At 71.2% G+C, this 56996-nt stretch carries 52 protein-coding genes and 2 pseudogenes (1 of these 54 running past the window's edge); 33 read left to right on the forward strand and 21 right to left on the reverse strand.

Features of this window, described 5'->3' with window-relative positions:
- The 3 genes and pseudogenes from TNCT1_RS30540 to TNCT1_RS30550 all read right to left on the reverse strand — a co-directional run.
- Window positions 1-159 (reverse strand): annotated as a pseudogene (locus TNCT1_RS30540) (phosphatidylserine decarboxylase family protein); the annotation flags it as partial.
- A 323-nt stretch (window positions 160-482) separates the two neighbouring features.
- Window positions 483-1811: a histidine-type phosphatase gene (locus tag TNCT1_RS30545; protein ID WP_143638548.1), complete on the reverse strand. Its 1329-nt coding sequence runs from the start codon at window positions 1809-1811 to the stop codon at window positions 483-485.
- A 248-nt stretch (window positions 1812-2059) separates the two neighbouring features.
- On the reverse strand, window positions 2060-2659 hold the full coding sequence (locus TNCT1_RS30550) for a TetR/AcrR family transcriptional regulator (protein WP_143638550.1): 600 nt from the start codon (window positions 2657-2659) through the stop codon (window positions 2060-2062).
- Between the two features lie 100 nt (window positions 2660-2759).
- On the opposite strand from TNCT1_RS30550, the gene TNCT1_RS30555 reads away from it, so the two are divergent.
- From TNCT1_RS30555 to TNCT1_RS30570, 4 genes are all read left to right on the forward strand, one after another.
- Window positions 2760-3464 carry an SDR family oxidoreductase gene (locus TNCT1_RS30555; protein WP_143638552.1) on the forward strand — a complete coding sequence of 235 codons (705 nt, stop codon included), beginning with the start codon at window positions 2760-2762 and terminating at the stop codon, window positions 3462-3464.
- 272 nt (window positions 3465-3736) lie between these two features.
- The gene (locus TNCT1_RS30560) at window positions 3737-4915 is read left to right on the forward strand and encodes a Cmx/CmrA family chloramphenicol efflux MFS transporter (protein WP_143638555.1); all 1179 of its coding nucleotides are present in this window, start codon (window positions 3737-3739) and stop codon (window positions 4913-4915) included.
- Between the two features lie 202 nt (window positions 4916-5117).
- A complete protein-coding gene (locus tag TNCT1_RS30565) occupies window positions 5118-6263 on the forward strand; it encodes a serine hydrolase (RefSeq protein ID WP_143638557.1) in 1146 nt (381 codons plus the stop codon).
- Between the two features lie 127 nt (window positions 6264-6390).
- Window positions 6391-6954 carry an ABATE domain-containing protein gene (locus TNCT1_RS30570; protein WP_143638559.1) on the forward strand — a complete coding sequence of 188 codons (564 nt, stop codon included), beginning with the start codon at window positions 6391-6393 and terminating at the stop codon, window positions 6952-6954.
- A gap of 96 nt (window positions 6955-7050) precedes the next feature.
- Here the strand turns inward: TNCT1_RS30570 and TNCT1_RS30575 are convergent, their stop codons facing one another.
- Window positions 7051-8493, reverse strand: coding sequence for an aldehyde dehydrogenase (locus tag TNCT1_RS30575; protein ID WP_143638560.1), 1443 nt, complete (start codon window positions 8491-8493; stop codon window positions 7051-7053).
- A 187-nt stretch (window positions 8494-8680) separates the two neighbouring features.
- Between TNCT1_RS30575 and TNCT1_RS30580 the strand changes: the two genes are divergently transcribed.
- The 4 genes from TNCT1_RS30580 to TNCT1_RS37015 all read left to right on the forward strand — a co-directional run bounded on the left by TNCT1_RS30580 (window position 8681) and on the right by TNCT1_RS37015 (window position 11677).
- Window positions 8681-9787, forward strand: a complete 1107-nt coding sequence (locus tag TNCT1_RS30580; RefSeq protein ID WP_143638562.1) for an alpha/beta fold hydrolase — start codon at window positions 8681-8683, stop codon at window positions 9785-9787.
- A gap of 197 nt (window positions 9788-9984) precedes the next feature.
- The gene (locus TNCT1_RS30585) at window positions 9985-10668 is read left to right on the forward strand and encodes a GNAT family N-acetyltransferase (RefSeq protein WP_143638564.1); all 684 of its coding nucleotides are present in this window, start codon (window positions 9985-9987) and stop codon (window positions 10666-10668) included.
- Window positions 10669-10902: 234 nt separating this feature from the next.
- Window positions 10903-11301, forward strand: coding sequence for an STAS domain-containing protein (locus TNCT1_RS30590; protein WP_143638566.1), 399 nt, complete (start codon window positions 10903-10905; stop codon window positions 11299-11301).
- Window positions 11302-11440: 139 nt separating this feature from the next.
- Window positions 11441-11677: a GyrI-like domain-containing protein gene (locus TNCT1_RS37015; RefSeq protein ID WP_373920518.1), complete on the forward strand. Its 237-nt coding sequence runs from the start codon at window positions 11441-11443 to the stop codon at window positions 11675-11677.
- Between the two features lie 188 nt (window positions 11678-11865).
- Here TNCT1_RS37015 and TNCT1_RS30600 read toward each other — a convergent pair whose 3' ends face one another.
- Together TNCT1_RS30600 and TNCT1_RS30605 are read right to left on the reverse strand one after the other, a co-directional pair.
- A complete protein-coding gene (locus TNCT1_RS30600; protein WP_143638568.1) occupies window positions 11866-12246 on the reverse strand; it encodes a hypothetical protein in 381 nt (126 codons plus the stop codon).
- Window positions 12247-12429: 183 nt separating this feature from the next.
- Window positions 12430-13164, reverse strand: a complete 735-nt coding sequence (locus TNCT1_RS30605; protein ID WP_143638570.1) for an alpha/beta fold hydrolase — start codon at window positions 13162-13164, stop codon at window positions 12430-12432.
- A 79-nt stretch (window positions 13165-13243) separates the two neighbouring features.
- Between TNCT1_RS30605 and TNCT1_RS30610 the strand changes: the two genes are divergently transcribed.
- Complete coding sequence (locus TNCT1_RS30610) at window positions 13244-14218, forward strand: YafY family protein (protein WP_143638573.1); 975 nt, start codon at window positions 13244-13246, stop codon at window positions 14216-14218.
- A 728-nt stretch (window positions 14219-14946) separates the two neighbouring features.
- A pseudogene (locus TNCT1_RS30615) lies at window positions 14947-15231 on the forward strand (WhiB family transcriptional regulator); the annotation flags it as partial.
- Between the two features lie 173 nt (window positions 15232-15404).
- On the opposite strand, the gene TNCT1_RS30620 reads toward TNCT1_RS30615, so the two are convergent.
- On the reverse strand, window positions 15405-15929 hold the full coding sequence (locus TNCT1_RS30620) for a peptidylprolyl isomerase (RefSeq protein WP_235902994.1): 525 nt from the start codon (window positions 15927-15929) through the stop codon (window positions 15405-15407).
- Between the two features lie 82 nt (window positions 15930-16011).
- On the opposite strand from TNCT1_RS30620, the gene TNCT1_RS36475 reads away from it, so the two are divergent.
- From TNCT1_RS36475 to TNCT1_RS30630, 3 genes are all read left to right on the forward strand, one after another.
- A complete protein-coding gene (locus tag TNCT1_RS36475) occupies window positions 16012-16260 on the forward strand; it encodes a hypothetical protein (RefSeq protein WP_235902996.1) in 249 nt (82 codons plus the stop codon).
- A gap of 171 nt (window positions 16261-16431) precedes the next feature.
- Entirely contained in the window at window positions 16432-16920 is a 489-nt protein-coding gene (locus TNCT1_RS30625) for a TetR/AcrR family transcriptional regulator (RefSeq protein ID WP_143638768.1), read from the forward strand.
- Between the two features lie 296 nt (window positions 16921-17216).
- Window positions 17217-17996, forward strand: a complete 780-nt coding sequence (locus tag TNCT1_RS30630) for a D-Ala-D-Ala carboxypeptidase family metallohydrolase (RefSeq protein ID WP_143638577.1) — start codon at window positions 17217-17219, stop codon at window positions 17994-17996.
- Window positions 17997-18047: 51 nt separating this feature from the next.
- On the opposite strand, the gene TNCT1_RS30635 is transcribed toward TNCT1_RS30630, so the two are convergent.
- The 5 genes from TNCT1_RS30635 to TNCT1_RS30655 form a co-directional block, all read right to left on the reverse strand.
- The gene (locus TNCT1_RS30635) at window positions 18048-18380 is read right to left on the reverse strand and encodes a putative quinol monooxygenase (RefSeq protein WP_143638579.1); all 333 of its coding nucleotides are present in this window, start codon (window positions 18378-18380) and stop codon (window positions 18048-18050) included.
- A 58-nt stretch (window positions 18381-18438) separates the two neighbouring features.
- Entirely contained in the window at window positions 18439-18693 is a 255-nt protein-coding gene (locus TNCT1_RS30640) for a zinc-binding dehydrogenase (protein ID WP_235902972.1), read from the reverse strand.
- Between the two features lie 121 nt (window positions 18694-18814).
- Complete coding sequence (locus tag TNCT1_RS30645; protein ID WP_235902973.1) at window positions 18815-19756, reverse strand: hypothetical protein; 942 nt, start codon at window positions 19754-19756, stop codon at window positions 18815-18817.
- 260 nt (window positions 19757-20016) lie between these two features.
- Complete coding sequence (locus TNCT1_RS30650; RefSeq protein WP_143638581.1) at window positions 20017-20847, reverse strand: M55 family metallopeptidase; 831 nt, start codon at window positions 20845-20847, stop codon at window positions 20017-20019.
- A gap of 97 nt (window positions 20848-20944) precedes the next feature.
- Window positions 20945-21526 (reverse strand): GNAT family N-acetyltransferase, encoded by a 582-nt coding sequence (locus TNCT1_RS30655; protein ID WP_235902975.1) that lies wholly within the window; start codon window positions 21524-21526, stop codon window positions 20945-20947.
- Window positions 21527-21691: 165 nt separating this feature from the next.
- Between TNCT1_RS30655 and TNCT1_RS30660 the strand changes: the two genes are divergently transcribed.
- The 6 genes from TNCT1_RS30660 to TNCT1_RS30685 all read left to right on the forward strand — a co-directional run bounded on the left by TNCT1_RS30660 (window position 21692) and on the right by TNCT1_RS30685 (window position 27822).
- The gene (locus tag TNCT1_RS30660; RefSeq protein ID WP_174266508.1) at window positions 21692-24076 is read left to right on the forward strand and encodes an SCO7613 C-terminal domain-containing membrane protein; all 2385 of its coding nucleotides are present in this window, start codon (window positions 21692-21694) and stop codon (window positions 24074-24076) included.
- Window positions 24077-24181: 105 nt separating this feature from the next.
- A complete protein-coding gene (locus TNCT1_RS30665) occupies window positions 24182-24730 on the forward strand; it encodes a GNAT family N-acetyltransferase (protein WP_143638585.1) in 549 nt (182 codons plus the stop codon).
- 10 nt (window positions 24731-24740) lie between these two features.
- The gene (locus tag TNCT1_RS30670) at window positions 24741-25208 is read left to right on the forward strand and encodes an SRPBCC family protein (protein WP_143638587.1); all 468 of its coding nucleotides are present in this window, start codon (window positions 24741-24743) and stop codon (window positions 25206-25208) included.
- A gap of 155 nt (window positions 25209-25363) precedes the next feature.
- A complete protein-coding gene (locus TNCT1_RS30675; protein WP_143638589.1) occupies window positions 25364-26290 on the forward strand; it encodes a GNAT family N-acetyltransferase in 927 nt (308 codons plus the stop codon).
- 132 nt (window positions 26291-26422) lie between these two features.
- Entirely contained in the window at window positions 26423-27064 is a 642-nt protein-coding gene (locus TNCT1_RS30680) for an ABC transporter ATP-binding protein (RefSeq protein WP_235902977.1), read from the forward strand.
- Window positions 27061-27822 (forward strand): hypothetical protein, encoded by a 762-nt coding sequence (locus TNCT1_RS30685; protein ID WP_143638591.1) that lies wholly within the window; start codon window positions 27061-27063, stop codon window positions 27820-27822. Before TNCT1_RS30680 ends, TNCT1_RS30685 begins: the two co-directional genes overlap by 4 nt.
- A 32-nt stretch (window positions 27823-27854) precedes the next feature.
- Here TNCT1_RS30685 and TNCT1_RS30690 read toward each other — a convergent pair whose 3' ends face one another.
- Together TNCT1_RS30690 and TNCT1_RS30695 are read right to left on the reverse strand one after the other, a co-directional pair.
- Entirely contained in the window at window positions 27855-28580 is a 726-nt protein-coding gene (locus TNCT1_RS30690) for a dienelactone hydrolase family protein (protein WP_143638593.1), read from the reverse strand.
- Window positions 28581-28737: 157 nt separating this feature from the next.
- Window positions 28738-29325 carry a TetR/AcrR family transcriptional regulator gene (locus tag TNCT1_RS30695; protein ID WP_143638595.1) on the reverse strand — a complete coding sequence of 196 codons (588 nt, stop codon included), beginning with the start codon at window positions 29323-29325 and terminating at the stop codon, window positions 28738-28740.
- 79 nt (window positions 29326-29404) lie between these two features.
- Here TNCT1_RS30695 and TNCT1_RS30700 point away from each other — a divergent pair, with 79 nt between their 5' ends.
- The 5 genes from TNCT1_RS30700 to TNCT1_RS30715 all read left to right on the forward strand — a co-directional run bounded on the left by TNCT1_RS30700 (window position 29405) and on the right by TNCT1_RS30715 (window position 36229).
- Entirely contained in the window at window positions 29405-30601 is a 1197-nt protein-coding gene (locus TNCT1_RS30700; protein ID WP_143638597.1) for an FAD-dependent monooxygenase, read from the forward strand.
- A 154-nt stretch (window positions 30602-30755) separates the two neighbouring features.
- Window positions 30756-30911: a hypothetical protein gene (locus TNCT1_RS35635; RefSeq protein ID WP_160160439.1), complete on the forward strand. Its 156-nt coding sequence runs from the start codon at window positions 30756-30758 to the stop codon at window positions 30909-30911.
- A 211-nt stretch (window positions 30912-31122) separates the two neighbouring features.
- On the forward strand, window positions 31123-32145 hold the full coding sequence (locus TNCT1_RS30705; RefSeq protein WP_143638599.1) for a LacI family DNA-binding transcriptional regulator: 1023 nt from the start codon (window positions 31123-31125) through the stop codon (window positions 32143-32145).
- Between the two features lie 341 nt (window positions 32146-32486).
- Complete coding sequence (locus TNCT1_RS30710; RefSeq protein WP_143638601.1) at window positions 32487-33614, forward strand: cellulose binding domain-containing protein; 1128 nt, start codon at window positions 32487-32489, stop codon at window positions 33612-33614.
- A gap of 986 nt (window positions 33615-34600) precedes the next feature.
- Window positions 34601-36229: an alkaline phosphatase D family protein gene (locus tag TNCT1_RS30715; RefSeq protein ID WP_143638603.1), complete on the forward strand. Its 1629-nt coding sequence runs from the start codon at window positions 34601-34603 to the stop codon at window positions 36227-36229.
- 36 nt (window positions 36230-36265) lie between these two features.
- Here TNCT1_RS30715 and TNCT1_RS30720 read toward each other — a convergent pair whose 3' ends face one another.
- Window positions 36266-38338, reverse strand: coding sequence for an AfsR/SARP family transcriptional regulator (locus TNCT1_RS30720; RefSeq protein ID WP_143638605.1), 2073 nt, complete (start codon window positions 38336-38338; stop codon window positions 36266-36268).
- A 164-nt stretch (window positions 38339-38502) separates the two neighbouring features.
- Between TNCT1_RS30720 and TNCT1_RS30725 the strand changes: the two genes are divergently transcribed.
- On the forward strand, window positions 38503-39384 hold the full coding sequence (locus TNCT1_RS30725) for an alpha/beta hydrolase (protein ID WP_143638607.1): 882 nt from the start codon (window positions 38503-38505) through the stop codon (window positions 39382-39384).
- 189 nt (window positions 39385-39573) lie between these two features.
- On the opposite strand, the gene TNCT1_RS30730 is transcribed toward TNCT1_RS30725, so the two are convergent.
- The 4 genes from TNCT1_RS30730 to TNCT1_RS30745 form a co-directional block, all read right to left on the reverse strand.
- On the reverse strand, window positions 39574-41886 hold the full coding sequence (locus TNCT1_RS30730; protein WP_143638609.1) for an FdhF/YdeP family oxidoreductase: 2313 nt from the start codon (window positions 41884-41886) through the stop codon (window positions 39574-39576).
- Between the two features lie 36 nt (window positions 41887-41922).
- Complete coding sequence (locus TNCT1_RS30735; RefSeq protein ID WP_143638611.1) at window positions 41923-42543, reverse strand: SRPBCC family protein; 621 nt, start codon at window positions 42541-42543, stop codon at window positions 41923-41925.
- A 255-nt stretch (window positions 42544-42798) separates the two neighbouring features.
- Window positions 42799-43446 (reverse strand): response regulator transcription factor, encoded by a 648-nt coding sequence (locus TNCT1_RS30740; RefSeq protein ID WP_143638613.1) that lies wholly within the window; start codon window positions 43444-43446, stop codon window positions 42799-42801.
- Entirely contained in the window at window positions 43421-44590 is a 1170-nt protein-coding gene (locus TNCT1_RS30745) for a sensor histidine kinase (protein ID WP_235902979.1), read from the reverse strand. The genes TNCT1_RS30740 and TNCT1_RS30745 overlap by 26 nt, the downstream gene beginning before the upstream one ends.
- A gap of 132 nt (window positions 44591-44722) precedes the next feature.
- Here TNCT1_RS30745 and TNCT1_RS30750 point away from each other — a divergent pair, with 132 nt between their 5' ends.
- The 5 genes from TNCT1_RS30750 (at window position 44723) to TNCT1_RS30770 (ending at window position 49733) form a co-directional block, all read left to right on the forward strand.
- Window positions 44723-45448, forward strand: a complete 726-nt coding sequence (locus TNCT1_RS30750) for a class I SAM-dependent methyltransferase (protein WP_143638615.1) — start codon at window positions 44723-44725, stop codon at window positions 45446-45448.
- Window positions 45445-46062, forward strand: coding sequence for a DedA family protein (locus tag TNCT1_RS30755; RefSeq protein WP_143638617.1), 618 nt, complete (start codon window positions 45445-45447; stop codon window positions 46060-46062). Before TNCT1_RS30750 ends, TNCT1_RS30755 begins: the two co-directional genes overlap by 4 nt.
- Before the next feature lie 247 nt (window positions 46063-46309).
- Window positions 46310-47806 (forward strand): CoA transferase, encoded by a 1497-nt coding sequence (locus TNCT1_RS30760; RefSeq protein ID WP_143638619.1) that lies wholly within the window; start codon window positions 46310-46312, stop codon window positions 47804-47806.
- 94 nt (window positions 47807-47900) lie between these two features.
- Window positions 47901-48791: a 3-hydroxyacyl-CoA dehydrogenase NAD-binding domain-containing protein gene (locus TNCT1_RS30765; protein ID WP_143638621.1), complete on the forward strand. Its 891-nt coding sequence runs from the start codon at window positions 47901-47903 to the stop codon at window positions 48789-48791.
- A gap of 36 nt (window positions 48792-48827) precedes the next feature.
- Complete coding sequence (locus tag TNCT1_RS30770; protein ID WP_143638623.1) at window positions 48828-49733, forward strand: hypothetical protein; 906 nt, start codon at window positions 48828-48830, stop codon at window positions 49731-49733.
- A 205-nt stretch (window positions 49734-49938) separates the two neighbouring features.
- On the opposite strand, the gene TNCT1_RS30775 is transcribed toward TNCT1_RS30770, so the two are convergent.
- Together TNCT1_RS30775 and TNCT1_RS30780 are read right to left on the reverse strand one after the other, a co-directional pair.
- The gene (locus TNCT1_RS30775; RefSeq protein ID WP_143638625.1) at window positions 49939-51168 is read right to left on the reverse strand and encodes a cytochrome P450; all 1230 of its coding nucleotides are present in this window, start codon (window positions 51166-51168) and stop codon (window positions 49939-49941) included.
- A 303-nt stretch (window positions 51169-51471) separates the two neighbouring features.
- Window positions 51472-52170, reverse strand: a complete 699-nt coding sequence (locus TNCT1_RS30780; RefSeq protein ID WP_160160440.1) for a YoaK family protein — start codon at window positions 52168-52170, stop codon at window positions 51472-51474.
- Window positions 52171-53047: 877 nt separating this feature from the next.
- On the opposite strand from TNCT1_RS30780, the gene TNCT1_RS30785 reads away from it, so the two are divergent.
- The 3 genes from TNCT1_RS30785 to TNCT1_RS30795 all read left to right on the forward strand — a co-directional run.
- Window positions 53048-54736: an NAD-dependent malic enzyme gene (locus TNCT1_RS30785; RefSeq protein ID WP_143638629.1), complete on the forward strand. Its 1689-nt coding sequence runs from the start codon at window positions 53048-53050 to the stop codon at window positions 54734-54736.
- Window positions 54723-56189, forward strand: coding sequence for a class II fumarate hydratase (gene fumC / locus TNCT1_RS30790; RefSeq protein ID WP_143638778.1), 1467 nt, complete (start codon window positions 54723-54725; stop codon window positions 56187-56189). The genes TNCT1_RS30785 and fumC overlap by 14 nt, the downstream gene beginning before the upstream one ends.
- 294 nt (window positions 56190-56483) lie before the next feature.
- Window positions 56484-56996: the 5' end (the start) of a SpoIIE family protein phosphatase gene (locus TNCT1_RS30795; RefSeq protein WP_235902981.1), read on the forward strand. Its footprint extends 1794 nt past the window's final position; 513 of the gene's 2307 nt are visible here — the first part of the coding sequence; it begins with the start codon at window positions 56484-56486; the stop codon falls past the right edge of the window.

The raw sequence follows: 56996 nt of genomic DNA on the forward strand, positions 1-56996 counted from the left end.
GCCCGCCGCGAGCGCGGTGGCGGGCACGGCGACGGCCTTGGCGGCGCCCGAGCGGCGGGCGCGGGCCAGGCTGAGGGCTGCGGTGGCGACGGTCGGGAGAAGCCACGGCGATGCTCCGCGCGCAAGACGCACAGGGCGGGCATCGGCAGAAGGAAACATCAGGACTCCTCAAAAACAAGACGGGAAGGTTGCTCGCTCCATCCTTCCGCTCCTGATAGTGGCGGAAGTCCCCCTACATGACGGTCCGGGCAGCCGGCGCTGGGCGGACACGAGCGGCCCGGGTGATACCGCGGCAGTACGGCGACCTCCGCCCGGCGTATTACGGAGCGCCTTCTCGCCCCCGAGGGCGGGGAGCAATGCCCGGCTCGCGGCGCCCGCGCACATGCCCCCGTACGCCGGATACCTGCGCGGCAGGTCACACGGTTCCCCGCGGCTCAGGGAAGCCAGGTCACACGGTCCCAGCGGCTCAGGGAAGCCGCGGCTCAGCGGCGTCCGAAGCAGCGCTCCAGTTCGTCCAGGTCGTAGAAGACGCTGTGCTTCGCGACGGGGTGGCAGCCGGTCCTGAAGGCCGTCTCCTTCTCGTTGTAGAGCATGCGCACCAGGTAGCGGTCGCCCTTGCGGAACACGTCCCATTGGATGTTCGCGCCGAGCGGGGAGACGGACGCGCCCCGCCAGGGGTTGTCGGCCCAGCTGTACGGCTCCCCCGGCGTGGCCGGTTCCGTGCTGCCGGGCAGGCCCATCAGGGCGGCCAGCGGAATGATCTCCTCGGCGTGGGTGAAGCGCAGTTCGGCGCCGAGATCGCTGCTGCCGGCCCGCTCGGCCTCGGCCCGCTCGAAGAAGTCGTCCAGCAGGACGCCGGCCATCTTGTAGGTGATGTCGCTGTCGGCGAAGCCGGGGCCCTTCTCGTAGAAGTCCTCGGCGTCGCTCAGGTATCCGAACCAGGCGGCGTCGGAGCGGGAGACGAACCGCTCCATGCCCCAGCCCCGCCCGCCCGGGCTCTCCTCGCCCATGGCCGGAGCGATGGCGTACAGGTCGTAGACGGCCCGGGCGGCGCCGACCTGGTCGGGGATGCGGTCGACGAAACCGTCCTGGAAGATCCTCTGCAGGACGCTGCGCGCGGCCCGCTCCGTCCGGGGCTGGTCGGTGACGGCCCTCAAGGTATCCCTGAGGCGCTGGTCGTTGGCGAGGTAGTCGCGGTAGGCGGCGCCGCCCGCCGCCTTGTGGAAGTAGAGCAGGTCCTTGTCGGTCCGGGTGGGCCCGATCAGCGGTTTCAGCTCCGGGTCGGCGTCGGCGAGCGCGCCCGCGAACACGTCACCGCTGTCGACGGCCCGCCCCTGGCCGGAGCTGACCACGTCGATCTTCTCGCCGTTCGCGGCGATCCTCCCGAACAGGGACGGCAGCCGCCGCTCCATACGCACGGCCGTGTCTCGCAGCTCCTGCCGGCCGCGGGCGCTGAGGTTGCCGTAGCCCACCTTCTCCATGGCGGCCTGCAGGGCGCGGACCGCCGGCCCGAACTCCTCGCCGCGACGGGTGAGTTCCCCGCCGGCCTGAGCCTTGTCCCACAGCGCGAGGACCAGGTCGACGTCCTCGCTGTCGGTCGCCGCCCGAGAGCCGTGCCGGGACACGTTCTCGGTGAAGACGGGGACGAAGCCGGCCGGCGCCTCCTGGTAGCCCCGCGGGCTCTGTTGCGGCGCGTAGGGCGCCTTGGTGCCGTAGCTCTGGCGGTGCGCGGGGGCGTCGGCCGCGTGCGCGGGGAGCGCGGTGAGCAGCAGCGCACCGAGGGCGAGGAGAGGGGTGGCGAGGCGTCTCATGATCAGCATCTTGGGCGGCCGCGGTGAACCTTCGGTGGCGACGAGATGGAATCACCCCCTTCGTGCCGAACGATGCGGCGAGCACAGCTCACTTGGCCCATCACCGGGCAGCCCCCGTGTCAGCGTAGCGCGGGCTGAATGACTCCCGCATGCGCGCGGGGGCCCCGACCACCACAGACAACAGCGGCAACATGGGCAACAGCCGGGCGCTATGTCGCCGGCCGTCCCACGGAGGCCGGCGACGCGTCTCACCCCTCTTTGACGGCGGCCGCGTCGAGCAGCGTGGTGGCCATCGAGACGGCCAGGCCGTCCAGAGGGCGCCCCTGCACGACGCTGAAGGAGTTCGCCCCGTCGAAGACGACCGTGAGGCGCTGGGCCAGCGACGCCGGATCGGACGCTCCGCCGGCCTCGGCCTCGCGCCGGAAGTAGGCGGTCAGCGCGTCCTTGTGACGGCGGGCGGCCTGACTCGCCGGGTGATCGGGGGACTTGAGTTCCACGGCGGCGGCGACGAACGGGCAGCCGTGGAAGCCCGCGCCCGCGGACAGCGCCTCAAGACGCCGGAAGACGTGGAGGATCCGCTCCCGGGGCGGCCGGCCGTCGTCGGCGTCCGGCAGCAAGGCCGCGCGGTGGGCGGCAGCCGAGCGCTCCAGGCTCGCGGCGATGACGTCGTCCTTGGTCCCGAACAGCTGGTACATCGAACGCTTGGACACCCCCGCCGCGCGGCACAGCGCCTCGACTCCGGCGTGCACCCCTTCCCGGTAGAAGAGGTCCGCCGCGGCGTCGAGGAGCCGGTCACGAGTGGAAGGCGCTGCTGGAGCCGTGGTGGCGGCCGGGGTCGCTTCGGTCATGCGCCCAGCCTACGGCTCCGCTTGCCATGCGGAAAACGATCGGTTTACAGTTGTCGGAAACCGATCGGTTTCCTCTAGCTCTCCAGAACGGTCTCCCGACATGACTGACATCAAGGACTCGGTGGCCCTCGTCACCGGCGGCAGCCGCGGCATCGGCAAGGAGCTGGTGGAACAGCTCTACGAGCGCGGCGCGAGCAAGGTCTACGCCACGGCCCGCGACCCGCGCACCGTGACCCACCCCGACGCCGTGCCGCTGGCACTGGAGGTCACCGACCCGGCTTCCGTGGCCGCCGCGGCCGAGCAAGCGCAGGACGTCACCATCCTGGTCAACAACGCCGGTGCTTCGGTGGGCGGCTCGCTCCTGACGACTCCCCTGGCGGACGTGCGCCGTGACTTCGAGATCAACTTCTTCGGTCCCCTCCTGGTCACCCGAGCCGTCGCGCCAGTCATCGAGCGCAACGGCGGCGGCCATATCCTCAACATCCACTCCGTGCTGTCCTGGATCGGTCTCACCGGCTCCTACAGCGCCTCCAAGGCCGCGCTGTGGCAGCAGAGCAACTCGCTGCGCCTCGAACTGCGGCCCCGAGGCATCACGGTCACCGGTCTGCACGTCGGCTACGTCGACACCGACCTGGCCGCGGACGTGGACGCACCGAAGACCAGCCCGCACGACGTCGCCGTACAGGCGCTCGACGGCATCGAGCAGGGCGCCTTCGAGGTGCTCGCCGACGACATCACCCGGCAGGTCAAGGCCGGACTGGCAGGGGACCCGGCCGACCTGTACCGGCAGTTCATGGCGGCCTGACCGCCCTCGCAGGCGCGCGGCCCCCGCCGCTGCCGCAGGCCGATTCCGGGAAACCGAGGTGCCCCGGCGGGCGCCGGCCGGGTAGCGTGCGGGCCATGTCGAGTCCTGAGTCGGACAGGGTGGGGGCTTTCGGTCACGCCGTCAGCCCCCTGCACCACTGAGCTCGTAGCCCCGCCGTCGCGTCGCGTTCCGCGACCGGACGAGGGCGCCCTGGGGCTGGCCGCGGTGACGAGATGACCTTCTCGTGCTTCTCCTCACCTCGGAGCCACTCGATGCCTCTCCCCCTGTACCTGCTTGCCGTGGCGGTCTTCGCCATGGGCACCTCGGAGTTCATGCTGGCCGGCCTGCTGCCGGACATCGCGTCGGATCTGCACGTCACGGTCGGGACAGCCGGCGCGCTCACGTCGGCCTTCGCGATCGGCATGGTGATCGGGGCCCCGCTCATGGCGGTGCTCGCCCGTCACTGGCCCGCCCGGTCGAGCCTGCTCGGGTTCGTCCTCGTGTTCCTGGCAGCGCACGCCGCGGGCGCTGCCACGTCGAGCTTCCGGGTCCTGTTCGCGACCAGGGCCGTCGCGGCACTCGCGAACGCCGGATTCCTCGCCGTGGCCCTGTCGACCGCTGCCACGCTCGTCCCGCCCGGCAAGAAGGGACGGGCGCTGGCCGTGCTGCTGTCGGGTACCACGGTGGCCACGGTCGCCGGGGTCCCGGGCGGAGCGGTCCTCGGCACGCTGCTCGGCTGGCGGGCCACCTTCTGGGCCGTCGCCGCGCTTTGCCTGCCCGCGGCCGTCGGCGTCCTCGCGGGAATCCCGGCGTCTCGTGCGGAGGCGGACGATCGCGGCGGGCCGGCCTTGCGGACCGAGCTGGCTCAGCTCAAGAGGCCGCGGTTGCTCCTGGTGATGCTGCTGGGCGCGCTGGTGAACGCGGCCACCTTCGCGAGCTTCACCTTCCTCGCCCCCGTCGTGACCGACACCGCCGGGCTGGGCGAGCTGTGGGTCTCCGTGGCTCTGGTGCTCTTCGGCTGCGGTTCGTTCGTCGGCGTCACCGCTGCCGGGCGGCTGTCCGACCAGCGTCCCGGCCTGGTCCTGGTGGTCGGCGGCCCGCTGCTGCTCGCCGGCTGGCCGGCCCTGGCCCTGCTGGCCGACAAGCCGGTCGCTCTGCTTGCCCTGGTGTTCGCGCAGGGTGCCCTGTCGTTCGCGCTGGGCGGCACACTCATCACGAGGGTCCTCTACGAGGCGGCGGACGCCCCGACGATGGCCGGCTCCTACGCGACCGCGGCGCTCAACGTCGGCGCGGCCCTCGGGCCACTCGTCGCCGCGACCACCCTGCGCACCGCCGTAGGGGACGTCGGGCCGCTCTGGACGAGCGGACTCCTGGTCGCACTCGCGCTGCTGGTCGCGTTCCCCCTGCGCGCCGTGGTCGCGGACGACCGGAGCACCGGGGCGTTGCGGTAACGCGTACGTGGGGCTCGGCTTGACCGGGGACATCGGCACTGGTGCACCACATCCCGGGGGCGGCGGGCCGGAACGCCGCCGACCCGGAGCGCGCCCGCCGCCACAAGCCGCCGTGCCCCTCAAGCGATGAGTTTCCGGACGGCCGGAAGTCTGCCGTCAGGAGACAGCATCACACCCGCGCCGGTTCGAAAGAGGCCCGCTGATGAGCGATCTGTACAAGACCCTGCGACGGCACGTCGACGACGGGACGGTTCCCGGGGCCGTGGGACTGGTGGCTCGGGAGGACGACGTCGAGGTGGTCGCCGTCGGGTCGGCGGACGCCGACGGCTCCGCGCCGATGACCCGTGAGTCCGTCTTCCGTATCGCCTCGATCACCAAGCCGATCGTCGCCGCCGCGCTGCTCACCCTGGTGGACGACGGCACCGTCGGCCTGGCCGATCCGGTGGCCGAGTGGCTGCCCGAGCTGGAGAAGCCGGTGGTGGTGCGCACCCCCGGCGCACCGGTGGACGACGTGGTCCCGGCCGTCCGCCCCATCACCGTGGAGGACGTGCTGAGTTCGCGGCCGGGCTGGGGCTTCCCCGCCGACTTCACGCTCCCCGCCGTTCGCGCGCTCTTCGAGGTGCAGAGGGACGGCCGCGCCCCGCACTCCATGCCCGACCAGGACGCCTGGCTGGCGGCCCTGTCCCGGGTCCCGCTGCTGCACCAGCCTGGGGAGGCTTGGCTGTACAACACGGCCTCCGACCTGCAGGGGGTGCTGATCGCGCGGGCCTCGGGCCGCCCCCTGCCCGACTACCTGGCGGATCGGCTGCTGGAGCCGCTGGGGATGGCGGACACCGGCTTCGTGGTGCCGCCGGAGAAACGGGACCGCTTCACCTCCGCCTACCGCCCCGACGGCGCGGGCGCGCTGGTGCGGACGGACACCCCGGACGGCGCGTTCGCGAGCGCGCCGCGCTTCGCGTCCGGCGCCGGCGGGCTGGTGTCCACGGCCGACGACTGGCTGGCGTTCGCCCGGCTGCTGCTGAACGGCGGCGAGGCGAACGGCCGCCGTCTGCTCACGTCCGCCTCTGTGGAACGGATGACCACCGACCACCTCACCGCTGCCCAGCGCGACGCGGGCACGCTCTTCCTGGAGGGCCAGGGCTGGGGTTACGGCGGCCAGGTCGACGTCACGTCCTCCGCGCCCTGGAACGTCCCCGGCCGCTACGGCTGGGTCGGCGGCACCGGCACCGCGGCCCACCTGGTCCCGTCCACCGGGACGGTGACGATCCTGCTGACCCAGGTGGCGATGGAGAGCCCCACCCCGCCTCAGCTGATGCGGGACTTCTGGCGCTCCACGGCGGGGACCTGAAGCGCCGCCGGTCATGCTGCACGGGGGCAGCGACGAGACAGGGCATCGTCGCAGGCCGACAGGTGAACACCGCCTGAGACGGTGACGAACCTTGCCTCGCGGGTCAGTCACCCGTCAAGATGGTGACGTGAATCTTGAGCATGTCTTCGTATGCGGGAATCCGGCCCTCGACTTCGCGGCCACCCTCCGCGCCCGGCGCTCGACCCGGTTCGAGATGTTCGCGACGCCGGGGCGGCTCAACGCCTGGTACCTGGAGTCCGGCCTGGTGGACTCGATCACCCCCGCCGGGGACGAGGACGTCGCGGAGGCGACCACGGTCCGCGAGGCCGTCTACCGGCTCGTCACCGACCGGCGTCTCGGCGAGGGCTTCGACCGGGAGGCCCTCGCCGTGCTCAACGGCGCCGCGCGCAGGACGCCCGCGACACCGCAGCTCACCCTGGGCGGCCGGCACACGGAGGCGACGCCCGAGCAGGCCCTGGCCACCGTCGCCCGCCAGGCCGTCGAACTGCTCAGCGGCCCGGACGTCCCCCTGCTGAAGGAGTGCGGCAACCCCGAGTGCACCAGGGTCTACATCGACCGCTCCCGGGGCATGCGCCGCCAGTGGTGCGGCATGGAGTCCTGCGGCAACAGGATCAAGGCGGCGGCGTACCGGGCGCGCAAGAGGACGACACCTGCGGAGGCGTCGCACTGACCCCAATGCCGTCGACACGGACGGCACGCAGGTCACCGGTGCTCCCGGTGACGCCGCTCGGCCGCCCATGGCCCTGCCCCCAGCAGGCGATCACCGTCAGACGGTGATGGTCTTGTACTCCGTGTACGTGCCGAGGCCGACCGCGCCGTACTCGCGGCCGATGCCGCTCGCCTTGAAGCCGCCGAACGGGCCGTCGAAGGCGACGGACGCGCCGTTGACGGTGACGGTGCCGGTGCGGACGCGGCGTGCGACGGCCAGCGCGTGTTCCTCGTCGGCGGACCAGACGCCGCCGGAGAGACCGTACTCGGAGTCGTTGGCGATGCGCACTGCGTCGTCCTCGTCGTCGTAGGCGATGACCGTCAGGACCGGGCCGAAGATCTCCTCCTGTGCGATCCGCATGGAGTTGTCGACGTCGGCGAAGACGGTGGGCGTGACGTAGTTGCCCTTCTCCAGGCCCTCCGGGATCTGCGGACCGCCGGTGACCAGGCGGGCGCCCTCCTCGATGCCGAGCCGGATGTAACCGCGCACGCGTTCCTGCTGGTCGGGGCGGATCATCGGGCCGATGAAGGTGTCGGGGTCGCCCGGGTCGCCGACCTTCAGGGACTCCACCAACTCCTTGAGCGCGGCCACGACCTCCTCGTAGCGGCTGCGCGGGGCGAGGATCCGGGTCTGGGCGATGCAGGACTCGCCATTGTTGAGCAGGGAGCCGAACTTCACGCCCGCGACGGCCTTCTCGACATCGGCGTCGGGGAGGATGATCATGGCGGACTTGCCCCCAAGCTCCAGGCTGACCCGCTTGAGCTGCTCACCGGCGATCGCGGCGATACGACGGCCGGCCCGCGTAGAGCCGGTGAACGCGATCTTGTCGACCTCCCGGTGCGACACCAGGTACTCACTGGTCTCCCGGTCGGCGGGCAGGACGCTGATCACACCCTCGGGCAGGCCTACCCGCTCCAGCAGCTCGGCGAGGAAACCCATGCTCAGCGAGTTCTCCGGGGACACCTTGAGGACCACCGAGTTGCCGGCCAGCAGGGCGGGGATGATCTTCGAGGTGGCCGAGGAGAAGGGCGAGTTCCACGGAATGACCGCGGCCACGACACCGATCGCCTCACGGCGCACCACACTGCGCACCGTCGACTCGGGGTCGGAGGGTGCCACCGTCTCCTCCCAGCCGAACTCCGCCGCCGCCTTCAGATAGGCGTTCGCCTGCCGTGTGAGGCCGGGCTGCCCGGCACGGGTGAACCAGCCGGCCGAGCCGTTCTCCAGCGAGATCAGGTGCGCGATCCGCTCCGCGTTCTCCTCACGGAGCGCGTTGAACTGCCTCAGTACCTCGGTGCGTTGGTCCGGTGGCGTCCGCCGCCACTCGCCCGACTCGAAGGACGCTCGCGCCGCGGCGAGCGCACGGTCGACGTCCTCGGGCTGCGCCTGCACGGCACGGCCGACCACGGACCGGTCGTGCGGTGAGGCGATGTCGAGCAGCTCGGGGTCGGCCGGCTCGACCCAGGAGCCCGCGATGAAGAGCCGGTCGTAGGTGATCATGCGCTTTCTCCTCAGATGCTTTCGAATAGCCGCTCGGTCGTGGCGAGCGGTTGGTTAACTGTCACACTAACGTAGCAGTTACCGAGAGTGGACACATCCACTTGGACGGGCGGCGTCACCCCTTTGACAGGTGACGCGAGGCGTGCGAGGGTCAGCGGGACAGGGATCGCGTGACGGAGGGATTCTCATGATCAACAGGCGCACGTTCAGCAGGGCCGTCGGCCTGGGCACCGGCGCGGCCGCGGTCTCGCTGTCCGGTACGCAGTCCAGCGCGTCCGCCGCCCCCGTCGCCGCCTCTGCCGGCTCTGCCGCGTCCGGTGCGACCGCAACGCGCCGGGTGGGCGGCGCCTTCGGGCCCACGGTGACGGCCATCACACCTGGCACCCACACCGAGTTCGGCACGATCAAGCAGGTCAAGGCGGGTCTGCTCGACATCGGTTACGCGGAGGCCGGCCCGGCCCACGGCCCGGTCGTCATCTGCCTGCACGGCTGGCCGTACGACATCCACAGCTACGTCGACGTCGCCCCGCTCCTGGCCGACCTGGGGTACCGCGTCATCGTCCCGTACCTGCGCGGCCACGGCAGCACCCGTTTCCTGTCCGGCCGCACCCCGCGCACCGCCGAGCAGTCCGCCGTCGCGCTGGACATCATCGCCCTGATGGACGCCCTCAAGATCGAGAAGGCCGTTCTCGCCGGGTTCGACTGGGGCTCACGCACCGCCGACATCATCGCCGCGCTGTGGCCCGAGCGGGTCAAGTCCCTTGTCTCGACGAGCGGCTACGTGATCACGAAGGTCAGCGCGCAGCTCGAGCCCGCGCTCCCGGCCGTGGAGCACAACTGGTGGTACCAGTGGTACTTCGCCACCGACCGCGGCAAGAAGGCCATGGAGGACGTCGACCGGCGCATCGCGCTGTGCCGCTACGTGTGGACCCTCGTCTCCCCCAACTGGGACTTCGACGACGCCACCTTCGAGCGCACCGCCCAGGCCTTCGAGAACCCCGACTACGCCGCCATCGTGCTGTTCAACTACCGCTGGCGCATCGGCCTGATCGAGGGTGAGCGCCGTTACGACCGCTACGAGAAGCAGCTCGCGGCCCAGCCTCCCATCGCCGTCCCGACGATCACCCTCGACCCGGCCCTGGACCCCTTCACGCCGCCCGGCGACGGCTCCACCTACCGCGATCACTTCACCGGCCCCTACGAGCACCGCGCCATCGCGAACGTCGGCCACAACCTCCCGCAGGAGGCACCGACCGTCTTCGCCCAGGCCGTGGTCGACGCCGACCACCTCTGAGGGCCCAAGGGCCTCTCGGATCCGTCAGCGTCGGTCGTCGAGGGTGACGCTGCGGGTGCCGGAGGAGGTCCTGTCGCCGTCCAGGCCCCGGAAGTACGTCTGCCACCCCCGTCTCGCGGCACCCGACGGGGCCGCGGCGGCGAACAACGGGGCGGTTGTTCGCCGGCCACCGGTTGCGGCCATGCTCTAATCGCCGGATGACGAAGATCGAACCAGGGCTGATACGACGCTGGCTGGACGGCTGGACCCTCGCCCGCTCCCTGCCCGAGGCCGAGCCGGTCGGGCCCGCCGGGGACGGCCTGCGGTCCACGTGCGACCAACCCGGCCGCGAGGTGGAGGTCTTCGCGCTGCGGGCGGATGAGGAGCCCGAGTCCGTGGCGCGGCTGGCTGCATCCGTCGCCGCCGCACGGCAGATCACCTGGCTCACCGTACCTACGCTGCGCCCGGGCGAAGTCGAAGCCATCGTAGGCGCCGCCGGACTGGAGTTGCTCAAGCGGTCGGAGTGGTTCATGACGACCGATCTGACCGGGCACCCGCAGCACGCGCCTGCCGCGCCGTACGAGCGCGAGGTGCGCACGGAGGGATCCGTCACGGTCGTCTCTCTCCACGCCCCCTCGGGAGAGGTGGCAGCGCGCGGCTCCATTGCCGTGGTCGGCGGTGATGCGATCGCCGATCGCATCGAGACGGACGCCGCGCACCGCCGACGCGGCTTGGGCCGCGCGATGATGAGCGCGCTGGCGGAGGCCGCCGTGTCCCACGGTGCCCGTACCGGTCTTCTCATTGCCAGCGAGGAAGGGCAGCGCCTCTACTCCTCCCTCGGCTGGCACCACAAGGCCGACGTCCTGATCGCCCGGGGGCCGGTGGTTCCCTCCACCAGGTAGGGCGTGTCCCATTGTGTGCGGGCCCACGCATGACCGACCGGGCGGGAGCAGCGGGCTTGGCGGGTGTCCGGGGGGCGGGCCGCGGGACGGGCTTCTCGACGACCGTCAGGCGCACGTGCCCGTTGTGGACGCTGGGCCCTCCAGCTGCGCGACGGAAACCGCGTCCAGCGTGGATGAACCTCACAGGACGGGGTAGGCGGCAGCTGCCGTGTGAAGCCCGTTTGAGGAGAACTTGTGAGCAAGCCAGCAGGTCTTGGTGTTGAGGTGGACGTGATCAGCTCCGACGCTGCGGTGATCACCGTCAGTGGAGAGCTCGACACCGACACCGGCCTCGCCCTTCAGCACCAGTTGGCCGGTCAGGTGGTGCACGGACGACGTCACCTCGTGCTGGACCTGGAGGGCGTGCCGTTCATGGACTCCTCCGGGTTGCGCGTGATCGTACAGACCGTGAATGAAATGCGTAACATCGACGGATCCGTTTCCTTGGCCGCGCCCAGTCAAGTAGTGCGACGTGTGCTCGACCTGACCGGGGTCGGCATGACCTGCCGGATATTCGACAGCGCGGACGCGGCCTGTGAAGCCCTCCTGGGCCGGAAGGACGAGGGCACGGCCTACGACACGGTGGATCGATAGCGCCTGGCTCGTGACGGCTGCCTATTCCAGCTCCGGCTCGGGCTCGCCCGACCGCCGGGACGCCGCGGCGACTCCGGACCGGCAGACGGCCAGCGGGGTGCTGCGGCATCGGTGGCAACTGCGGTCAGAGGCCGGGGCAGTGGTCGGTTCCCTGCCCGGAGGCCGGGTCGCGCGACTGACGCACTTCGGATCGTTCGACGGTCTCGGGGCCTCCTGGGAACGACTGGGCTCCTGGATCCAGGCGCGAGGACTGTCCGCCGGAGAGGACAGGTGGGAAACCTACGTCACCCAGCCTTCCCCCGGCATGGACCCCCGTGACCTGCGTACTGAACTCAACTGGCCGGTGGCAGTCTGCCAACCTGCCGCACGGACTTGAGCGCTGGATCCGTTTGCGGCGAGTGATGTCACCGTGCGGGGATGGGACGCGAGGTCAGTTACGCGGGCGGTGGCCGCGAGTCCCGCGTCGCGTTCCGCGTCGGCGGCCGTCAGCTGGGCAAGCCACCGCACGCGGAACAGCAGACAGCCGTTGACCGGCGGCTGCCTGCTGTCGAGACGTCGGGACCGTCAGCCGGCCCAGACGCCCGAGTTATACGCGTCCGAGGCGAAGTAGAACTGGAACTGGGTGCCGTCCTTGACCCCGGTGGCTACCACGGTCCACTGACCTGCCGGTGCGGACTTGTAGGAGTTGCACGTACTGCCCCCCGACGTCGGGTAGAAGCACACCTCCACATAGGCGGACTGGTTGGTCTTGATGTTGATGTCGGCGCAGTTGCTCGTCGTGGTGAGTCGGCCTGAGGTGGGGTACCACCTGGCGCCTGTCGGCTTCGTGTACGACTTCGCGCTGCCGAAGCAGGACGTGGCCGCGGCCTGGGTGGTCGGCGCGACGATCAGAGTGCTGCCGATGAACGCGGCGGAGAGGAGGCCTACGGTCAAGTACTTGCGCAACTTCACGTCTCCCTGTCTGACTTGCGGCAATGTGCCGGCTTTCCCGTTGGTTTCCGTGTCGCCGGGGCGGCTCCATCGGTCACCGGGCTGTGAGCCATCAGCCTGCGCTCATCAGGCGCACCACTGCGACGTCTTGAGACAGGATTCGATGAGGTTCGAAGAGTCGTGGTCGCGCGACCGCGGTCAGGAGACGGCCGCGTCGAGGGTTGCGGCGAGTTCGGCGGGCGCGGACAGCATCGGCCAGTGTCCGGTGGGCAGGTAGAAGCGCCGCCACGGTGGCTGGTTCAGGAAGGCCAGCCCCGGTACCTCGGCATCCAGCAGTTTCGTAAAGTCATGGCAGGCGACCAGGACACGGTCCACGCCGGCGCCGAGTTCCACCGGGCCGGTGAGGCGTTGGGTGTACGTGCCGAACGGCTGAGGGGTGGCGCGGGCGCGCAGAACCTCCCGCCGGCCCTCGTCGAGCCCGTCGAGGCTGCTGGACAGGCCCCCGACCTCGAACGGCGGCATCGGCAGCCGCCATCCGTCGCCGGACGCGGAGACCTGATGACGCAGTTGGTCCGCCGCCTGCGGTGGCATGAGGTCGAGCATGCACATGCCCGCGGCGAACGGGGCGCTGTCCACGTAGACCACGCACTCCAGCCGGTCGCCGAGACGTCCGGCCGCTCCGGTCACCGGGGCAGCCGCGTAACTGTGGGCGACCAGCGTGACGTCGCGCAGATCGTTCCGCTCGATGAATCCGGTGATGTCCGCGATGTGCGTGTCCAGGTCCGTCCGGGGGCCGCCATGGTCGGCGTGCTCGGCCAGGCCCGTCAGTGTCAGCGGCAGCGCCGTGTGGCCGCGCTCCCGCAGGACTCGGGTGGTGTCTTCCCAGGCCCATGCTCCGAGCCAGGCGCCGGGGACGAGAACGAAAGTGGCCATGTGATCTCCCAGAAGTAGGTGCTGCGGGGAGCGTATGGTCAATACAGGACAGAATCGGCCCTGAAATATTGAGTGATCCATGTCGCACCCCCTCACCCGCGTGTTGACCCTGCTGGAAGTCCTCCAGTCACACGCCCGGCTCACCGGGGCGGAGCTGGCCGACCGCCTGGGCACCGACGTCCGCACAGTGCGCCGGTACGCCGCCCACCTGCGGGAACTGGGCATCCCCGTGGAGGCTGAACGCGGCCGCTACGGGGGCTACCGACTGGCCCGCGGCTACCGGCTGCCACCCCTGGTCCTCACCAACGACGAGGCTCTCGCCGTCGTCCTCGGACTGCTCGCCGCGGAACGTCTGGGCATGGGTACCGCCGCACCGGCCACTGCCGGCGCCCTGGCCAAGATCGAGCGGGTGCTTCCGCACGGACTGCGCGAACCGCTCGCCGCCATGCAGGAAACCCTGTCGTTCACCGCCGGCGCCGTCATCGGGCAGGCACCGGGAACCGGCGTCCTGCTGGCACTGGCCCAGGCCTCCCGTGCCCGCAAGACGGTCGGCATCAGCCACCGGTCGTGGCGCGAGGAACACACCGATCGCGACATCGACCCCTACGGCGTGGTCTTCCACGCCGGCCGTTGGTACGTCGTCGGCCACGACCATCTGCGCGACAGCCTGCGCACCTTCCGCATCGACCGCATCACAGCCGTCACCTCCCGAGCCGAGGGTTTCACCGCGCCCGACGGCTTCGACCCCGTGGCGCACCTGACCTCGACCCTGGCCCAGGCCCCCTACCCCTGGCAGGTCGAGGTGACGATCCACGGCCCCCTCGACCAGGTCGCCCGCCGGCTGCCCGGCTCAGCGGTCGCCCTCACCGCCCAGCCCACCGGCGTCCTGATGCACGCGCGGGCAGAACGGCTGGACGGCATGGCACACCTGCTTGCCTCCCTGGAATGGCCCTTCACCATCCACCAGCCCGAGGAACTACGGCAGGCAATCAGGGATCTGGCGGCCCAGCTAACCGAATCCGCCGAACGAACACCGGGAGAAACGCTGCGATAGCGGCAGTCGGCATCGTCGGACTGCACTCTCGTCACTACCGATTCGCTCCGCACCGGGGCTGAGGATGCGACCGCTTCGTGCGCCTGCTCAGAGGGCAGGGGCAGGGGCAGGGGCAGTCACCGCGCGTAGTTCATCAAGGGCGCAGGTGGAGATCGTCCGAGCGCTGCACGGGCGGTGGTGCATCGATGCGGGGCTCCACGGCGGGGCTCCGCGCCGCGCGGTTGATGGCATGGCGGTGGTTCCCTTGAATCGTGGGGACTGCGGGGAGGCAGGGGCGAAGAGCGACCCGGAGCGATGGCGGCCAGCGCGGCGGGCCTGCGGGACCGGCCGGGACGTGGTCGGCGCTGCTCGAGCGGGCGGTCGAGACGATCGGAACGTCCTTGGTCGAGCGGACCACCTGCGAGGAACTGGCCGTCTTCCCGCGTCGGCATGCGCGTGACGCGGCAACCATCGCGCGCAACCGCTGCGTCTGTAGGCGTCATGGCCCGAGCCCAAGCCGTGCCGGCCAAGGCGTGTCCTCTGTCGTGATCACGCCGTGAGGCGGAGGCTGCACCTCCGGATCACCGCTCCGCGCGGGTGGAGGTTGGCGGTGCCCGTCGTCGTCACTGGACTTGCCGCAGGTGTCCACCGCTGCCGGGGGCGTTCCACGCGCACGACACTCAACTATGGCGAAACCGGTCATAACCTGTTTAATATTTCCCGAACCCCTGCCGGAACTGCGGCGCTTTATGCACCGCGGTGATGATTCGCCGTGCCCGCGGACAGCCGGGAAGGGGTTCGTAGTGACCTGCACATCAAGCGGAGACCAGGCAAGGTCGGACTGGCGCGATCGCGCGGCCTGCGTCGGAGAAGACCCCGAGATCTTCTTTCCTCTCTCGGATCTCATGACGCCTGGTGCGGAGGCCTCCCTCGCCCGAGCCATATGCCGCCGCTGCCCTGTGATCATCGACTGCCGCACCTGGGCGCTCGACCACGGTGAGGACGACGGAATCTGGGGTGCCACAACCGCCGCTCAGCGCCGCTCGATCCGACGCGCGGTCGCGGAACCCGTCCCCGCGACCAGGCGCTCCTGCGACGAGCGGGGAGAAAGTGGCGAGTTAGCAGTCGTCCTCACCCGCCTCACCGCCGTGGCGCGGCCAGTCGCCCAGCCGGATCCCGCTGACCACGCTGACCGCGCCACGATGTGTCAAGGCCGGCAGGACGGCCGGACGCTGAGCAGCTCGGTGCGCAGCACGGGCGTGCCGTCGACGGGCGCCGGGTCCTGCGCAGTCTGTTCGATACCGCCGGCAGCGATCTTGTCGAGCGTCTCCAGGCCGGCGGCACCGACCGTGCCGAACACCGTGTAGTTCGGCCGCAGCACCGAGTCACCGTAGACGACGAAGAACTGTGAACCGTTCGTGTCGGGACCGGCGTTGGCCATCGCCAGCAAACCGCGCCCGTAGAGGCGACGGGCGCCGGTCGGATCGCTCGGTGCCGGCGGCAGGTCCACCGGCAACTCGTCCTTGTACTTGTACCCAGGTCCGCCTTCGCCGGTGCCGGTCGGGTCGCCGCACTGCAGCACCTTCAGCGTCGGGTACGCCGTCAGCCGATGGCACACCGTACGGTCGTAGAACCGGTGCCGCGCCAGGTGCACGAAGCTCTGCACCGTGCACGGCGCCTTCGCCCGGTCCAGACGGAGCGGGAGCGGGCCCTGGCTGGTCGGGACAGCCACATCGACCGTGCCACGACTGGGGGTGTGTCGAGGATCGGACGGCAGGGGAACCGGCCGCGCAGCCGGCTCGTCAGGAGTCTGGGTGTACTGGCAAGGTCCGTGCGTGGTTCGCGGCTGGGCACCGGAGGTGGAGGCGGAGGCGGTGGTGCTGCCCGCCGACACGACCAACGCTGCCGCCGCCAATGCGGTCATGAGAGCTCGGTTCATCCTGCACACCCTCCAGAAGATCGTCAGATTTCGGAGCGGTCGCAGTCTAGGGCGCGGCCTGCCGGGCGCGCTCGGGGATGGCGCATTCCTGTCGCACGCCGGTGAGCCGGCAACCGCGACCTAACGCCCTCGCGCACCCATCGCCATCCGCAACCAAGCTGTGGCACTTGTTGGCCCTAACACCACCCACAGGAGGCGGTAGCTGCTTCAGGCTTCACATTCGGGCTCTAGACTCAGGCCGGTGAGAGCCGACGCAGCACGCAACCTGGAAGCAGTCCTGACCACCGGAGCCCGTATGCTCGCCGCCGACCCGGCCGCCAGCATCGCGAGCATCGCCGGCGAGGCGGGCGTGGATCGGCGTACCGTCTACCGCCGTTTCGCCTCCCGCGACGAACTCCTGGCGGCCATCTACGAATCACGCCTCTCGGCCATCGAGCACGCCATCGAGGACGCCCGGCTCCGCGAAGCCCCCGTCGCCGTGGCCCTGCACCGCTACGTCGAGAACATCATCACCGTCAACCGCACCTGGCCCGTCGACCTCACCCGCATGCTCGCCGACGACGACGTACGCGCCCGCCGCGACGCCTCCGTCCGCGAAGTCGACACCTTCCTCCGCCGCGCCACGGACGAAGGCCTCCTGCGCTCCGACCTCCCCGAGGGCTGGGCAGGCGCGCTCCTCCCCCAACTCATGCACCTCGTCGTCCGCCAACTCCCGGAACTGAGCGCGGGCCAGGCGGCGGACATCGTCGTCGACACCTTGCTGAACGGGCTCGGGAGGTCTTGACACACGGACGCGTACCGGTGGACACGCGGGGCCCGTCGGCCCGGTGAGCAAGCGGATCTGACGCGACAGCGGTCCGCTCGGTGCGCGGCGCCTGCGGGCCGGCCGGCATCGCGCGGTCCTCCGAGAATTCACCAACCAATGGGGACCGTGGGGTTGGCAAGCCCTGTTGCTGCGTAAATTATCTTGTCATGAACCTGCGGTCCGCCGGACGGGTCGCACATGCAGGGCCGCGGGCGCTTTCGGCGCCGGTACGACCAGGACCGAGGAAGCACGGAGAGGAACGCGGGATGGCGGGCATGAACGCATCAGGGAGCTTGGACGGCGGCATCGGGCGTCGCACCCTCCTGCGCGGCGCGGCAGGCTGGTCGGCGGCCGCCGGGATGGCACTTGCCCTCGGCGCGGGGACGGCGGGCACGGCTTCGGCGTACGGCTGGACGCGCACGCTCCAGCAGGGCATGAGCGGTGCCGACGTGACGGAACTGCAGGTGCGCGTCGGCGGCTGGGCCGCATCGAGCGCCCAGCAGACGTACGTCGGCTGGGACGGCGCCTTCGGACCGGCCACCGAGAGCGCGGTCCGACGGTTCCAGTCCGCGTACGGTCTGACGGCGGACGGTGTCGTCGGGCCGCAGACGCAGAGCGTGCTGAACAGCCTGGAGAGCGGCGACGGTTCCTCCGCGCACTTCGACTGGAGCGAGTTCTACTCCAAGGACGGCTCGGGGTTCAGCGGCGGCAAGGTGAGCGCCACGCAGGTCAAGGAGAACGTGCGTCGCCTGATGTACAAGCTGGAGGCGGTGCGCAAGAAGGCCGGCGACAGCTCGATCACCGTCAACTCCGGCTTCCGCAGCGTCGCCCACAACTCGTCGGTGGGCGGCGCCTCGAACAGCATGCACGTCTACGGGGTCGCCGCGGACATCGTGGTCGCGGGTCACACCACGCTTCAGGTGTACAGGATCGCCGAGACCTGCGGCTTCTCCGGTCTGGAGGCCTACAGCCACTCGTGGCAGCACGTGGACAGCCGGGTGCAGTACCCCTCGTACGGCTCCGGCTCCTGGTGGTGGGAGAGCGGCGTGGTGTGACCCTTTCGCGGCCTCTGGGCCGTAGGCGCGCCCGTGCCGCAGGGAGTCCGATCAGCTCTCCTCCGGCACCGCCATCTCGCCGAGGCGTGACCAGTCGTCCTGGGGGACGGTCACGTTGACGATGCGCGGTGTCTCCGCGAGGTGGCTCGGCAGGGTCGCGCAGGCCGTGCGGAAGTGGTCGGAGCCGACGTGGGCCGCACCGGCATCGTCGTCGCGGAACGCCTCGATCAGGACGTATTGCGTCGGGTCGTCGACGCTGCGGGACCACTCGAACCACAGGCAGCCCGGTTCGGCGCGGGTGGCCCGGGTGAACTCCCCGGTGATCTCGGGCCAGGCGTCGGCGTGCTCGGGCAGGACGCGGAACTTCGCGGTGATGAAGATCATCGATGCTCCTCACAGACGGTGCGGGTGCCCGGTGGCCGGGCTCTTGCGGGGTCGCCGTTCAGGGGACGAGGATCGCGCGGCCCCGGACCCGGCCCGCGTCCAGGTCGGCCAGGGCGTCCTGGAAGCGGTCGAGCGGATAGGGGGTGGTGTGCAGGCGGACCCGCCCCTGGGCGGCGAGCACCATCAGCTCGCGCAGGTCGTTGTAGGAGCCGACGAGGTTGCCGATGGAGTCGAGCTGGTTCTCGGGGCGTGCGTCCCACAGCGCGATGTGCGCGTCCACGATGAAGTACTTCTCGCCGTCCTTGCTGTACACGCCGGCCTCCCGTCCCTCCGAATGCCTCGTGCCACAAAAACGACGTTAGGCACCCTGCAGGCAGCCTGCGAGTCGTCGGCCGTCGCGCCCGGGCGCGGCCGGCCGCGGGCCCTGATCCCCCTCACCGGTCCGGGCCCTCGGCCGGGCGGCGGGAGATCTCTCCCCGTACCCTGCGCCACCGTGACCGGGCCTGCTCGACCACGGCGTCCCACTGCCGGCGGACCTCACGCTCGGACGGGCGGTGGCCTTCACGGATCCGGACGAGCTCGTCCCGTACTTCGCGTCCCGCCGCCACCGACGCGACCAGGCAGAGCATCCCTGCGAAGAGGGCGGAGATCATCGCGAAGACCGCACCGACCACCCCGTAGCGTGTCGCGGAGGAGTTGAAGAGACGCGGCATGTAGATGGTCGCGCCGACCGAATAGGCCGCCGTGAGAGCGGCGCCGGTGACGCCGAAGGGCAGCAGGTCCGTCCATCCGATCCGCTTCGCCGACAGGATCCAGCCGCTCCAGACGAGGAAGGCGGCGGTCACCGGTACTCCGCACGCCAGGGCGACCAGCCCCAGGGCGTATCCGCCGAGGAGCGCGGAGAGCAGTGCCATGACCGCGGCGTAGCCGCCGAGGGTGAGGATCCACCACAGGCCGTTGCGTGTGTTGCGCACGCTGAGGGGCCTGAGCTCCCATGTCTGTTCGAAGAGCCGCTGCGCGGCGCGCGTGAAGCTCAGCACCGAGATCATCAGGAAGACGACGCCGAAGACGCCGAAGCTCGCGCTGGGCCCCTCGGGAGAGGAGAAGAGCGAGCCGACCGCCGCGGCGCCTGCCCCGGTGAGGCCGTAGCGTCTGATGATCCGGCCGGCGGCGTCGTAGTGCGCGAAGACGGTGCCGAGGAGGATGGACAGCGGGACCAGTGCCGTCAGCGCGCTGGACGCCAGGGCCATCGAGCGGTCGAAGCCGAGGATCTTCTGGAACCGGTTGATGATGCGCAGCGCGAACGCGGGGCGCAGCCAGAACGTGAGCGTTCGGACCAGGCGCTCCCGCTTGACCTGTGCCGTCCTACCTTCCATGGGCCGGCACGGTGGTGCGGTCGAGGCCCTCGGCCGGGTGTCGTCGCCGGGCCGCCCCGGTGGACGGCTCGCCCGGCTTCGCGTTCACCGCCCGGCGTCGGCGCCGCGCCGCCCGGTCCGTCCGGGCAGGGGCCGGGAACGGCTCGGGCACCGCCCACGACTCATCGGCTAGCTCATGACGAAGCACCACGAACCGGTCAACGAACGACCGACGTGGAGGACACGACCCGGCGCGTTCTCGGCGATGTCGTTCGCGGCGGTCAGCAGTAGGGAGGCTGGTTGGTCAGGGAGGCCGCCACTCGCATCCACACGCCGAACAGCCGGTAGAGGCCGGGCACGGTGCCCTCCGACCGAACGGTCCGTGCGTCCGTCGAGGTGACGCCCGGGATTCCCTGGAGCGTCGAGGCGACCGAGGCCGACTGCCAACGGACCGTGAGGGTGGAGGAGGCCGCCGCGCCGGCTGGGGCCTTCAGCGGTGCGGAGAGACGGGCGGCGACCGCTTCCTCGATGGACGCCCGTGCTTCGTGCGGCGGTCGCAGACCTGCCGAGAACCGGTCCCGCGCGAACTTCACGGCCACGGTCGTCACCGAGGCGTCCCATTCCGTCATCTCGGTGCAGGCACGGTCGTCGCCGGTGAGGACGGCCACCGGAACGCCGATGGCGGCCGCGGTGGCATGGGCCAGGCCGATCTCACCAACCGGCCTGCCGTCCAGCCACATGTCCTCGATCTCGTGCCCCATGAAGCTGTGGCTGAGTACGCCGAGCGCGCCGGCGCGCGCGTGGTAGCCGACGAAGAGTGCGGCATCGTGCTCGGGAGTGAGTCCCTCGAGCATGCCCATCTGCTTCGGCCTGCCGCGGATGAGGTGCACCGCGGGGTGCAGCGACTCGGGCAGGAGGTTGCGCATCGGGCCGTGCGCGTCGTTGACGGTGATGTCTGTGGCGCCCGCCGCCAGGGCGCCGCGGACGGCGGCGTTGACGTCCTCCGCCATCATCAGCCGGCCACGCTCGTAGTCGCGGCCGCCGGGCTGGACGTCGTCGGCGTCCACCAGCCCGGTGATGCCTTCCATGTCGACACTGATGTAGATCCGCACCGCTCAGTCTCCTCACCTTGATCGTTCGAGGAGACGTCTGCCGCTCTCGCCGCGGTTCCTCCGTGGCGGCGGCCGCCCCGGGCGGATCCCGGAGCCGTCAGCCGGGGTCCTGCCGGCGGAAGTCCAGCATCTGGAAGACCTTGTCGTACCGGCGTTCACCGACGGCGACGAAGTCGGGCAGACGTCCGTACTCGGTGAAGCCCAGTGACCGGTAGAGCCGCAGGGCATGGGTGTTGTCGCCGCGGGCGTCCAGGGTGAGGACCTCGATGCCGGCCTCGCGGGCGTCGGCGATCAAGGCGGTGGCCAGCGCCCGGCCCACACCGCGCCCATGGACCGCGGCAGCCACCGCGATCTTCTCCAGGTCGGCGTGGGGCCGGTGAGTCGGCCGGGCGTAGCGCAACCAGTACCCCAGCCCGACGAGCCGGCGGTCGAGATACGCGGCGCGCAGGGCCGCGTCACCGGCTCGCACCGCTGCGACGACGTCGCCGAGAAGTTCCGCCACCTCGTCCGGCGAGGGCGGTTCGACCCAGCCCAGCGCGGCGCCACCGCGGACCAGATCCGCCAGCATCCGGTGGGCCGACTCCGCGAAGCGGACCTCCAGCGCGGGATCGGAGGCCAGCTGTGCGGCGCCGAGGACGGCGGGCCGGGTGGCCCCACCGTTGATCATGGCCGGATTCATGAGCCGCAGCTTAGGCCTTTTCGGAGGCCGGGGGCCGAGGAGGCGGTGCGGCGGCCGGTCCATGGGCCGGATCTGCCCGCTCAACGGGCTCATTTCGCGGAGCTGAGTACTTCCTGAGTAGGCGCGCTCATGCGGCACGAGACGGCGCGGCCCAGACTCCCGACCATGACACACGTTCCGCCGCCGGCCGAGGAACTGCGGCTCATCGACGCCGAATTGTGGCGACTGGACGCTCGCCGCACCCAATTGCTGACGCGCCGCGCCTGGTTGGTCGGCCAACTCTCCTCGATCCCGCAGCCCGGCCCGGTGCCGACCGGGGCCATGCCCGCGCCGCACCGCCCCGAGACGACCGCGCCGCGCGTGCAGAACGTGCTGCTGCTCCTGGGCGGCCTGCTGCTGACCATCGCGGCGATCGCGTTCACGGTGGTCAGCTGGGGCCATCTGGGGATCGCCGGGCGTTCGCTGGTGCTCGGCGCGGTCACGGTGGCCGTTCTGGCCGCTCCGCTGCCGCTGCTGGGCCGCGGCCTGCGTTCGACGGCCGAGGCGGTGGCGGGGCTCGCGCTGGCGCTCACGGTGCTCGACGCCTACGCGCTGCACGCGACCGCCCTCACCGGCGTGACCGTCACGGCGTACGCGGCGTGGTCGTCGGCGGTGCTGGCGGCCCTGTGGACGGGTTACGGGCGGCTGCCGCGCACGAGGACGCTGCGGCTGCCGCTTCCGGCCGCGCTGGCCGCCGCGCAACTGCCGCTGCCGCTCGGGGCGGTGGCGGCCGGCACCGGGGCGTACGGGATCAGCGGCGCGCTGCTGGTGACCGCCGCGATCGACACGGCGGTGGCTCTTCGCGCCCCGGCCGGACCGGTGCGGATCACCGCCGCGGTCGGCGCGTACGGCGTGGGGGTGTGGGGTTCGCTGGGCGCGGTCTGGCTGTCGTGGACGGCCGGCGGTCCGGGCGCCGGAGCCCGCGCGGCCGCGCTGCTGCTGTTCGCGGCCGGTGTCGCCGCGGCGGCCGCATGCCGGGATCGTGCCGCGGGGCACGCCGTCGGGTTGTCCCTCACGGCCGGTCTGCTCGCCGTCACCGCGCTCGGCGGGATCGTCCGCCCGGCGCTGCCGGCCGCCTGGACGGTTCCCGCTCATCTCGCCCTGGGCATCGCGCTGCTGGCGGCGGTGCGGGCCGGCCGGCTGCCCGGGCGGGTGCGGCGCGGTCTCGCCCTCGCGTCGGCCGCGGTGCAGGGTCTGGCGGTGCTGTGGGCGCTGCCCCTGCTCGCGCTGACGCTGTTCGGGCCGGCCGGCTGGACGGTACGGGTGTGGTCGGGTGCGCCGGGCGGTGCACGACAAGCCGTGTCGGTGGGTGCGTCGTGGCTGCCGCAGCCGCAGGCCGCGCCGCTGGTCCTGGCCGCCGTCGCCGCCGTCCTCGCCCTCGCGGTCCGTGACGCGGCGTGGCGGCCCAGGGCCCTGCTGGGCGTGCTGGTGCTCGGTTGGTCCGCGCTCATGGTCGTCCCGGTGGTGCTGGACGTGCCGTACCCGGCGGCGCTCGTGGTGGAGGTGCTGGCGACGGCGGGCCTCCTGCTGCCGGCGACACGGCGCCGGGCGGCGCGGAGCACGGGCCCGCTGCCCGCGCTGCTGCTCGCCCTCGTCACGTCGGTCTCGCTCGCGTTCCTCTCGCTGCCGACGCGTTCGGCGACAGTGGGAGTGCTCACCGCCCTGACGGTGCTCTTCGCGGCCGCGTCCCGCAAGGAGCGCCTCGCCATGGTCACGGTTCCGGCCGCGCTCGGCTACGGCGCCGCCTGGGCCTGCGCGGTGGGCGCCGCCGCGGGCTGGGCGCCGCCGCACACCGCCCTGCTCGTGCTCCTGGTCCCGGCGGTGGCGGCACTCACGGCCGCGCGGGCCGCCGATGAACGCACGACCCTGGCGGCCGAGGTGACGGGTGCCGCCGCCGGCCTCGTCGCGATCGCCCTGGCGGCCGGCGATCCGGCGCTGCTCTCCCTGGTCCTGTCCCTGGCTGCGGTGATCGCCGCCGGGACTGCCCTGCGCGCCGAGCGCCGCCCCGCCGCCCACGCGGCCACCGCACTGCTCGCCACGGCCGCCTGGGTGCGCCTCTCGGCGTGGGGCGTCACGGCACCGGAGGCGTACACGGCGCCCTTGTCCGTGCCCGCCCTTGCGATGGGCGCGCTGCGCCGGCGCCGGGATCCGGGGGCGTCGTCCTGGGTGGCGTACGGCCCCGGTCTGGCCGCCACGCTCGTCCCGAGCCTCGCGGCCGCCTGGAGCGACCCGTACGCCACCCGCCCCTGGCTGCTGGGCGCGGCGGCGCTGCTGGTCACCCTGCTGGGCGCCCGGTACCGGCTGCGGGCGCCGCTGCTGCTGGGCGGCGGGGTGCTCTTGCTGGACGCGCTGCACGAACTGGCCCCCTACCTGGTACAGCTCGCCGGTCTCCTCCCCCGCTGGGTGCCTCCCGCGCTCGCCGGCCTGCTGCTGCTCGCCGTCGGCGCGACGTACGAACGGCGGCTGCGGAACGTACGGCGGGCGCGGGACGTCCTGGGCCGGATGAACTGACCGATTCCGAGCGGGCGGTGCGGACGCGCGGACGCGGCGGTGCACGTCAGCCGTGGACATCCGCGAAGGCGCTGCCGCTTCCTCATGATCGATTAGGGTGGTCGGATGTTCGAGGGCAAGCTGGTGAGGCTGCGCGCGCTGCGTGCCGAAGACGCTGAGCATCACGTCCGTTGGCGCAACGACCCGGAGGTGGTGCGCTGGGCCGCGGCAGGTGACCCGGGCTTCGGCCCGGTCACCGCGGAGGCGGTCGGGATCGGCTTCGAGACCATGCTGCGGCTGAGCCCGAGGGAGTCGGCCGTGTTCACGGTCGAGGACCTGGCAGGCGGGACCGTGATAGGCATGGCCGACTACCGGGACCTCGACCCCTACGCCGGCGTGGCCACGCTGGGAGTCACCATCGGCGAGCGGGAGTTCTGGGGCCGCGGCCACGGCAGGGACGCGGTGCGGCTGCTCGTGGACCACTTGTTCGGTGCGTACCCCCTGAGCAGGCTGGAGCTGGACACCTGGAGCGGCAACGAACGCGCCGTGCGCGCCTTCACCGGGCTGGGCTTCCGTGAGGAGGGCCGCCGTCGGTCGGCCGTGCTGGTGGAAGGAGAACGCTACGACCGGGTGCTCTTCGGAATGCTGCGCGACGAGTGGACGGCCCGGTCCTAGACTCGGGGCCATGGACAGGACCGACCGCGCCGACCGGTTCATCGCGGCACCGCCGGCAGCCGTCTACGGCGCTCTCCTCGACCGGGAGTCGCTGGAGGCCTGGCTGCCGCCGGACGGCATGCGCGGACGCGTCGAGCGGTGGGACCCCCGCCCGGGTGGCGGGTTCCGGATGGTCCTCACGTACCTGGACCCGCTCGGCGCCCCCGGCAAGACGTCCCATGGGACGGATGTCGTCGACGTCGGGTTCGCGGAGCTGGTGCCGTCGGAACGGGTGGTGCAGAGCGCGGTGTTCGTGGCCGACGACCCCTCGTACGCGGGCACCATGACGATGACCTGGCAGCTCGCCGCCGTCGGTGACGGAACCGAGGTGAGCGTGACGGCCACGGACGTGCCACCTGGCATCGACCAGGCGGCACACGAGGCCGGCATCGCGTCCTCGCTGGCCAACCTGGCCTCGTACCTCGAAGCGAGCGACTGACCGAGGGCCGACGCGGTCCGCGCGCTGAGCACCACCGGCCGGCCACGAGGACTCCGGCGGGCGTGACCGCCGGACCGTCGGCACCTCAGACCACCGCGAGAAAGCCGACGTTCGCCGCCTTGCGGGGGAATCCGGCCCCCGGCTAGCCTCCGCCGGTGCCTTCCCTCGTCCCGTCGCTGCCGCCCGGCTACCGTTGCCGACCCACGACCGCCGGTGACGTCCCGGCGATCCACGCTCTGGTCACGGACTGCGAGCGGCAGGTGTACGGGAGAGCGCGGAGCGACGTCGGAGCCATAGCCGCCGACCTCACGCGGCCGGGCCTGACACCGGAGTCGGACACCGTCCTCGTCCACGACCCGGCCGGTCGCCTCGTCGCCCGCGCCTGGGTCGACCGGCGTTCCGCGGTGGACGTCCACCCGGAGCACCGGGGCCGGGGCCTGGGCACCGCGCTCCTCGCCTGGACACTGGAGCGGGCCCGGCAGGCCGGCACCGCCCGCGTCGTGCAGACCGTGCCGGACGCGGACACCGACGCCGTGGCACTGCTGCGCGCGCACGGCTACGAGCCACTGGTGACTGCCTGGCTGCTGGAGTTCGCCATGCCGGACGAGCCCGCGGTGCCCTGCCCGCCGGCGGGCATCACCGTACGGCCCTTCCGCCCCGGCGACGGGCCGGTCACGCACGTCCTCGTCCAGGACGCGTTCGACGAGTGGCAGGAACGGCGGCAGGCGTACGGGGAGTGGGCCGCCCACATCGTCGACCGGCCCACGTTCGCCCCTGAGCGGTCGGCCCTGGCCTTCGCCGGTGACCACCTGGTGGGAGCGGCCCTGGCGCTGGACGTGCCCGGCACGAACGAGGGCTACTTGGAACAGGTCGCCGTACGGCACGACCACCGCGGCCGCGGCATCGCCCGGCTCCTCCTGCGCCACTCCTTCCGCGCCTTCCACCGCGCAGGATCGCGCTCCTGCACCCTGTGGACCCACTCGGACACCGGCGCCCTCGACCTCTACCTGAGAGTCGGCATGACGGTCCGGCACAGCTCGACGGTCTTCCGAAGGGACCTGGAAGGCCTTGGCGGTTGCTAGGCGCCGTCCTCCTCCCGCCCGGGAGGAGGAAAGCCCCGCGGTGCGGGTCCCGGCCGTGCCCCGGCGGCCGGTTCCGTCGTTGAAGGTTGCTGGTGATGTGCACGGGATCACGGACTGCCGCAGGGAGGCTCGGTGACCGAGGAGGGTCCTCCGCCGGCCGTGGTGCTGCGCGTGCGCGGGGTGCGCAAGGCGTTCGGGGCCCGTCGGGTGCTGCGCGGGGCCGACTTCACGGCGCGGGCCGGGCAGGTGGTGGGGGTGGTCGGTGAGAACGGCGCCGGCAAGACCACGCTGCTGCGCATCCTCAGCGGCGACCTGCCGCCGGACGGCGGTCGCGTCGACCTGGTGGGCCGATACGGCTACTGCCCCCAGCAGCCGGTCCTCGACGGGGAGCTGACCGTGCGCCAGCACCTGCGTCTGTTCCAGATCGCCTACCGCCTGCCCCACCTCGTGCGCGCCGACCGGCTACTGCAGACCCTGTCGCTCGCCCCCTACCGCGACGAGCCGGTGAAGATCCTCAGCGGGGGCACGCAGCAGAAGCTGAACCTCGTCCTGGCCCTGATGCACGATCCGGAGGTACTGCTGCTCGATGAGCCCTATCAGGGCTTCGACTGGGAGACGTACCTGCGGTTCTGGGAGATCACCGAGGATCTCAAGGACCGTGGCCGCAGCGTGGTCATCGTCTCCCACCTCGCCCACGACACCGCCCGCCTCGACATGGTCTACCGTCTGCGCGACGGCCTCCTGCACACCGGGCCGGCGGCGGCCGCCGAGTGAACGCCTACCTCACCGCCGGCCGCTACAGCCTGCTGGCCATGGCGAAGAACCGGCTGGCGGCCGTGCTGCTCGTCGTGTTCATCCCGCTGTGGATCACCGTGGCCAAGACCGTCACCACGCCCAAGACGTTCCCCTTCCGGCTGCGCACCACCGGCGCCTGGCTGCACGCCGGCGGCGACGAGATCACGATGATCAGCGGTTCGCTGAACGCCGTCTCCCTGCTGGTGGGCTTCCTGATGTTCAGCACCGCCCGCCGCACGCGGGCCTTCGACCGCCGACTGGCCGCGGCCGGTTACCCGCGCACCGCTCTCATCGCGGCCAAACTCACCGCTCTGCTCACCGCCGCCGTCCTCGTCAGCGCCTACGCCACAGGCTGGATGCTGCTGTTCTGGTCCCCCGCCCAACCGCTGCTGCTCGGCGTCGCCGTCCTCGTCGTCGCCCTCGTGTACGGGGCCATGGGCACGTGTCTGGCGCTGTTCCTGCCCGGCGAGGTCGAAGGGCTGGTCACCATCATCATGGTCAGCATCATCGACCTCGCCCCGCAGAATCCCGTCGCCGCCACCACCGCCGACAACCCCCTGGTCGGACTGCTCCCCAGCTACGGTTCCCTCCAGACCAGCCTCGCCGCCGGCTACACCCACCAGGTGATCCTGTCCCCGCTCACGCACAGCGCCGTGTGGCTGACCGCCCTGGCCGCCACCAGCGTGGCCGCCTTCGTCCACCGCACCCGCACGTACGCGTCCTCCCGCTTCCGCTGACGCAGGGGCTGACCGGCCGGTGAGCCCCTGTGTCACTCCGGCACGGGCAGGCACTCGGTGAGCAGGTCGATGACGTCGCGCCAGGCTCGCTGCGCGTGCCGTGGGTGGTGGCCGACGCCGGGGACCACGGGATGGTCGACCGGCGGGTGGTGGAAGGCGTGCAGGGCGCCGCCGTAGACGACGAGGCGCCAGTCGACGCCCGCGGCCTGCATGTCGGCGGCGAACTCCTCCCGTTGCGCGGGCGCCATGATGGGGTCTTCCGATCCGACTCCGGCCCACACGGGACAGCGGATGCGCGCCGTCTCCCCCGGCCTTCCCGCGGCCAGCCCGTTGAGCGTCGCGATCGCGCGCAGATCGGCGCCGTCGCGCCCGAGTTCCAGCCCGATGATGCCTCCGGTGCCGTAGCCGACGGCGGCGATCCGGCCGGGGTCGGTCCGCGGCTCCGCGCGCAGCACGTCCAGGGCCGCGTGTCCGAGGCCCCGCATCCGGTCGGGGTCGGCGAGCAGCGGCATGCACCGGGCCAGCATCTCTTCGGGGTCGCCCAGGTAGCGCCCGCCGTGGAGGTCGAAGGCCAGCACCACGTACCCCAGCCCGGCCAGCGCGTCGGCCCGGTCGCGCTCGACGTCACTGAGCCCCATGCCTTCCGGTCCGAGCAGCACCGCGGGCCGGCGGCCGACGCCGGCCGGCAGCGCCAGGTGCCCGATCATCGTCAGACCGTCGGCCTGGTACTCCACCTCGCGCCTTGTCACCATCGTCATGCGGTCGGACTGTAGTGATCGTCGTGCCGGGACAGGCCGGTGTTCTGCTGCCGGCAGAGCGGACCCGTGTGCCGGAACGTCCGGGCGGAGGCGTGATGTCACCCGTCCCGCAGCCTCACAGCGATGACGGTCTGAACCTCAGCTTTAGGGTTACGGTTCAGGGGTACCGCGGTTCCGCGCAGGTGTGGATGACGTTGAGGAGGCTTCGGCGCAGCTGCTCGGGGGTGAGCCTATGTGGGGCCGCCGCCGTGAGCTGGTTGAACAGGAGGCCGTCCAGGAGGGCCATGAAGGCGTTGGCGTCCCCCGCGGGGTCAGGTGCGCCGGCCGCGGCGAGCAGGTCCTCGGCCACGGCTCGATGGCGGCTGCCCGCGGCGTGCAGGGCCTCGCGGAGCTCGGGACGACGCGGTGCCTCCAGAGCGAGTTCGTAGCGGGCGAGCATGCGTTCGCGTCCGGCGGTGGTCCAGTGCTCCACGAGGTTCGCGGCGGCTTCGGTCATCTCGTCGACACTCGCGGGCCCGCTGAGGGTGGGGCGCTGGTCGATCTCGGTGATGTCCAGTTCGGCCAGTCGCTCCACGGCGGCGCGCAGGAGCTCCTGGCGGGTGCGGAAGTAGTACGAGCACGAGCCCGGCGGGACGTCGGCGGCTTGGTCGACCGCGCGGTGGGTGAGTCCGCGCATGCCGGAGCGAGCCAGGGTGCTGATCGCCGCGTCGGCGAGCCGCTGCCGCCGGAGTGTGGACCGGGTCACCGGTTTCCTCCCTCGCTGAACTTCAGCCTCTACAAGCGTAGAGTATCTGATGTCCACTACAGATGTAGAGGGAGTGCGGATGGGCAGGGCAGGACACGCCGGTGGAGCCGGGGAGCGCTCCGCGATCGTGGTCGGCGGCGGGATCGGCGGTCTGGCCGCCGGGGCGGCCCTGGCACGCGGCGGCTGGCGAGTGCGGGTGCTGGAGCGCGCCGCCCGCTTCGGCGAGGTGGGAGCGGGGCTGTCGCTGTGGCCCAACGCCTTGCGCGCGCTGGACGCGCTGGGCGTGGGCGACCAGGTGCGCGAGCAGGCTCGGGTGGAGACCCAGGCAGGCATCCGGACCAAGTCCGGCCGTTGGCTGTCACGGACCGACACCCGTGAGCTGGCCAGGCGGTTCGGGCCGGTGGTGATGATTCACCGTGCCCGGCTGTTCGACATCCTGCGCGCGGCGCTTCCGGCGGGGGCGCTGTGCGCGGACACCAGGGTCGTCGGGGTCGGGCTCCGGGAGCGGTGGGTCGAGGTCGGGCACGGCGACGGCGTCTCGCGGGCCGACCTGCTGATAGGCGCCGACGGGATCGGCTCCACCGTGCGGCGGTCGCTGTGGCCGCAGGCTCCGGCGCCGAGGTACGCCGGATACACCGCATGGCGATTCGTCGTCGACACGGGTGAGCGGCTGCCGGCCGGGGGCGAGAGCTGGGGACGTGGCGAGCGCGTGGGGATCGCACCGCTCACGGACGGCCGCACCTACGTGTTCTGCGTCGCCAACGCCCCCGAAGGGCAGCGCGGCCCCGATGGTGAACTGGCCGAGCTGCGCCGGCGCTTCGGACGCTGGCACGATCCGGTCCCCCGCCTGCTGGCGGGCGTCGAGGAGTCCGCGGTGATGCGCCACGACATCTACTCCCTGCCGCCCTTGGCCAGTTTCGTCACCGGCCGCGCGGCGCTGCTCGGGGACGCCGCGCACGCCATGACCCCGAACCTGGGCCAGGGCGCCAACCAGGCGCTGGAGGACGCGGTGACGCTGGCCGCGCTCCTGGACGCGCATCCGGACGTGGAGTCCGCGCTGGCCGCCTATGACGAGTGCCGACGCCCGCGCACCCGGATGATCGCCCGTCGCTCCGAGCGGATCGGCGCCGTCGCCCAATGGCACTCCGCTCCCGCCGCCGTCCTGCGCGACCTGATGCTCCGCATGACACCGGCCTCGGCTCTCGTCGACGCGCTCACCCCGATCCTCGACTGGCAGCCGCCCGGCCGCGACGGCCCCACCGCTCAGGCCGTCTGAGGGGGGACGCACGGCCGTGGGGTGTTAAGCCGGCCTGCCGGGCAACCAGGCTATGCGCAAGCACGATTCCACGGACCACACAGCGGGGGACGACATGCCTGTCAGGGGCCGATACGCACTCACCATCGCCGCAGCGGCGCTCACCGGCAGCTGCGTGAGCGTATGCGCCGTCCGCTGGTGGGCACGCCACGCGTCGGAGCGAGCGCGGCCCTGGCCGCCGGCCTCCCGGCAGGTGTCCGAGCCGGCGACGCCCCAGGAAACCCTGCGCGGTTACTGGGAGACCCTGCAGCCGCTGGACCTGACCTCCTAGCCCTCGAGTGGCGGGCCCCAGGCCTCCGGCGAGGCCACCGGGTCGCGCCTGAGCGGTGACGCGGGCGACGGGCGGCCCGGCCCGAGTACGTCGTCCAGCGCCCGATTGCCGTCTCTCGACCATGCCCGGCGTCCCGGAGCCCGGAGCCGTGGGAAGACCTGTGCCCGGTGTCCCGCGCGCCGTAGTATCGGTGATCTCTGGGGAGGTGGTCATGGGCAGGCGGCAGCCGGGCGCTCCGACACTCGAGGAGGTGGCCGCCCGCGCCGGGGTGGGCCGGGGCACCGTCTCCCGGGTCGTCAACAACGCGGCGGGCGTCAAGGAGTCCACGCGGCGGGCCGTTCAGCGAGCGATCGCCGAACTCGGCTACGTGCCCAACCTGGCGGCGCGTTCGCTCGCCGGGCAGCGGGCCGACGCCGTCGCGCTCGTGATGACCGAGCCCAGATGGCGGCAGTTCGCCGAGCCGTTCTTCTCCGAGATCGTCCACGCCATCGGTGACGCGCTGGCCGGCACCGGACCGCAACTGCTTCTGACCCTGGTCCGTTCGGACGCCGAGCGGCAGCGCTTCCTCGAGTACGCCCGGGGCGGGCGGGTCGACGGCGTCCTGCTGATGTCCGTCCACGCCGACGATCCGCTGCCCGACATGCTCGCCGAGGCCCGGATGCCGACTGTGCTGATGGGACGCCGCTCGGGCGACGAGCGTGTCAGCTACGTCGACGCGGACAACGCAGGTGGCGCGCGCAGCGCGGTCGCCCACCTGTTGGCCACGGGGCGGCGGACGATCGCCACGATCACCGGGCCGCTCGACATGTACGTCGCCCAGTGCCGGCTTCGCGGCTACCGGGAAGCCCTCTCCCTGGGCGGCCTGGACGCCCGGCCGTCCTGGGTCGAGGAGGGCGACTTCACCGAGGAGGGCGGTTGCCGGGCCATGGCCCGGCTCCTCGAACGGCATCCGGAGACCGACGGCGTCCTCGCCGCTTCGGACACCACCGCTGAAGGGGCCCTGGCGGCGCTGCGGGCGGCAGGACGCCGCGTGCCGCAGGACGTCGCCGTCGTCGGCTTCGACGACTTTCCGCTGGCCGAGCGGACCGCGCCCCGACTGACGACGGTGCGTCAGCCGCTCGGGGAGATCGGCCGGACGATGGTCCGGCTCCTCCTCCAGGAGATCGAGGAGCCGTCCGTGGCCTGGCGCCACGTCATCCTCCGGACGGAACTGGTGCTGCGCGACTCGGCTTGAGCGGCGGCGCCGACCGGCGGGCGGCTGCGCGACTCGGCTTGAGCGGCCGTGCCGGCCGGTGGGCGGCTCCGGGGGCTCGTGTGCGCGGTGGTGCGGTATGTGCGGCGGGGTTCGGGAGCGCTCCCAGGCTAGGGGCCGCAGAGCCGCCACACCGGCCCGAATCCGCCGGCCTGCGGCTTCGACGGAGTTTCGACGGGATCCTGCACAGCGTCTTGTCAGGGTCACGACGCTTCTCTACAGTCCCCCGAAACGGAGGAGATGGGAGCGCTCCCAACTCCGGCTGGGTTCCGGCGCTGCTGTGCGCTCCCGTGATGTCTCCCCACCCCTCCGAGAGGACCCCCATGCGAACCTCACGGCACCCCCACCGCACCAGGACGCACGCCCTGTTAGGCGCTCTGCTCGCCTCGCTCACGACACTGGCGGCGCTGCTCGGCACCGCCCCGGCGGCCCACGCCGACACCTCGATCTGCGAAGAGTTCGGATCGACCACGATCCAGGGCCGCTACGTCGTCCAGAACAACCGCTGGGGCACCAGTCAGACCCAGTGCATCACCGCCACCGACTCGGGATTCAGGATCACCCAGGCCGACGGCTCGGTCCCGACGAACGGCGCCCCGAAGTCCTACCCGTCCGTCTTCAACGGCTGCCACTACACCAACTGCTCGCCGGGCACCCGTCTCCCCGCGCAGCTCAGCGCCATCTCCAGCGCACCGACCGCCATCTCGTACAGCTACGTGAGCAACGCCGTGTACGACGCCGCGTACGACATCTGGCTCGACCCCACGCCCCGCACCGACGGGGTCAACCGGACGGAGATCATGGTCTGGTTCAACAAGGTCGGTTCCATCCAGCCCGTCGGCTCGCAGGTGGGCTCGGCCACCGTGGCGGGGCGCCAGTGGCAGGTGTGGTCCGGCAACAACGGCTCCAACGACGTGCTGTCCTTCGTCGCCCCGTCGGCGATCGCGAGCTGGAACTTCGACGTGATGGACTTCGTCCGGCAGGCCGTCTCCCGCGGGCTGGCGCAGAACAACTGGTACCTGACCAGCGTGCAGGCGGGCTTCGAGCCCTGGCAGAACGGCACCGGTCTCGCGGTCACCTCGTTCTCCTCCGCGGTCAACACCGGCGGCGACCCCGGGAATCCCGGGACTCCCGCGGCCTGCACCGTGTCGTACGCGACGAACGTGTGGCAGGGCGGCTTCACCGCCGACGTCACCCTCACCAACACCGGCTCCTCCCCCGTCAACGACTGGAAGCTGGGCTTCACGCTGCCGGCGGGACAGCAGATCACCAGTGCCTGGAACGCCGGTCTGAGCCCGTCGTCCGGATCCGTCACGGCGAGCGGCGTGGCCTACAACGCGCAGATCCCGGCCGGCGGCAAGGTCTCCTTCGGCTTCCAGGGCACCTACGGCGGCAACTTCGCCAAGCCTGCGGCCTTCAGCCTCAACGGGGCCGCCTGCGGCATCGCGTGAACCATCCCGCGGCTGCGCGTACGGCGGGCGGGGACCTTCCGCCTGCCGTAGGGCGCACCCCGGCCCCGTCAGCCGTCTCCCGGGCTCCCGTCGGCCGGGCGCGCCAGGACCCGTTCCGTGAACGGGTCCTGCGGGGAGCGAGTGTGGCCTAGTCCCAGGCCTCGTGGCACAGGCCCGCGATGTCGGGGGCGGTCACCCCGTCGGCGCTGCGGCACAGTTGGCGCATTTGCCGGGGGTAGGGCAGCGGGTGGACGCGGGGTGTGCGCACGGCGGGGTGCCGCTTCCTCGGGCCGGTGTGCCGCGTCCTCGCGTGCGGGTGCGGCCGTCGCCGCGGGGCCGGGTGGACGCGTGGCGCCGGCGGCGTCCGGACAACGGCTGTGCGGGGCCGCCGGGTTGGAGCCACGGGAGCCGGGGGCCGGTGCCGGTGCGGGCGACCGGCCTTCGGGGTGTGCCGCGTCCGGTCGGGTCCGGTCCGTACCAGGGCGGACCGCGCCGGGGGCGGTGTCGCGGGCATCGGCGCCTTCGGTCCGTCCGGAGCGAGCGAAGCCCTTACGCCCGGGGTGCGGCCGTCGGCGGGCGGTGAGCCTGCCGTCATCACGGTGGTGCAGCCCGTGACGCCCAGCAGCATCAGGAGGAGCACGGTCAGAGAGCGAGGAGACACCGGCCCACTGTGCTGCACCGCGGGCTTCCGGCGGGCGGGACCACGCGGCCCTTCACCGCAAGGTGGGACGGGGCGGGGAGCGGCTGACGTCGCGGTGTGCCACCGTGACCGGTCGCGTGGCGGTGACTGTGCGACCGTTCGCCGGGGCAGCGGGAGTCGGCCCTGCCGGATGCGGCCCCGGCGGCCGCGGCCAGGACCGGATCGTCCGTCATCGTCGTCTCCGGCCGGCTGCTTCCGCGGGCCGGATTCGGACACCTGGCCACCGGGCCATGTACCGTCGCTACGGTCGTTCCTTTCCTTACGCGCGAGACAGGAAGGCGATTTCGTGGCCGAACTGCGCCTGGGACCACTGCTGAGGTGCACCGAGGGCTCGTCCGCCACGGTGTGGGTCGAGACCGGGGAGCCCTGCACGGTGGAGGTGCGCTGCTCCGACGGGGCGGCTGGCACGGCCCCCACCTTCCAGGTGGCCGGACACCATTACGCGCTCGTCACGGTGAGCGGACTGCGCCCCGACGACTCCCCCAGCTACGAGGTCTTCCTGGACGACTCCCGGGTGTGGCCCCTCTCCGATCCCCGCTTCCCGCCCTCCGTCATCCGTTCACCGGGCACCGGCGACGCCGTGCGGGTCACCTTCGGCTCGTGCCGCTGGGCCGCGCCCCCGGCCGACGGCAAGGATCCGGTCGGCCCCGACGCCCTCGACACCCTAGCCGCCCGTCTGATTGCCGACCCCGAGGCCGAACGCCCGGACGTGCTCCTGCTGTTGGGTGACCAGATCTACGCGGACGAGACCTCCGCGCGCACCCGGCGCTGGCTGGCCGGCCGCCGCGATCTCGACAAGCCGCCCGGCGGTCAGGTCGCGGACTACGAGGAGTACTGCCACCTCTACTACGAATCCTGGCTCGACCCGGAGGTCCGCTGGCTGCTGTCCACCGTGCCCAGCTTCATGATCTTCGACGACCACGACATCGTGGACGACTGGAACACCTCCGCCGCCTGGCTCGCGGACATGCGCACCACCGACTGGTGGCAGGAGCGGCTGGTGAGCGGCCTGATGTCCTACTGGGTCCACCAGCACCTGGGCAACCTCGCGCCGGCCGAACTGGCCAAGGACCCCACCTGGGCCGCCGTGCACGCCGAGCAGGACGGCACCGCCGCGGTGCGGGCCCTGGCCGAGCGGGCCGACGCCGATTCCGCCTCGGTCCGCTTCAGCTACCGTCGGGACTTCGGCGGGGTCAGGGTCGTGATGGTGGACTCCCGGGCCGCGCGGGTCCTCGCCGAGGACCGCCGGGCCATGCTCGACCCGGGTGAGGACGCCTGGCTGCGCGAACAGATACAGGCCGACGAGGGGACGTACGACCACCTGCTGATCGGCACCTCGCTGCCCTGGCTCCTGCCGCACCTGGTGCACGACACCGAGGGCTGGGACGCGGCTCTGTGCGCCGGAGAACGCGGTGAGCGCTGGGCGCGCTTCGGGGAGTGGCTGCGCCGCGCAGCCGACCTGGAGCACTGGGCGGCCTTCCCCCGCTCCTTCGCCGGTCTCGCCGACCTGATCGCCGAGACCGGGGCCGCCCCGGCCGCCCCGGCGACCGTGTGCGTGCTGTCCGGCGACGTCCACCACGGTTATCTCGCCGAGGCGTCGTGGCCGTCCGGCGGCCCGCGTCCTCCCGTCTTCCAGCTCACCTGCTCGCCCGTGCATAACTCGGTGCCCCTGATGATGCGGCTCGGGTTCCGCTTCGGCTGGAGCGCCCCGGCCCGGCTGCTGGGCCGTCTGCTGGCCCGGCACGGCCGCTCTCCCCGGCCGCCGGTCACCTGGCGCAAGCAGGGCGGCCCCTGGTTCGGCAACCAGCTCATGACCCTGACCCTGCGCGGCCGCTCGGCCCGCCTTCGTCTGGAGCTCACCACCCCGGACGCGACGCTGCGGACCGTGCACGAGTCCGCCCTGACCGGCCGTTAGGGCCGTCGAGGTCCGCGCTGTCCTCGTCCCGCCCGGTCACCGCTCCTGCGTCCCGTCCTCCGCGGCAGGCTCCGTGGATACCGGGGTGTGGACGCCGAGCGCGGCGTCGGCGGCGTTGAGGTGCCGGGCGACCGGGCCGAAGGAGATCAGGCCGCTGCCGGCGCCGGCGGACTCGGCTGCGGCGGCGGCGAGTTCGTCGCGGGCCCGGCGCAGGACCGGCAGGTGCCGGACGGAGGCCGCCGCGCGGGCGAGGACGCACCACAGCGCCTCCTGGAGGTGGTCGTGCGGTGGGCGTGGGGCCTTCGTGAGCGCCTGGCGGGCCTGGCCGGTGGCGCCGGCGGCGGCCAGCAGCAGGGGGTCGAGCCAGGGTCGGTAGGGGCCGGCGTCGAGGTGGGCGAAGTCGTCGGGGTCGGGCAGGGCGTCGCCCCGCATGGCCGGGACCAGCGCGACGAGGGCGGCCGCGCCCCGGGTGAAGCCGGGCATGCCGCAGTCGGCGGTCTCCGCGAGGACCCGCGCGTACGCGGCGCGGGCGGCCTGCCAGCCGTCGGTCTCGCAGAGGCGCAGCGCCCGGTACCAGGCGGTGAACACCGCGGCGAGCGGCCGTTCGTTGCGGTGGGCGAGCCGGTCGATCTCCTCCGCCTGCGCGTCCCCGGCAGCGAGGTCGCCGAGTCCGGCCAGGGCCTGGAGACGGATCAGGCGTCCCAGTACCTCGTGGCCGGGGAGTTGGTGCTCGACGGCCAGCCGGGTCAGTTCGGCGCCGAGGGCGTCGCGGCGGGCAGCCGATCCGCAGGCGTCGAAGGACTGCATGAAGGCGCCGTTGAGGGCGAACGCGAGCAGCGCGGGGTCCTGGAGGCGGCGGGCGAGGCGGACGGCCTCGTCGGCGGCGTGCCGGGCACGCGACCGCCACGGTTCGGCGGCGGGCGCCTCGGCCGCCCGGGGAACGGGCGCGTCCGCGGTGGCGTCGCCGCGTGATTCGACCGCGACGACCGACAGCAGCCGGGCGCGCAGGGCGGGCGGTCCGTCCGGGCCGAGCCGGGCGGCGGCCCGGGCCGCGGCGCGGGCGAGCTCGGCGGCGCCCGCGGGGTCGTCGGCGCGGGTCCACACCGCCGGGACGTCGTAGGCGCCGATGATCCTGGCGGCCAGTTCGTCGTCCCCGGTCGTCTCGGCCGCCGCGACCAGGTCCCGGCGGTGTTCGCGTGCCTCTTCCAGGCCGTCGGCGCCGGTCACCGCGAGGTCGCGCAGCAGGCCGGCGGTGGCGTGCAGGCGGGCCCGGGCCCGGGCGGGCACCGAGCGGTCCCAGGCGGCGGCCGCGCGGTCCCAGACGCTGTCCGCCGCACCGGCCGGCTCGGACGCGGGGCCGTTGGCGCCGCTGAGGATACGGGCCTCGGCACGCGCCAGCGCGGCTCCGGTGCCGGGGCCGTAGACGCCGGTGAGGGCCTGGTGTGCGCGTCTCAGCGTGTCCAGGGCCTCACCGCGGCGCCCGGAGCGGTCCAGCGCGGTGGCCAGCAGCACCCAGCCGTCCTCCCGGCCGGGGTGTGCGGTGACGTGGGCGCGCAGGTCGGCGACGGCGTCCCGGGCGGCGCCGGTGGCCAGCAGGGCGTCGGCGCGCCGTTCGACGGCGTCGAGGCGCAGGGCCTCCAGCCGTGCCTGTTCGGCGGCGGCCCACGCGGCCGTGGGGAAGTCGGCGAGGACCGGCCCGCGCCAGTGGGCGAGCGCCTCCTCCCACAGGGCGACCGCCGCGTGCGGCGGGGCTTCGGCGGCCCGTGCGGCGGTGTCCTCGAACCGCCAGGCGTCGACCGTGTCGCGTGCGGCGCGCAGGACGTAGCCGGGACCGTCGGTGACCAGCAGCCCGGACGGCCGGCGGGGAGGCCGTGCGGGTTCCAGGGCGCGGCGCAGCGCCGCGACGAAGGTGCGGACCGCGCCGATCGCGCCGGTCGGGGGTTCGTCCTCCCACAGGTCCGTCACGAGCCGGGCCACCGGCACCACCCGGCCCCGGGCGATCAGGAGCCGGCCGAGGACCTCCCGGTGCCGGGGCGCGCCGAGCGGGAGCGGGGTGCCGTCGGAGTTCCAGGCGGCCACCGGTCCCAGCAGTCCGAACTCCACGCCCACGGCACGGTCCCTTCGCGGGCGGCGCCGTCCCCGGGTTGCCGCGTGTCCACTCATCGATCGCTGATCCGGGGCCCCCAGTCTGGGGGGCGTCCCCGATCATCCCGGACCTCCGAGGTCGGAGCCGGTCCGGGAGGTCCACTCTGCCACGAGCCACAGGAGTCGCCGTGACACACCCGAGCATCCCCGGATTCGCCGAGCACCGTGTGCAGGTCGACGACGGTGTCACGCTGAACGCCGCCGTCGGCGGCGCCGGCAGTCCCGTCGTGCTGCTGCACGGTTTCCCGCAGACCCACCTGATGTGGCGGCACGTCGCCGCCGACCTCGCCGCCGACCACACGGTCATCTGTCCCGACCTGCGTGGCTACGGCGCCAGCGACAAGCCCGTGGATAGCGGGCCTGACACCTACTCCAAGCGGACCATGGCCCGGGACGTCGTCCGCCTCGCCGCCGCGCTGGGACACGACCGCTTCACCCTGGCCGGTCACGACCGCGGCGCCTTGGTCGCCTTCCGCGCCGCGATGGACCACCCCGAGGCGGTGGCCCGCGCGCTGTTCCTCGACGTCCTGCCGACCCTCGACATGTGGGACGCCCTGCACGGGGTGTCCGCCGCGGTCGGCTTCCACCTCTACCTCATGGCCCAGCCCGCGGGCCTGCCCGAGCGGATGATCCAGGCGTCCGCCGACGCCTTCTTCGCCCATTTCCTCGACGCCTGGGCCAACGCGCCGCACGCGATACCGGCCGAGATCCGCGAGCACTACCTCGCCGCGTCGGCGGCGGCCGTGCCCTCCATCGTGGCCGACTACCGCGCCTCCGCCGGCGCGGACGTCGAGCACGACACCGCCGACCGGCAGGCCGGCAACCGGCTGGCGATGCCGGTGACGGTCCTGCAGCAGGACTGGGGTGCCGCGCTCGGCTACCACGCCCAGGGCCTGTGGAGCGCCTGGGCCGGCGACCTGCGCCACCGCACGGTCTCCTGCGGCCACTTCATGGCCGAGGAGGATCCCGACCTGATCGCCGGCGAGATCCGGTCCCTCGCCGGCCGCTGACCCACCGCGCGCTTCCGCTTCCTCCTTCCGGGCCGGGCACAAGAAAAGGGGCGCGGTCGCTGCGGTGCAGCGCTCCGGCAACGTCACTGCGATCCCTGTTCAGGCCGGTTTCGCCGCGGTCACCGGACACCCGAGCGGGCCCCGCTGCTGTCAGCGGGGCCCGCCGGGGTGCGGCCTCGTCGGTTTCGGTCAGACGGGTGCCGGCCGGGACCGGTCGCCCGCGGGATCGAGGCGGACGACGATGCCCTTCGACGTGGGCTGGTTGCTCATGTCGGCGACGCTGTCGAGCGGCACCAGGACGTTCGTCTCCGGGTAGTAGGCGGCGGCCGACCCCTTGGCCGCCGGGTAGGACACCACCTCGAAGTTCTCGGCCCGGCGCTCGGTGCCGTCCTCCCACACGCTCACCAGGTCCACGCGATCGCCCTGGGCGAGGCCGAGTTCGGACAGGTCGGCCGGGTTGACGAGGACCACGTGGCGGCTGCCGTGGATGCCGCGGTAGCGGTCGTTGTTGGTGTACGGGACGGTGTTCCACTGGTCGTGCGAGCGCAAGGTCTGCAGCAGCAGGTGACCCTCGGGTGCCCGGGGGACCACCCGCTCGTTGCAGGTGAACCGGGCCTTGCCGGTCTCGGTCCGGAACACGCCCTCGTTGACCGGGTTGGGCAGCTGGAAGCCTCCCGGACGGGTCACCCGGGCGTTGAAGTCGTGGAAGCCCGGCACGATCCGGGAGATGCTGTCGCGGATGGTGTTGTAGTCGCCCTCGAACTTGGCCCAGGGGATGTCCTTCTCACCGTCGACGCTCAGCCGGGCGAGCCGGCACAGGATGGCGACCTCGCTCAGCAGCACGGGCGAGGCCGGTTCGAGCCGACCCCGGGAGGTGTGCACCTCGCTCATGGAGTTCTCGACGGTGACGAACTGCTCGCCGTCGGCCTGGACATCACGCTCGGTGCGCCCCAGCGTCGGCAGGATCAGGGCGGTGTCGCCGCAGACGGTGTGCGAGCGGTTGAGCTTGGTGGAGATGTGGGCGGTCAGCCGGCACGACCGCATCGCCTTCTCGGTGACCTCGCTGTCGGGCGCCGCGCGCACGAAGTTCCCGGCCAGGGCGAGGAAGACCTTGACGCGACCCTCCAGCATCGCCTTGATCGAGTTCACCGAGTCCAGGCCGTGCGGGCGCGGCGGATCGAAGCCGAACTCCTTCTGGAGCGCGTCCAGGAAGGTGTCCGGCATCTGCTCCCAGATGCCCATGGTGCGGTCGCCCTGGACGTTGCTGTGACCGCGCACCGGGCAGGCGCCCGTGCCGGCGCGCCCCAGATTGCCCCGCAGCATCAGGAAGTTGACGATCTCGCGGATGGTGGGCACGCCGTGCTTGTGCTGGGTGATGCCCATCGCCCAGCACACGACGACGCGTTCGCTCGTCAGGACCTCGTCACGGACCTTCTCGATCTCCTCGCGGTTCAGTCCCGTCGCCGCGTGCACGTCGTCCCAGTCGACGGCGCGGGCGTGCCGGGCGAACTCCTCGAAACCGGAGGTGTGGGCTTTGATGAAGTCGTGGTCGAGGACGGTGCCGGGACGCGCGTCCTCCGCCTCCAGCAACAGCCGGTTCAGTGCCTGGAACAGGGCGAGGTCCCCGCCCGGCTTGATGTGCAGGAAGCGGTCGGCGATCTGGGTGCCCCGCCCCACGACCCCACGCGGCTTCTGCGGGTTCTTGAAGCGTCGCAGCCCCGCCTCCGGCAACGGGTTCACGGCCACGATGCGGCCGCCGTTGCGCTTGGCCTCCTCCAGGGCCGAAAGCTGGCGCGGGTGGTTGCTGCCCGGGTTCTGCCCCACCAGGAAGATCAGGTCCGCGTGGTGGAGGTCGTCGAGACTCACGGTGCCCTTGCCGACGCCCAGCGTCTCGTTCAGGGCGAAGCCGCTGGACTCGTGGCACATGTTGCTGCAGTCGGGCAGGTTGTTGGTGCCCAGAGCGCGGGCGAAGAGCTGGAAGACGAAGGCCGCCTCGTTGCTGGCCCGGCCGGAGGTGTAGAAGACCGCCTCGTCGGGCGAGTCCAGCCCCTTGAGTTCCTGCGCGAGGACGCCCAGGGCGTCGTTCCAGCCGATGGGCTCGTAGTGGTCCGAACCGGGCCGTTTGATCATCGGCTCGGTGAGCCGGCCCTGCTGGTTGAGCCACATGTCGGAGCGGGCGGCCAGCTCGGACACGCTGTGCTCACGGAAGAAGTCGGCGGTGATCCGGCGCGTCGTGGCCTCGTCGTTGATGTGCTTGGCGCCGTTCTCGCAGTACTCGTTGCGATGGCGCCGGCCCGGAGCGGGGTCCGCCCACGCGCAGCCGGGGCAGTCGATCCCGCCCACCTGGTTCATGGTGAGCAGGTCGACGCCGGTCTTGCGCGGGGAGGTCTGCTCCAGGGAGTACTCCAGCGCGTGCGCGACGGCGGGAACCCCGGCCGCCCACTTCTTCGGCGGTGTCACGGAGAGGGAGGTATCCGGCTCCTCACCGGGCGGGTTCTGCATCGCTTGGCCTTTCTCTTGCCGTGTGCGGTACGCGGGTCAGCCGACGGGCCACTGGGCGACACGGCTCCTGGGCGGTTCCGGGGAGTCGTGCTGAACCCGGCCGTTGCGGATGGTGCCGCGCCAGGCGCCGCCCTCCTGACCCAGCCCTTCGATGAAGTGCTTGAAGCTCACCAGTTCCCCGCGCACCAGTCGCGCGGTCAGCCCCACGACCCTGGACGAGCGGGTGAGGACCTTCGCGGCCCCCTGCGGCTGGAGGAGCATCCGGACGGTGATCGCGGTGCCACCGGACTCCGTCGGCCTGAACTCGATCTCGCCCTGGTGGGTGGGGTGCTGCTCCAGGCCACGCCAGGCCAGGTAGGCGTCCGGGTCCTGTTCCACGATCTCGACCGCGAAACGGTGGCGCAGGGGGCCGTAGCCGATGGTCCACGCGGTGACGGTGGGCCTGATCTGCTCGACGTCGCGCACCGCGGTCGAGAAGCGCGGGAACGTCTTGAACTGCGTCCACTGGTTGTAGGCCGTGCGGACCGGCACCGCGACCTCGACCGTCTCCTCGACGTGCCGCTCGCGCAGCGGACGGCGGCGTGTGACGCCGTCGCCGTCGGAGCGCATGTCCGGGGTGTTCGGCACGGCCTGCCCACCGTCGTCTTCGTGCGCCATCATGGTCCTTCTTCCGATGAGGGAGCCGGGCATCGTGAGACCCGGCCCTCCCCTTGTGGGGCAGGGCATCTCTCCCAGTTCCCCGATCACGGGTTTCGAGTCACCCGACCTCGTAGGCGTCCTGGACGGCCCCCGAGCGGGAGAAGGGCCCGGGCCCGGCTCTACGGCCGCGGAGGCGCTTCGCGCCGGCGCGCGTCGTGGGCCCCGTTGAACGGCATGCCGTGAGATGCCCGGCACTTCGTTGTCAGGCAATGGTCAGGCGAGGCCGGCATCGCGGGCCAGCAGGGCTGCTTGGACGCGGTTGGTGACGTCCAGAGCAGTGAGGATGCGGCTGACATGCGCCTTCACCGTGCTCTCGCGCATGCCCAGACGGGTGGCGATGTCGGCGTTGGTGTCGCCGCGGGCGAGCAGGGTCAGGACGTCGCGTTCCCGGGGGGTGAGGTGTTCGAGCCGGGCGCGGGCGGTGCCGGCCTGGGATTGGCCGGCCTGGTGGTAGCGGTCGATGAGACGGCGGGCTGCGGTGGGGTGGAGCATGGCCGAGCCGGCCGCGACGAGGTGAACGGCGCGCATGATCTCGGCAGGCTCGGTGTCTTTGAGGAGGAATCCGTCGGCCCCGGCGGTCAGAGCGTCGTAGACGTACTCGTCGAGGTCGAACGTCGTCAGTGTGATCACTTTGGGTGGGTGGGGCAGGGTGCGGAGCCGGGTGGTGGCGGTGATGCCGTCCATGCGCGGCATGCGAACGTCGACCAGGGCGACGTCGATGCGGTGGGTGCGAGCCAGTTCGAAGGCGTGCACGCCGTCGGACGCCTGAGCGACGACGTCGATGTCCTCGTCCGCGTCGAGGAGGTCGGCCAGGCCGAGGCGGACCAGGGCGTCGTCATCGACGATCATCACGCGGATCATGAGCGGGGCCGTTCTGCTCGATCGGGGCGGGAAGGGGCATGCGGGCGGCCAGGCGCCATGCACCGGCCCCGTGGGGTCCGGCGCTCAGGTGGCCGCCCAGAGCGTGTACCCGCTCGCCCAGGCCCACCAGGCCGAAGCCCGAGGATGCGTTGTGCTCGCCTGCCTTGCCGGGCGGGTTGACGATTTCCACGACGGTGGCGGGCGGTCCGTAGGTCAGGCGGATGCGAACGGGCGCGCCGACGGCGTGTTTGCGAGCGTTGGTCAGGCCTTCCTGGACGAGGCGGTAGAGCGCCAGGCGGTGTGCGGCCGGCACCTGCTCGGGCTGCCCGTCGGCCTGTAGGTCGACCTGTTGTCCGGCTTCTCTTGCCTGATCGACCAGTTCTCGCACATCGCGCAGTACGGGAGCGGGCACAGCGTCGCCGACCGTCGGGCGGCGGTCGTGCAGGGCGCCCAGAACGTCGCGTAGGTCGGCCAAGGCCTCCGTGGAGGCGGTGCGCAGCAGGGTGAGGCGTTCGGCGACCGGTCCCGGCAGCGAGGCGGCCCGTGTGGACAGCACCCCGGTGTGCAGAGCGATGAGGCTGAGACGATGGGCCAGCACGTCGTGCATTTCAGCGGCGATGCGGGAGCGTTCTGCGGTCCGCGCCGCCTCTTCGCGCAGTTCCCGTTCGATCCGTAGGTGCTCGACTTGCGTGTTCAGCGCCTCGACCAGGCGACGGCGGTTGCCCATCCACAGTCCGGCGACCACAGCGAGGATGAAGAAGAGGCTGGCACCGTACTGCTGAGGCCGCCACAGCGAGACCATCGGCGGTGCCACCGTATTGGCGGCCAGTACGACGGCGCAGCAGCCGACGGCCACTGCGATGCGGCGGCCGGCGGCCAGGTCGAACAGAGCGACGAGGAACAGCGGCAACAGTGGCCACCCCCACAGTCCCGCCCCTACCGTCGTCAGCAGAGGAGCGACGTACCAGGGAAGACGGCGGACCAGCAGGGCAAGCCCGCAGAGCACCGCCACGGCTGTGCCCACCGTCAGGTACCGGCCGCCGGTGGTCGCGGCCGCGTTCTGGACGGCGACGGCTGTCAGCAGCAGCAGTACCAGCCCGTAGCGGCCGAACCTGGCCCATCGCAGGCTTCTGTTCCTGTTCACCCTGTGAGGCTAAACGCGTGACCGGAAGTCCCGCCTCCGACGATCTTCCGTAAGCACCCCCTACTTTGGTAGAGGCCGGTCGTGGCACAACGGCGGATCTGCGGGTGAGACGCGATTTCCAGCGTCTTGTCCATGGACAACTGGACCACTTCACACGACCGAGTCCTCGCGCAGCGCCATGCCGAAGGATGGATGTTCCTCCTCGAGGCCGCTCGGGACCTGCGTGCCACCGGCGCTGTCGCTCCCAGCGGCCGGGCCCTGGCCCGTGCGCTGGCCGACCCGGTGCGCACTCGTACGGGACGGCCGCTGAACATCCTGGAGGCGGGCGCCGGCACGGGAGCGGTCACCCGCGTACTGATCCCTCAGCTGCCGCCCGGAAGCCGGCTGGACATAGCTGAGGCCAACCCGCGTTTCGCGGCCCGGCTGTCGTACTTCGCCCACACGCACCCGCGTCTCGCCGGTCACCGGCACCAGGTACATATCCACACCAGCCGGGTGGAGGAATTGGCCACCGATCGACGCTACGACGTGATCGTCTCAGGCCTGCCCTTGGCCAACTTCACCCCCGGCCAGGTAGAGCTGATCATGAACCGGTACCTGGGACTGCTGCACCCAGGTGGCACGCTGACCTACTTCGCCTACCTCGGTACCCGCCGGGCCCGGAGCCTGCTCGCTTCCAGAGCCCAGGTGCGCCGGCACGAGGCAGTGGAGGAGCTTCTGGCCGGCTACCAGCGCCGATACGCCACCGGCTGCTGGACGGTCTGGGCGAACCTTCCGCCGGCCAGGGTCTGGCAGCTCTCCCGCCCCAGCCTTCCTTCCCTCAGCCCAGTCCACGACAGTGCTTCGGCGGAACGATGAACACGCTGATTTCCGCTCTTTCCCACGTGCCGCCGGCCGGGGCGTACGCGATCGTGGCCGCTGCCGTCCTGGCCGAGTCGGTGCTGCTCATCGGTACTTTCATCCCCACCCTCACGCTGCTGCTCACAGCGGGCGCGCTGACGCGCAGCGGACAGCTCAGCCTGCCTCTGGTCATCGTGACGGCCGCGTGCGCGGTGGTGGCCGGCGACTTCCTCGCCTACCGCACCGGACGGGCGCTCGGAGCCCGACTGCGCACCGGCCGCCTCGGCCGCCGTCTTCCCGCAGGCGCATGGCAGCGAGCGGAGACGCTGATGGCCCGCCGCGGCGGCCATGCCGTCTTCCTGGCCCGCTTCTTCCCAGTGATCCGCACCATCGTCCCCCACCTCGCCGGCGCCACCCGCCTGCCGTACGTCCGCATCGCCCCCTGCAGCCTGGGAGCTGCCGTGCTGTGGGCCGCCCTCGAAGCCGGTACCGGATACGCAGCCACTGCATCCCTCCAGCACACCCTCGCCCTCGGCGGCCCCGCCGTCGCCGCGACCGTGGCAGCCGCCGCGGCAGCCGCGCTGGCGTGGACCAGGCTGCGCCGCCGGGCACGGGTGACCCGAACGCCGTGAAGCGGCTGGCTCGCCGACCGTGGACGGCGCAGTGGTATCGGCGGGGAGCATTTTGTGGTGCATCCGGTGCGTGGGCGCAGGTGGAAGAAAGGTAAGCAGATCAGGCCAGGGGGGTTATCACCAACCACGCTTTTGTGTTCCTGGCCATCGCACAAGACCCTGACATCCGTATCCGGCACATCGCCGACGCCGCACGCGTCACACGCTCCGCCGGGAAGTCGAATCTTTTCGGGCAGAAGGTGCAGCAATGAATCTGACCGAACGCCTACGCCGAGCAGTGGAGCACCCGATCTCCTCGGACGCCTTCGACTTCGAAGCGCACCTGGGCGATGTACTGCATGAAGCAGGGTTGGTGGTGGAGGACTGCGGAGGCACGGTCGCGATCACCGCGGGGGCCGACCCTCTGGTGCCGGCCCGGTTCCGGTTCGGATCAGCTGCCGCCCTGGCACTGGCGGGCAAGGGGGTGGCGGCATCGGCGATCTGGCGGGATCGGGGAGGAGAGCCGCAAGACATCACCATCGATGTCCGAAAGGCCTTCCGGCGGTTCGCCGGATTCGCTGACGCGAGATGGGAACTGATCAACGGGCGTCCCCCGTCGAACAAATGGAACAAGCGCAACCCGTTCATCGACATGCCGTTCTTCCGTCGTACGAGGGACGGGCGGAGCGTCGTTCCGCTGAACATCTATCCCGGCCTGCGCAGCAAGGCACTCGCCCTGCTGAATTGTCCGGACAGCTCCGAGGCGGTGAACGCGGCCATCGCCACGTGGGACGCGGACGAGCTAGAAGAAGCTGCGGCGGAAGCGGGCATCGTGCTGGCGAAAGTTCGCTCGCTGGAGGAGTTCCTCGTCGAGGCGCAGTACACCGAGGTGCTTGCCGACCTCCCGTTGATCGATATCGAGAAAGTCGCGGACAGTGCGCCGATGCCGTTCGCGACCGGGGCGCGGCAACCGCTCGACGATGTGCGGGCCTTGGGCTTTAGTCATGTCATCGCGGGTGCGGGGATCGGGCGTGACCTCGCCTCCTTCGGGGCTGATGTGCTGAACATCTGGCGCCCCGACAACGTCGAGATCGAGTCCTTCTACTGGGACACGCAGGTGGGTATGCGCTCGGCCTATCTTGATGAATCCGGCCCGGACAGGCTGCGTCTCGACGGGCTGCTCGCCGACGCCGACGTGTTCTTCTCGAACCGGCACCCTGGTTACCTGACTCAGCAGGGATTGGCGGCGGAGGAACTGTGTGTGCGCCACCCCGGTCTGATTCAGACCGAGGTGCAGATGCACGGTCCGTCGGGTCCGTGGAAGTCGCGTCCCGGTTTCGATGAGATCGGTGCGTGCGTGTCGGGGATCTTCGCGCTCGAGGGCACTCTGGAGCAGCCCAAACAGCCCCCGATGCTACCCATCGTCGACAATGTGGTGGGCTGGCTCGGCACGATCGGCACGCTGGCGGCTCTGCGGCGGCGGGCGGTCGAGGGGGGCTCCTACCGGGTCCGGGTCTCGCTGACGAAGACCTGCCTGTGGCTGACGTCCCTGGGTGTCTTCGACCGCGAGTTCGCGCACGAAACCGCGGGTTCCACGCCGGAGCACTCTTTGATCGACCCGGACCTGTTCACCGCGCAGACCGCACTCGGCACCTACCAGGGGATGACCGACCAAGTGGAGTTCTCTTCCTTGCGCCAAGGCGATTTCGCCACCGTTCTCAGTCCTATGGGGGCGGACGAGCCCGCGTGGCGATCCACGCACTGACCTCGTCTCTTCCCACTCCCGCCTACTGCGGGGTGCCGTGCTATCCCGCCCTGTCGGCGCTTGTGTCAGTTCTTCTTCTGTTGGAGTGTTCGTCATGGCAGTGGTGACCATCGTCGGCGCCGGGGTGATCGGTGTCTCCTGGGCGCGTCTTTTCAGTGCGGCGGGTTGGCAGGTTCGAATCAGTGACCCGCGGCCGGACCTGGAGGACGTGGCCGACCAGTATCTGACTGGACTGCCGGTCACCCTGGGCTCCGACCTGGCCCTCGCCGTGGACGGCGCGGACTTCGTTCAGGAGGCCGGACCTGAGCGGGCCGAGATCAAAGAGCAGATGTTCGCGACCCTCGCCGCGCATACACGTGATGATGTGGTGCTGGCCTCGTCCTCTTCCTCGCTGCTCCCCTCGGTCATCGCGGAGGGGAACCCGGCGGCTGACCGCATCGTGATCGGCCATCCATTCAACCCGCCGGAGTTGATGCCGTTGGTGGAAGTGGTGCCTGGCCCTGGGACGTCCGCCCGCACGGTGGAGCGGGCGGTTGAGGTCTACCGTGCGCTGGGCAAGCTGCCCATCCGGCTGAAGAGGGAAATTCCGGGGTTCGTCGGCAACCGACTGCAGAAGGTCTTCAACGATCAGTGCACCTATCTGGTGCAGCAGGGTGTGATCGACGTGACGGACCTCGATGACTTGGTCCGTGCCTCACTGGGACTGCGCTACGCGACCATCGGACCGTTCCAGAGCGGAACTCTGGGCGGCGGCCCTGCAGGAATGCGACATCTGGTGACGCACGTGGGCTCCCAGATGACGTTCGAGATCGGCAAGCCGGATCCCGCCCTGATGGACGAGGTTCTGGAGGCCGTCGAGTCAGCCTACGGCACCGGGGAGCCCGCCTACGAGCGACTGGCTGCATTGCGGGACGGACGCACTCGTGCCGCTCTTGAGCCACTCGGATGGCCGCAGCCCCCCACCGTCCCGAACCCTCAGGAGTGAAGTCGACTCGGCCCGCTCGGGAAAGGGAGTTTCACCGTGTGGAAGGCACTGCTGGCACTCCAAGTGGCAGCTGAAAATGTACTGCGGGTGAGTCTGCCCGACGGGCAGGTACGCATCTTGGTCGAGAAGGCGGGTGCTGCCCCTGACGGCATCGTCATGGACGCCGGAACCGTCTACTGGACCACCATGGGGGCACCCCTCGTCGACCCCGCCGTCCCTGGCGAGGGCCGCCAGGACTTCTCCCGGCCCAACGGCGGCCTCCACGCACTGGACATGAACAACGGTTCGCGGTGGGACGTGGTGCCACCCGGCACGATCACCACCGGCAAACAACTCACCTCCGATGGGGCCGGCACTTTGTACTGGGCTGACCGCGAAGGGCATCGGATCAGCCGGGTCCGCACCGACGGCAGCGGCCTGACCGACTTGGTGGTGACCGCCGCCGACACGGGCATCCTGGGCGAGTGTGTCGGTGTGGCCGTCGATGCGGACGACGGCTATCTGTACTGGACACAGAAAGGGCCGCCCAAGGGAGGTCGGGGTCGAATTCTCCGGGCCGGCCTCGAACTGCCCGCCGGTGGGACCGCCGAGGGCCGGACTGACGTCCAGGTGCTCTGGAGCGGATTGCCAGAGCCGATCGACCTGCACGTAGAGGACGGTCGCCTGTACTGGACGGACCGCGGAGCACCCCCGTCCGGCAACACACTCAACCGGGCACACGTGCCAGCGGCCGGTGCACCAGGCGAAACTCCTGAAATCCTGGCCGATGGATTTCAGGAGGCCATCGGCCTGGCCGTCGACAGCGAAGCCGGCCTCGCCTACGTCTCGGACCTCGGCGGTCACCTATACGCTGTGCCCATGCCTGACGGGCCCGTCGCGGAGGCGGTACCGCGCCAGATCGCCGCTCTGGGGCCGCTGACCGGTCTGACCGGGTTCGGTTGACGAGCTCGTGTGGGATGGAGCGCGGAAGGCCGACCTACGAGTTCGGCGCCCCCGGCTCGAAGGCCGTGCCGGCCACTCGCCGTGCTACTGACGGTGGCGCCCCTGCAAGGACGGCGAGCCCCTCACGTCGAGGGTGATGTCAGACGGCGTGTACACGTGACCATGGCCGGCCCGACCGGTTCGCCGCAGGTGCACATGACGCTGGTCAGCCCGCCCGGTCGCCGGGGGTGAACGTCACGGGCAGCTGTACCGGGCCGCGCAGGCCGCCGGGGCGCCAGCTCAGTTCGGTCGGCGGCACGGCCAGGGCCAGGTCCGGCAGGCGGCGCAGCGCCGTGCCGATGGCGATCCGGCCCTCCAGCCGGGCCAGCGGCGCGCCCAGGCAGTAGTGGATGCCGTGCCCGAAGGCCAGGTGGGCGTTGTCGCGGCGGGTGATGTCCAGCGTGTCGGGGTCGGGGAACCGGGCCGGGTCGCGGTCGGCGATCGCGGACGCGACGAGCACGGTCGCGCCGCGCGGGACGATGACGCCGGCGATCTCGACGTCCTCGCGTGCGAACCGGGCGATGCCGGGACTGACCGGGCCGTCGTAGCGCAGGAACTCCTCGATCGCGTCGGGCAGCAGGTGTGGACGGTCCCGCAGCAGGGCCAGCTGGGCGGGATGGGCGAGGAGCGCGGCGATCCCGGCGCCGATCAGATTGACCGTCGTGATGTACCCGGCGACGAGCAGCAGGAAGGTCATGGCGATCAGCTCGTCGTCGTTCAGCCGCTGTTCCCGGTCGTGAGCGCTGGTCAACGCGCTGAGGAGGTCGTCGCCCGGCCGGACACGCTTGGCTTCGAGGTGCCGCGTCAGGTAGGCGCGCATCCGTCGCCACGCGTCGTCGACGACGACCGGGTCGGGCAACTGCTCCCCCCGTACGAGCATGGCGTCGGTCCACCGCTGGAAGTCGTGCCGGTCGTCCACGGGCACGCCGAGCAGCTCGCTGATGACGGTGACCGGGAGCGGCAGCGCGAAGTCCGCCACGAGTTCCGCCCGGCCGGCCGGCACCACCGCGTCGAGCAGCCGGTCGGTGATCTCCTGGACGCGCGGCCGCAGTTCGGCGACCCGGCGTGCGGTGAACGCCTTCGAGACCAGGCGGCGCAGCCGGGTGTGGTCGGGCGGGTCAGCGCGCAGCATGTTGCTCATCATCGCTTCGCGCTCGGACTCGGGCAGCTGCGCGAGGAGGCGGGGGTCCGAGGCGTCGCGGACATCGCTGCTCAGTCTCGGGTCGGACAGTGCGGCGAGTCCGTCGTCGTAGCGTGTGACCAGCCAGGCGTCCAGGCCGCCGGCGAGGATCGCGTGCCGCACCGGGCCGTCCTCGCGCAGCTGCCGGTACAGCGGGAAGGGGTCCGCCACGAACGCCGGGTCGGCGTAAGGGAGAAGGACCGGCTGCTCGCTCATCGCGCCTCCCCGGCCAGGTCTCGGCCATGCACGCCCCGCGGTGACGCGTGGAGCGTTGCATTCATTGTCCGGCACCCCGGCCGTCACCGCCTCTTCCCGCCCACGGCACTCGCCCCGTCCACTCCGATCGCGGGATCATCCAGCTGATCGCGTCCGCCCGCAGAAGCAGGCACGTCCTGCAGATCGCATGCGATGCTCGTCGTGTTCAGGGCACGCCACCGCCCTGCTACACACGATCGTGCGGCTTGAGCCCCTGCCCCTCCCCAGGCCACGTCCCTCGCGGTGTGCTCGCGGTGCGGAGATTCAGGCGGAGTGTCCGGCAGCGGACGGAGGGTGAGCCTCGGGCAGGTAAGCCACGGCCAGGGCACACATGACGAGGACAACAGATGGCAGCAGGGCCCAGGGCCGAGCCTTATCGAGCATCACGGCGCAGAGGGCCGCACCAGCGACGAGCGCGGCGAACCGCAGGGGTACCCACAGGCCAGGACTCCCGGTGCCTATGCCTTTCACGATGTAAGCGGCGAGCGTGCCGGTGAGGTAGGTGGTGGGGGCGGCGGCCTTGCCGGCGGCGACCATGGCCGCGGACTGTGCGCCCATGGCGAGTGCGGCGCCGCACTGCAGGACGTCCCGGACTGCCTCGCCGGGTCGGCCCCCCGTGAAACCCCAGACCGAGGCGCCAAGGGCCAGCAGCACAGCCTCAGCGACGAGGACGACCATGACGCGGCGAGGCCAGTGGGTGGCCGACGTCACCGAAGCGCGGGTGTACCAGGCGGCCAGCGCCGTACCCGCGCCGAAGCCGCCCAATGCCAGCAAGGCCGCAGTGACGTCCAGTGGCTCGCCGCGTCCGGCGGCCATACCGAGCAGCGCAAGGTTGCTGGTCATGACTCCGGCGAAGACGTGGCCGAGGCCGAGGAACGAGGTCGCCTCAATGCCGCCGGAGGCCGCCACCAGTAGCACCACGGCGAGTCGCAGGAAGCGCCCCTCGGCCGGCTTGATCCGCATGGTCGGCTGGCGTGTAGCGCTTGGTGATGAATCACTGCTCATGGTCATCCATCCCCTTGGGTAAGAACGGGTCATGCCGGCCCGGCCAGAGCGCAGTGGGCGGCGGCCTGTGGCCGGGCTTCTCGGCAACGGGCCGGCAGGCAGGGTAAAGGCGTGGGACGACCGCCGAGTTCAGAGACGAAGTCGAGGCCCGTTCAACCGTCGGGCAGGACCCATGCACTCACTCAATTTGTCGTCGGAATGTCCGGCCTATCGCCTCTTCGACAGCCAGTGACTCAGGTTCCCGGTCACGCGACGAGGGCCCGCCACGGGCAGTCCCGCACAAGAGATCGCCCTCCCCATATCGAAGCCGATCGGCTCGGGCAACAAGCGCCGGAGCACCTGTCACGTCATTCCTACCCTGATGTACCACAGCATGCTGCGCCAACCAGTCGCGGCGGGGACGGGCCGTCGGCCTAAGGGCTGTCCCTTAACGTGCGGTTTCCGGTCTCGGACCCTGGCGCCACCGCTCTGGAAGCGCGATGCCGGCAAGGCTGCGGCAGATCCTTCGGCGGCGTACGTCGACCTTCCACCTGCTCGGCACAAATCCCCGGTACGACTCGTGCCCGTACGCAACCGATAGAGGCCCTGGAGCGGAAGAAGAATTGCCGGTGGCTGTGTAAAGGGTCGCCGTCGTCCAGATAAGGGGCTGGGCACTGGTTCCGAAAGGGGTCAGAGATGAAGCTGCACGACGAGTTCGCGGCAGATCACAAGCTCATGTCCGTGCACGGCTGGATTCACCATTCCGTCCGGACTGCCTCGACGGGTGGTGTGGTCGGTGTGGTGTGGATGGCCCGCTCATTCCTGGCCCCATCGGCAGTCGTACAAGGAGTCCGCCATGGCACACAGCAGTGAGACCACACCGACGATCCCTGACGTCCTGACGAACCCGCTCCTGAATCACGGTGTGGCGTTCACGCAGGACGAACGCGACGCGCTCGGGCTGACCGGCCGCCTGCCCGCCGCGGTACTCACCCTGGAACAGCAGGCCGGCCGCGCGTTCTGGCAGATGGAGGCCCAGGGCGACAATCTCGCCAAGAACGTCTACCTGGAGGAGCTGCACGACAGGAACGAGACCCTTTACTTCAAGGTCCTTCGCGACCACCTGGCCGAACTGCTGCCCATCATCTACGACCCTACGGTCGGTGAGGCCATCGAGCAGTACTCCAACGAGTACCGAAGCCCACGCGGACTCTTCCTGTCCATCGACCGTCCCGATGACATGGACCGGGCGTTCGACACCCTTGGTTTCGCCCCGGGCGACGTCGACCTGATCGTCTGCTCGGACGCCGAGGAGATCCTCGGCATCGGTGACTGGGGCGTGGGCGGCGTTCAGATAGCCGTCGGGAAGCTGGCCGTCTACACCGCCGCCGCCGGCATCGACCCGAGCCGGGTGATCGCCGTTTCCCTGGACGTCGGCACGGACCGCGAGTCGCTGCTGCAGGACCCTCTCTATCTGGGCAACCGTTTCCCTCGCGTGCGCGGCGGGAAGTACGACGCCTTCATCGAGCAGTACCTGCGCACGGCCTCCGCCCGCTTCCCCAGCGCCCTGCTGCACTTCGAGGATTTCGGCCCGAGCAACGCCCGCCGCATCCTCGAGAAGTACCGCGACCGGTATCGCATCTTCAATGACGACGTCCAGGGAACCGGGGCCATCAGCCTGGCCGCCGTCCTCTCCGCTGTGAAGGTGAGCGGCGTCCCGATGCGCGAGCAGAAGTTGGTGGTCTTCGGTTCCGGCTCCGCCGGAGTGGGGATCGCCGACCAGCTTCGCGATGCCATGGTCCGCGACGGTGCCGGCGAAGAGGATGCCGTCTCCCGGATCTGGCTGATCGACCGACAGGGCCTGCTCACCAGTGACATGACCGACCTGCGCGACTTCCAGCGGCGCTACGCCCGCGACCCTTCCGAAGCAGACGGCTGGGCCGGCGACGGCGGAGGCATCTCCCTGCTGGAGACTGTGCGCCGGGTCGCGCCGACCATCCTGCTGGGCACCTCCACCGTGTCCGGTGCCTTCACCAGGGACGTCATAGAAGCGATGGCCGCCGGCACCGAGCGCCCGATCGTCCTGCCGCTGTCCAACCCGACCTCGCAGATCGAGGCCATGCCGGCCGACATCCTCTCCTGGACACGCGGCAAGGCCCTGGTGGCCACCGGCATACCGGTCGACCCCGTCGAGTACCAGGGCGTCGAGTACCGCATCGGCCAGGCCAACAACGCCCTGCTCTATCCGGGTCTCGGTCTCGGCACCATCGTCGCGGGAGCGGAGCGGGTGACCGATGGCATGCTGCGCGCAGCCGCCCAGGCTGTAGCCGATCAGGTCGATCCCGCCGAACCCGGTGCCGCACTGCTGCCGCCGGTCGAGGACCTGTGGGAGTCGTCCGCCCGCACCGCGACCGCGGTTGTGGAGGCGGCCATGGCCGAGGGCGTCGCCACGCATCGCCCCACGGATCCGGCACGCGCCGTTCGCGACCGGATGTGGGAGCCTGACTACCCACACGCGGAGGGTGTACGTGATGATCTCGCGTGACGACAACGGCACCGCGCCGGAGATTCGCGACGTGCCCGTTGGACTGAACGCCGGCGGCACGCGCCGCGAGACGGACTCCATGGGCGCTGTCGACGTACCCGCGGACCGCTACTGGGGCGCCCAGACCCAGCGTTCCCTGATCCACTTCTCCATCGGCGACGACCATATGCCGAAGGCCGTCTACCACGCCTACGGCCAGGTGAAGCGGGCTGCAGCGATCGTCAACGGCCGCGCCGGGCGGATGCCGGCCTGGAAGGCCGGCCTCATCGAGCGGGTGGCCGACGAAGTCATCGCAGGTGACCTCGACGACCATTTCCCGCTCTACGTCTGGCAGACGGGCTCCGGCACGCAGTCCAACATGAACACCAACGAGGTCATCAGCAACCGCGCGATCCAACTCGTGGACGGCGAACTCGGCAGCAAGACGCCGGTGCACCCCAATGACCACGTCAACATGGGTCAGTCCTCCAACGACACCTTCCCCACCGCTATGCACATCGCCGCCGTCAAGGCGGTTCACGAGGACCTGCTGCCCAGCGTGCGCGCGCTCCAGCAGACCATCGCGCACAAGGCGGAACGCTGGCACGACGTCGTGAAGATCGGCCGCACCCACCTGGAGGATGCCGTCCCCCTCACCGTGGGTGAGGAATGGTCGGGCTACGCAACCCAGTTGGAGCAGGCATGGCACCGTGCGGAGCGAGCCACCGAGGGGCTGCTGGAGCTCGCCATGGGCGGCACCGCGGTCGGCACCGGCCTGAACGCGCCGGAAGGGTTCGCCGAGCAGGTCGCTGACGAGATCTCGCGCAACACCGGTTACCCCTTCGTCACCGCGAGCAACAAGTTCGCCGCCCAGGGCGGACTCGACGCCATGGTGGGGGCCTCCGCCGGCGTGCGCGCGCTGGCCGTGCCGCTGATGAAGATCGCCAACGACATTCGCTGGCTGGCGTCCGGGCCCCGTTGCGGCCTGGGTGAACTCGTCCTGCCGGCCAATGAGCCGGGCTCCTCGATCATGCCCGGCAAGGTCAACCCGACCCAGTGCGAAGCCATGGTGATGGTGTGTATCCAGGTGCTCTCGGAGGATCAGGCCATCGCCTTCGCGGGCTCGCAGGGCAACTTCGAACTGAACGCCATGCGTCCGGTCATCATCAACGACTTCCTGCACATGACGGGCATTCTCGCCGACGCCTGCGAGAAGTTCCGGGAGTTCTGCGTGGAGGGTGTCGAACTCGACCAGGACCGGGTCGGAGAGTACGTGGAGCGGTCGCTCATGCTGGTCACGGCACTCTCGCCGGCGATCGGCTACGACAAGGCGTCCGCCATCGCGCACAAGGCGAACGACGAAGGGACGACACTCCGCGAGGCCGCGCTGGCCACCGGATACGTCAATGCGGAGGACTTCGACCGGATCGTCGACCCCAAGACCATGGCCGGCCTGACCTCGCACCGCGCATGAGAGCGTGACTTGGAAGGTGGACGCACGTGCACCCCGTGCCGTGGTGGCAGCTTTCACCGCGGAGCCGAACGCGGCGCATGGCCCGTCGCCGGCGATGCCGGGCGGACGCTCGCCCGCCCGCCCGCGACAGGCGAGCATCCAATGACAACTGGACGTTCGCCGACGGCAGGCGCATCGGGTCCGCGTTGATCCCATGGCCTCCGCCGTCCCGGGCGCCCAGCGGTAGGAAGAGGCAGTCGTGGGAGCACGCCGGGACGATGCACGGCGGCATGACCGCACAGGAGGTATCCGCCCATGACCCGTAGTGGCGTTCTCATGTGTGTCGACGAAAGTGGTCACGTGGTCCGGTGGACTCGGCTCGCCGAAGATCTGCTGCATCGATCACCGGGGGATGCCGTTGGCCGTGCGGTGGGCACCCTCCTGTCCGACCCGGCTGACCCCGGCCAAAGCAGTGGCCTCGGTTCCACTCCCTGGCCCTCCGTGCGGATCCGACCCATCTCCCGCGGCAAGCACATGACGTTTGAGGTGCTCACCGGCGATGACAACACGCCCTCCGAGGCTGACTACGCGGTCCTCAAGGCTGCCTTCTCCCAGCAGACGGTCGGTCTGCATCTGTTGGACGACCAATTGCGCGTGGTCACGGTGAGCACGGGCACTGCCAGCAAGCAGGAAACACCCATCGAGCATGTGATCGGCAGACGCTTCGTCGATGTCTTCGATCTGGAGGATCCGGACGCGGAGGAGGCGACCGCGCGTGAGGTCCTCGCCACAGGGGTGCCGGTGACGAACCGGATCATCCACAGCGGT

Origin of the sequence: Streptomyces sp. 1-11 (genome assembly GCF_007176755.1) — a bacterium.
Lineage (GTDB): Bacteria > Actinomycetota > Actinomycetes > Streptomycetales > Streptomycetaceae > Streptomyces.

Coding starts and splice junctions, on each gene's coding strand:
- TNCT1_RS30545 (WP_143638548.1), bottom strand. CDS start 1,811: ATGAGACGCCTCGCCACCCCTCTCCTCGCCCTCGGTGCGCTGCTGCTC.
- TNCT1_RS30550 (WP_143638550.1), bottom strand. CDS start 2,659: ATGACCGAAGCGACCCCGGCCGCCACCACGGCTCCAGCAGCGCCTTCC.
- TNCT1_RS30555 (WP_143638552.1), top strand. CDS start 2,760: ATGACTGACATCAAGGACTCGGTGGCCCTCGTCACCGGCGGCAGCCGC.
- TNCT1_RS30560 (WP_143638555.1), top strand. CDS start 3,737: ATGCCTCTCCCCCTGTACCTGCTTGCCGTGGCGGTCTTCGCCATGGGC.
- TNCT1_RS30565 (WP_143638557.1), top strand. CDS start 5,118: ATGAGCGATCTGTACAAGACCCTGCGACGGCACGTCGACGACGGGACG.
- TNCT1_RS30575 (WP_143638560.1), bottom strand. CDS start 8,493: ATGATCACCTACGACCGGCTCTTCATCGCGGGCTCCTGGGTCGAGCCG.
- TNCT1_RS30580 (WP_143638562.1), top strand. CDS start 8,681: ATGATCAACAGGCGCACGTTCAGCAGGGCCGTCGGCCTGGGCACCGGC.
- TNCT1_RS30585 (WP_143638564.1), top strand. CDS start 9,985: ATGACGAAGATCGAACCAGGGCTGATACGACGCTGGCTGGACGGCTGG.
- TNCT1_RS30605 (WP_143638570.1), bottom strand. CDS start 13,164: ATGGCCACTTTCGTTCTCGTCCCCGGCGCCTGGCTCGGAGCATGGGCC.
- TNCT1_RS30610 (WP_143638573.1), top strand. CDS start 13,244: ATGTCGCACCCCCTCACCCGCGTGTTGACCCTGCTGGAAGTCCTCCAG.
- TNCT1_RS30625 (WP_143638768.1), top strand. CDS start 16,432: ATGCTCGCCGCCGACCCGGCCGCCAGCATCGCGAGCATCGCCGGCGAG.
- TNCT1_RS30630 (WP_143638577.1), top strand. CDS start 17,217: ATGAACGCATCAGGGAGCTTGGACGGCGGCATCGGGCGTCGCACCCTC.
- TNCT1_RS30635 (WP_143638579.1), bottom strand. CDS start 18,380: ATGATCTTCATCACCGCGAAGTTCCGCGTCCTGCCCGAGCACGCCGAC.
- TNCT1_RS30645 (WP_235902973.1), bottom strand. CDS start 19,756: ATGGAAGGTAGGACGGCACAGGTCAAGCGGGAGCGCCTGGTCCGAACG.
- TNCT1_RS30655 (WP_235902975.1), bottom strand. CDS start 21,526: ATGAATCCGGCCATGATCAACGGTGGGGCCACCCGGCCCGCCGTCCTC.
- TNCT1_RS30660 (WP_174266508.1), top strand. CDS start 21,692: ATGACACACGTTCCGCCGCCGGCCGAGGAACTGCGGCTCATCGACGCC.
- TNCT1_RS30665 (WP_143638585.1), top strand. CDS start 24,182: ATGTTCGAGGGCAAGCTGGTGAGGCTGCGCGCGCTGCGTGCCGAAGAC.
- TNCT1_RS30670 (WP_143638587.1), top strand. CDS start 24,741: ATGGACAGGACCGACCGCGCCGACCGGTTCATCGCGGCACCGCCGGCA.
- TNCT1_RS30690 (WP_143638593.1), bottom strand. CDS start 28,580: ATGACGATGGTGACAAGGCGCGAGGTGGAGTACCAGGCCGACGGTCTG.
- TNCT1_RS30700 (WP_143638597.1), top strand. CDS start 29,405: ATGGGCAGGGCAGGACACGCCGGTGGAGCCGGGGAGCGCTCCGCGATC.
- TNCT1_RS30705 (WP_143638599.1), top strand. CDS start 31,123: ATGGGCAGGCGGCAGCCGGGCGCTCCGACACTCGAGGAGGTGGCCGCC.
- TNCT1_RS30710 (WP_143638601.1), top strand. CDS start 32,487: ATGCGAACCTCACGGCACCCCCACCGCACCAGGACGCACGCCCTGTTA.
- TNCT1_RS30730 (WP_143638609.1), bottom strand. CDS start 41,886: ATGCAGAACCCGCCCGGTGAGGAGCCGGATACCTCCCTCTCCGTGACA.
- TNCT1_RS30735 (WP_143638611.1), bottom strand. CDS start 42,543: ATGGCGCACGAAGACGACGGTGGGCAGGCCGTGCCGAACACCCCGGAC.
- TNCT1_RS30740 (WP_143638613.1), bottom strand. CDS start 43,446: ATGATCCGCGTGATGATCGTCGATGACGACGCCCTGGTCCGCCTCGGC.
- TNCT1_RS30750 (WP_143638615.1), top strand. CDS start 44,723: ATGGACAACTGGACCACTTCACACGACCGAGTCCTCGCGCAGCGCCAT.
- TNCT1_RS30755 (WP_143638617.1), top strand. CDS start 45,445: ATGAACACGCTGATTTCCGCTCTTTCCCACGTGCCGCCGGCCGGGGCG.
- TNCT1_RS30760 (WP_143638619.1), top strand. CDS start 46,310: ATGAATCTGACCGAACGCCTACGCCGAGCAGTGGAGCACCCGATCTCC.
- TNCT1_RS30765 (WP_143638621.1), top strand. CDS start 47,901: ATGGCAGTGGTGACCATCGTCGGCGCCGGGGTGATCGGTGTCTCCTGG.
- TNCT1_RS30775 (WP_143638625.1), bottom strand. CDS start 51,168: ATGAGCGAGCAGCCGGTCCTTCTCCCTTACGCCGACCCGGCGTTCGTG.
- TNCT1_RS30780 (WP_160160440.1), bottom strand. CDS start 52,170: ATGCGGATCAAGCCGGCCGAGGGGCGCTTCCTGCGACTCGCCGTGGTG.
- TNCT1_RS30785 (WP_143638629.1), top strand. CDS start 53,048: ATGGCACACAGCAGTGAGACCACACCGACGATCCCTGACGTCCTGACG.
- fumC (WP_143638778.1), top strand. CDS start 54,723: ATGATCTCGCGTGACGACAACGGCACCGCGCCGGAGATTCGCGACGTG.